The sequence below is a fragment of the Pannonibacter indicus genome (assembly GCF_001418225.1).
In the GTDB taxonomy this organism is placed as follows: Bacteria; Pseudomonadota; Alphaproteobacteria; order Rhizobiales; family Stappiaceae; genus Pannonibacter; species Pannonibacter indicus.
In genome coordinates this window covers 111,725-168,173 of record NZ_LIPT01000002.1, presented here as the reverse complement: position 1 = coordinate 168,173, position 56,449 = coordinate 111,725, and the positions used below count along the sequence as shown (strand labels likewise).

The 56,449-nt window shown below is 64.4% G+C and carries 52 protein-coding genes (2 of these 52 cut by a window edge); 11 read left to right on the top strand and 41 right to left on the bottom strand.

The features are described 5' to 3' along the window. Positions 1-736, top strand: partial view of a dihydrolipoyl dehydrogenase gene (gene lpdA / locus ASC48_RS03715; RefSeq protein WP_055454465.1) — the 3' portion only. Its footprint begins 668 nt before the window's first position; only the last 736 of its 1,404 coding nucleotides appear in the window; its start codon lies off the left edge, out of view; it ends in the stop codon at positions 734-736. A 240-nt stretch (positions 737-976) separates the two neighbouring features. Here lpdA and ASC48_RS03710 read toward each other — a convergent pair whose 3' ends face one another. The 29 genes from ASC48_RS03710 to ASC48_RS03570 all read right to left on the bottom strand — a co-directional run bounded on the left by ASC48_RS03710 (position 977) and on the right by ASC48_RS03570 (position 33,812). Continuing rightward, the gene (locus ASC48_RS03710; protein ID WP_055454464.1) at positions 977-1,684 is read right to left on the bottom strand and encodes a phosphoribosyltransferase; all 708 of its coding nucleotides are present in this window, start codon (positions 1,682-1,684) and stop codon (positions 977-979) included. Continuing rightward, positions 1,677-2,855, bottom strand: coding sequence for a M20 aminoacylase family protein (locus ASC48_RS03705; protein WP_055454463.1), 1,179 nt, complete (start codon positions 2,853-2,855; stop codon positions 1,677-1,679). The genes ASC48_RS03710 and ASC48_RS03705 overlap by 8 nt, the downstream gene beginning before the upstream one ends. A 15-nt stretch (positions 2,856-2,870) precedes the next feature. Beyond that, entirely contained in the window at positions 2,871-4,673 is a 1,803-nt protein-coding gene (locus tag ASC48_RS03700) for an adenine deaminase (protein ID WP_055454462.1), read from the bottom strand. After that, complete coding sequence (locus tag ASC48_RS03695) at positions 4,670-5,596, bottom strand: nucleoside hydrolase (protein ID WP_055454461.1); 927 nt, start codon at positions 5,594-5,596, stop codon at positions 4,670-4,672. The genes ASC48_RS03700 and ASC48_RS03695 overlap by 4 nt, the downstream gene beginning before the upstream one ends. Positions 5,597-5,599: 3 nt before the next feature. Beyond that, positions 5,600-6,625, bottom strand: a complete 1,026-nt coding sequence (locus ASC48_RS03690; RefSeq protein WP_055454460.1) for an ABC transporter ATP-binding protein — start codon at positions 6,623-6,625, stop codon at positions 5,600-5,602. Next, complete coding sequence (locus ASC48_RS03685; RefSeq protein WP_055454459.1) at positions 6,618-7,397, bottom strand: ABC transporter permease; 780 nt, start codon at positions 7,395-7,397, stop codon at positions 6,618-6,620. Before ASC48_RS03685 ends, ASC48_RS03690 begins: the two co-directional genes overlap by 8 nt. Beyond that, entirely contained in the window at positions 7,394-8,221 is an 828-nt protein-coding gene (locus ASC48_RS03680) for an ABC transporter permease (RefSeq protein ID WP_055454458.1), read from the bottom strand. Before ASC48_RS03680 ends, ASC48_RS03685 begins: the two co-directional genes overlap by 4 nt. 138 nt (positions 8,222-8,359) lie before the next feature. Beyond that, positions 8,360-9,385, bottom strand: coding sequence for an ABC transporter substrate-binding protein (locus ASC48_RS03675; protein ID WP_055454457.1), 1,026 nt, complete (start codon positions 9,383-9,385; stop codon positions 8,360-8,362). Further along, a complete protein-coding gene (locus ASC48_RS03670) occupies positions 9,382-10,449 on the bottom strand; it encodes a LacI family DNA-binding transcriptional regulator (protein ID WP_055454456.1) in 1,068 nt (355 codons plus the stop codon). Before ASC48_RS03670 ends, ASC48_RS03675 begins: the two co-directional genes overlap by 4 nt. 153 nt (positions 10,450-10,602) lie before the next feature. Then, a complete protein-coding gene (locus tag ASC48_RS03665) occupies positions 10,603-11,022 on the bottom strand; it encodes a MerR family transcriptional regulator (protein ID WP_050473367.1) in 420 nt (139 codons plus the stop codon). A 73-nt stretch (positions 11,023-11,095) separates the two neighbouring features. Next, complete coding sequence (locus ASC48_RS03660; protein ID WP_055454455.1) at positions 11,096-11,527, bottom strand: hypothetical protein; 432 nt, start codon at positions 11,525-11,527, stop codon at positions 11,096-11,098. A gap of 193 nt (positions 11,528-11,720) precedes the next feature. Beyond that, positions 11,721-11,966, bottom strand: coding sequence for a 30S ribosomal protein S21 (gene rpsU / locus ASC48_RS03655; protein ID WP_019963693.1), 246 nt, complete (start codon positions 11,964-11,966; stop codon positions 11,721-11,723). Positions 11,967-12,390: 424 nt separating this feature from the next. Continuing rightward, complete coding sequence (locus ASC48_RS03650) at positions 12,391-12,597, bottom strand: cold-shock protein (RefSeq protein ID WP_019963692.1); 207 nt, start codon at positions 12,595-12,597, stop codon at positions 12,391-12,393. A 185-nt stretch (positions 12,598-12,782) separates the two neighbouring features. Beyond that, positions 12,783-13,730, bottom strand: a complete 948-nt coding sequence (locus tag ASC48_RS03645; protein ID WP_055454454.1) for a tyrosine recombinase XerC — start codon at positions 13,728-13,730, stop codon at positions 12,783-12,785. A gap of 96 nt (positions 13,731-13,826) precedes the next feature. Next, positions 13,827-14,432: a nucleotide exchange factor GrpE gene (gene grpE / locus ASC48_RS03640; RefSeq protein ID WP_055454453.1), complete on the bottom strand. Its 606-nt coding sequence runs from the start codon at positions 14,430-14,432 to the stop codon at positions 13,827-13,829. A 198-nt stretch (positions 14,433-14,630) separates the two neighbouring features. Further along, positions 14,631-14,951: a thioredoxin gene (gene trxA, locus ASC48_RS03635; RefSeq protein WP_050473364.1), complete on the bottom strand. Its 321-nt coding sequence runs from the start codon at positions 14,949-14,951 to the stop codon at positions 14,631-14,633. 129 nt (positions 14,952-15,080) lie between these two features. Then, entirely contained in the window at positions 15,081-18,599 is a 3,519-nt protein-coding gene (addA, locus tag ASC48_RS03630; RefSeq protein WP_055454452.1) for a double-strand break repair helicase AddA, read from the bottom strand. After that, positions 18,596-21,739, bottom strand: a complete 3,144-nt coding sequence (gene addB, locus ASC48_RS03625; RefSeq protein ID WP_055454451.1) for a double-strand break repair protein AddB — start codon at positions 21,737-21,739, stop codon at positions 18,596-18,598. Before addB ends, addA begins: the two co-directional genes overlap by 4 nt. A 28-nt stretch (positions 21,740-21,767) precedes the next feature. Then, positions 21,768-22,502: a nucleotidyltransferase family protein gene (locus ASC48_RS03620; protein ID WP_055454450.1), complete on the bottom strand. Its 735-nt coding sequence runs from the start codon at positions 22,500-22,502 to the stop codon at positions 21,768-21,770. Between the two features lie 200 nt (positions 22,503-22,702). Then, positions 22,703-24,262 carry a tRNA (adenosine(37)-N6)-threonylcarbamoyltransferase complex ATPase subunit type 1 TsaE gene (tsaE, locus tag ASC48_RS03615; RefSeq protein ID WP_055454449.1) on the bottom strand — a complete coding sequence of 520 codons (1,560 nt, stop codon included), beginning with the start codon at positions 24,260-24,262 and terminating at the stop codon, positions 22,703-22,705. 7 nt (positions 24,263-24,269) lie between these two features. Next, the gene (locus tag ASC48_RS03610; protein WP_208975527.1) at positions 24,270-26,792 is read right to left on the bottom strand and encodes a PAS domain-containing sensor histidine kinase; all 2,523 of its coding nucleotides are present in this window, start codon (positions 26,790-26,792) and stop codon (positions 24,270-24,272) included. A gap of 226 nt (positions 26,793-27,018) precedes the next feature. Continuing rightward, positions 27,019-28,407, bottom strand: a complete 1,389-nt coding sequence (ahcY, locus tag ASC48_RS03605; protein ID WP_055454448.1) for an adenosylhomocysteinase — start codon at positions 28,405-28,407, stop codon at positions 27,019-27,021. A gap of 216 nt (positions 28,408-28,623) precedes the next feature. Continuing rightward, positions 28,624-28,959: a PIN-like domain-containing protein gene (locus ASC48_RS03600; protein WP_244269996.1), complete on the bottom strand. Its 336-nt coding sequence runs from the start codon at positions 28,957-28,959 to the stop codon at positions 28,624-28,626. 57 nt (positions 28,960-29,016) lie between these two features. Then, the gene (locus ASC48_RS03595) at positions 29,017-29,484 is read right to left on the bottom strand and encodes a hypothetical protein (RefSeq protein ID WP_244269995.1); all 468 of its coding nucleotides are present in this window, start codon (positions 29,482-29,484) and stop codon (positions 29,017-29,019) included. Positions 29,485-29,839: 355 nt separating this feature from the next. After that, entirely contained in the window at positions 29,840-30,133 is a 294-nt protein-coding gene (locus ASC48_RS03590; RefSeq protein ID WP_019963682.1) for an HPr family phosphocarrier protein, read from the bottom strand. Positions 30,134-30,165: 32 nt separating this feature from the next. Next, positions 30,166-30,570 (bottom strand): PTS sugar transporter subunit IIA, encoded by a 405-nt coding sequence (locus ASC48_RS03585; protein ID WP_019963681.1) that lies wholly within the window; start codon positions 30,568-30,570, stop codon positions 30,166-30,168. Between the two features lie 134 nt (positions 30,571-30,704). After that, positions 30,705-31,190, bottom strand: coding sequence for an HPr kinase/phosphorylase (locus tag ASC48_RS03580; protein WP_055454447.1), 486 nt, complete (start codon positions 31,188-31,190; stop codon positions 30,705-30,707). Continuing rightward, entirely contained in the window at positions 31,187-33,097 is a 1,911-nt protein-coding gene (locus ASC48_RS03575) for a sensor histidine kinase (RefSeq protein WP_141658862.1), read from the bottom strand. Before ASC48_RS03575 ends, ASC48_RS03580 begins: the two co-directional genes overlap by 4 nt. Before the next feature lie 16 nt (positions 33,098-33,113). After that, positions 33,114-33,812 carry a response regulator transcription factor gene (locus ASC48_RS03570; protein ID WP_026355512.1) on the bottom strand — a complete coding sequence of 233 codons (699 nt, stop codon included), beginning with the start codon at positions 33,810-33,812 and terminating at the stop codon, positions 33,114-33,116. Between the two features lie 421 nt (positions 33,813-34,233). On the opposite strand from ASC48_RS03570, the gene ASC48_RS03565 reads away from it, so the two are divergent. The 5 genes from ASC48_RS03565 to ASC48_RS03545 all read left to right on the top strand — a co-directional run bounded on the left by ASC48_RS03565 (position 34,234) and on the right by ASC48_RS03545 (position 39,177). Beyond that, positions 34,234-35,844 carry a phosphoenolpyruvate carboxykinase gene (locus tag ASC48_RS03565; RefSeq protein ID WP_055454446.1) on the top strand — a complete coding sequence of 537 codons (1,611 nt, stop codon included), beginning with the start codon at positions 34,234-34,236 and terminating at the stop codon, positions 35,842-35,844. 253 nt (positions 35,845-36,097) lie between these two features. Next, positions 36,098-36,418, top strand: coding sequence for an XdhC family protein (locus ASC48_RS03560; RefSeq protein ID WP_244269994.1), 321 nt, complete (start codon positions 36,098-36,100; stop codon positions 36,416-36,418). Further along, entirely contained in the window at positions 36,408-37,103 is a 696-nt protein-coding gene (locus ASC48_RS03555; RefSeq protein ID WP_055454444.1) for an XdhC family protein, read from the top strand. The genes ASC48_RS03560 and ASC48_RS03555 overlap by 11 nt, the downstream gene beginning before the upstream one ends. Next, the gene (locus ASC48_RS03550; RefSeq protein WP_055454443.1) at positions 37,103-38,728 is read left to right on the top strand and encodes an NTP transferase domain-containing protein; all 1,626 of its coding nucleotides are present in this window, start codon (positions 37,103-37,105) and stop codon (positions 38,726-38,728) included. The genes ASC48_RS03555 and ASC48_RS03550 overlap by 1 nt, the downstream gene beginning before the upstream one ends. Positions 38,729-38,970: 242 nt before the next feature. Next, a complete protein-coding gene (locus ASC48_RS03545; protein WP_050473644.1) occupies positions 38,971-39,177 on the top strand; it encodes a hypothetical protein in 207 nt (68 codons plus the stop codon). 197 nt (positions 39,178-39,374) lie between these two features. Here ASC48_RS03545 and ASC48_RS03540 read toward each other — a convergent pair whose 3' ends face one another. From ASC48_RS03540 to ASC48_RS03515, 6 genes are all read right to left on the bottom strand, one after another. Beyond that, complete coding sequence (locus ASC48_RS03540) at positions 39,375-39,782, bottom strand: F0F1 ATP synthase subunit epsilon (RefSeq protein ID WP_050473351.1); 408 nt, start codon at positions 39,780-39,782, stop codon at positions 39,375-39,377. Positions 39,783-39,968: 186 nt separating this feature from the next. Continuing rightward, entirely contained in the window at positions 39,969-41,393 is a 1,425-nt protein-coding gene (gene atpD / locus ASC48_RS03535) for a F0F1 ATP synthase subunit beta (protein ID WP_055454442.1), read from the bottom strand. Between the two features lie 19 nt (positions 41,394-41,412). After that, positions 41,413-42,294 carry a F0F1 ATP synthase subunit gamma gene (locus ASC48_RS03530; protein ID WP_055454441.1) on the bottom strand — a complete coding sequence of 294 codons (882 nt, stop codon included), beginning with the start codon at positions 42,292-42,294 and terminating at the stop codon, positions 41,413-41,415. Between the two features lie 37 nt (positions 42,295-42,331). Then, positions 42,332-43,861 (bottom strand): F0F1 ATP synthase subunit alpha, encoded by a 1,530-nt coding sequence (atpA, locus tag ASC48_RS03525; RefSeq protein ID WP_055454440.1) that lies wholly within the window; start codon positions 43,859-43,861, stop codon positions 42,332-42,334. Beyond that, a complete protein-coding gene (locus ASC48_RS03520; RefSeq protein ID WP_055454816.1) occupies positions 43,861-44,421 on the bottom strand; it encodes a F0F1 ATP synthase subunit delta in 561 nt (186 codons plus the stop codon). Before ASC48_RS03520 ends, atpA begins: the two co-directional genes overlap by 1 nt. Positions 44,422-44,642: 221 nt before the next feature. Further along, positions 44,643-46,838, bottom strand: coding sequence for a primosomal protein N' (locus ASC48_RS03515; RefSeq protein ID WP_055454439.1), 2,196 nt, complete (start codon positions 46,836-46,838; stop codon positions 44,643-44,645). Positions 46,839-47,068: 230 nt separating this feature from the next. Between ASC48_RS03515 and fsa the strand changes: the two genes are divergently transcribed. Continuing rightward, positions 47,069-47,722, top strand: a complete 654-nt coding sequence (gene fsa, locus ASC48_RS03510; protein ID WP_055454438.1) for a fructose-6-phosphate aldolase — start codon at positions 47,069-47,071, stop codon at positions 47,720-47,722. Positions 47,723-47,788: 66 nt separating this feature from the next. On the opposite strand, the gene maiA is transcribed toward fsa, so the two are convergent. From maiA to ASC48_RS03495, 3 genes are all read right to left on the bottom strand, one after another. Further along, entirely contained in the window at positions 47,789-48,439 is a 651-nt protein-coding gene (maiA, locus tag ASC48_RS03505; protein ID WP_055454437.1) for a maleylacetoacetate isomerase, read from the bottom strand. Positions 48,440-48,808: 369 nt separating this feature from the next. Beyond that, positions 48,809-50,038, bottom strand: a complete 1,230-nt coding sequence (locus tag ASC48_RS03500) for an alpha/beta hydrolase family protein (protein WP_055454436.1) — start codon at positions 50,036-50,038, stop codon at positions 48,809-48,811. A gap of 98 nt (positions 50,039-50,136) precedes the next feature. Continuing rightward, complete coding sequence (locus ASC48_RS03495) at positions 50,137-50,697, bottom strand: helix-turn-helix domain-containing protein (protein ID WP_055454435.1); 561 nt, start codon at positions 50,695-50,697, stop codon at positions 50,137-50,139. A gap of 127 nt (positions 50,698-50,824) precedes the next feature. Here ASC48_RS03495 and ASC48_RS03490 point away from each other — a divergent pair, with 127 nt between their 5' ends. Beyond that, complete coding sequence (locus ASC48_RS03490) at positions 50,825-51,517, top strand: AzlC family ABC transporter permease (RefSeq protein WP_072242515.1); 693 nt, start codon at positions 50,825-50,827, stop codon at positions 51,515-51,517. Next, positions 51,510-51,833 (top strand): AzlD domain-containing protein, encoded by a 324-nt coding sequence (locus ASC48_RS03485; protein ID WP_082439967.1) that lies wholly within the window; start codon positions 51,510-51,512, stop codon positions 51,831-51,833. Before ASC48_RS03490 ends, ASC48_RS03485 begins: the two co-directional genes overlap by 8 nt. 113 nt (positions 51,834-51,946) lie before the next feature. On the opposite strand, the gene ASC48_RS03480 is transcribed toward ASC48_RS03485, so the two are convergent. Beyond that, positions 51,947-52,753 (bottom strand): undecaprenyl-diphosphate phosphatase, encoded by an 807-nt coding sequence (locus ASC48_RS03480; RefSeq protein WP_055454434.1) that lies wholly within the window; start codon positions 52,751-52,753, stop codon positions 51,947-51,949. 181 nt (positions 52,754-52,934) lie between these two features. Here ASC48_RS03480 and ASC48_RS03475 point away from each other — a divergent pair, with 181 nt between their 5' ends. Beyond that, entirely contained in the window at positions 52,935-53,627 is a 693-nt protein-coding gene (locus ASC48_RS03475; protein WP_055454433.1) for a glutathione S-transferase family protein, read from the top strand. A 23-nt stretch (positions 53,628-53,650) separates the two neighbouring features. Continuing rightward, on the top strand, positions 53,651-54,826 hold the full coding sequence (gene queG / locus ASC48_RS03470; protein WP_244269993.1) for a tRNA epoxyqueuosine(34) reductase QueG: 1,176 nt from the start codon (positions 53,651-53,653) through the stop codon (positions 54,824-54,826). Positions 54,827-54,877: 51 nt separating this feature from the next. Here the strand turns inward: queG and ASC48_RS03465 are convergent, their stop codons facing one another. Further along, positions 54,878-55,429 (bottom strand): RNA pyrophosphohydrolase, encoded by a 552-nt coding sequence (locus ASC48_RS03465; protein ID WP_055454431.1) that lies wholly within the window; start codon positions 55,427-55,429, stop codon positions 54,878-54,880. Between the two features lie 86 nt (positions 55,430-55,515). After that, positions 55,516-56,449, bottom strand: the 3' portion of a protein-coding gene (locus ASC48_RS03460; protein WP_082439966.1) for a divergent polysaccharide deacetylase family protein. 206 nt of this gene lie beyond the right edge of the window; 934 of the gene's 1,140 nt are visible here — the last part of the coding sequence; its start codon lies off the right edge, out of view; its stop codon occupies positions 55,516-55,518.

The following is a 56,449-nucleotide window of genomic DNA, read 5'->3' as shown; positions in this document are numbered from 1 at the left end:
CATCCTTGCCAAACAGGGCATGGAATTCAAGCTGTCGTCCAAGGTGACGGGCGTTGAGAAGAAGGGCGGAAGCCTTGCCGTCAGTATTGAACCGGCCGCCGGTGGCGCTGCCGAAGTGCTGGAAGCCGACGTTGTGCTGGTCGCTATTGGCCGCCGTCCCTACACGGCCGGTCTTGGCCTTGAGGAAGCGGGCGTCAAGCTGGACAACCGTGGCCGCGTCGAGATTGACGGCCATTACCAGACCAGCGTCCCGGGCATCTATGCCATTGGCGACGTGGTCGTTGGCCCGATGCTCGCCCACAAGGCCGAAGACGAGGGCGTGGCTCTCGCCGAAATCCTCGCCGGTCAGGCTGGCCATGTGAACTATGACGTCATCCCGGGTGTGGTCTATACCTCGCCGGAAGTCGCCTCCGTTGGCAAGACCGAGGAAGAGCTGAAGGCTGCTGGCGTCAACTACAAGACCGGCAAGTTCAACTTCACCGCCAATGGCCGCGCCCGCGCCATGAACCACACCGAAGGCTTCGTCAAGGTTCTGGCCGATGCTGCGACGGACCGCGTGCTGGGCGTGCACATCCTTGGCCACGGCGCCGGCGAGATGATCCACGAAGCTGCCGTTCTGATGGAATTCGGTGGCTCCTCGGAAGACCTCGGCCGCACCTGCCACGCGCATCCGACCATGTCGGAAGCCGTCAAGGAAGCCGCCATGGCCACCTTCGCCAAGCCGATCCACGCCTGACCGGCGCTGGACCTGCAGACATGAGAAAAGGCCGGAGCGGCAACGCTCCGGCCTTTTTGCTTTACGGGCGGCCTGCCAATTCCCTCCTTCATGCCATGGCCCGGCCATGGCATCCATGCCGTTTCACCTCCGCACGCTCGCGAGCTTATGGGTGGACCTTTCTGAAACCGGCATGATTGGAAAGGTCAGGGAATGCATGCCATGATCAAGTCATGGCACGACGAAAAACAGATATGCCCCTCACCTCTGCGGCACATACCACAGCCCGTCCGGCCCCTTTTCCAGCATCGGTGTCTCGAAGCAGCCCACGGTGCGGGTGGTCCAGTGGTCCGGGCCTTCTGCGCCCTCGCACCAGCGGCGTGATTGCAGCATGGCGGCGCCGATCACCACGGGGACATGGCCAAGACTGGCCAGAAGAGCGAGGGCGGCGCGGATGGAAGCGCCGCTGGAAATCACGTCATCAACCAGCGCGATCCGGCGGCCCTGAAGCAGGGGCAGCATACGCGGGTCTACATAAAGCCGCTTGATCTGGTCCGGCGTCGTGATGGAGGTGAGCGGCACCGAAAGGCTGTCGTCGTACCAGAACTTGCGCGAGGTGCCGAGCGGCACATAGCGGCTGTGGCCAAGCCTGCGGGCCGTCTCTGAGGCGAGTGTCAGGCCCAGCGTCGGCAGGCCCACCACCACATCGGGACCGAAAGGTGCGAGCCTCTCCGCAAGCCCTTGCGCCAGTGCATCCAGAACGGCAAAGCCCGCCTGATTGACGATGAGCGAGGCAAGCGCATGCTGCCCATTGGCCAGCGGGCGGACCGGCAGGCACAGCTGTTCGCCGCCGGGAAGCGTTGCCGGGAAGAAGGTGCGATGGCCAATGTTGACCGGGAAGCTGCCGGGCGCATGCAACTCCTGCCAGAACGCATGAGGTTCAAGCGCGGGCGGGTGAGTTTCAGTCATGGGCTGCCTCACCGGAAAGCTCCCGCTCCACCAGCCGCACCCAGAAGCGCACGCCGGGGCCAATGGCCGCGTCGTTGAAGTCATAGGCCGTGTTGTGATGCAGCGCGCCATCCACCGCCGGGCCATTGCCGAGCCAGACATAGCAGCCCGGTGCTTCACCGGCAAAGTAAGCGAAATCATCGCCCGCCGTGGAGGGCGGGAAGGCGGTGCGCAGCTTCTCGCCAAACACATCCCGCGCCGCGCCTAGAGCCCGCTGCGTTGCGTCTGGATGGTTGATCACTGGCGGAATGCGGCGGATGTAGGTATAATCTGCGGCAATGGCGAACATCTGCGCTGTGCCTTGGGCCAGACGGCCGAGTTCCGCCTCCAGCTGATCGCGCACGTCAGGTGAATAGGCGCGGGCCGTGCCGCCGATCTCCACCAGATCCGGAATGACATTGAGCGCCTTTGGGTCTCCGGCCTGAACGGAGCAGGCGCTGACGACGGCAGGCTGCAGCGGATCGACAACGCGGCCCGGAATGGTTTGCAAGGCGGAGAGGAAAGCTCCAGCGGCAGTAATCGGATCGCGGCCCAGATGCGGCTTGGCGCCATGGGTGCCGGTGCCCCGGAAGGTGACCCGCCAGCTGTCGGACGAGGCAAGCTGCGGGCCTTCCACAACGGCCATCTCGTCCGGGTCCAGCCCCGGCATGTTGTGCAGGCCATAGACCGCATCGCAGGGGAACAGGCGGAAGAGGCCATCCTCCACCATGCGCTTTGCCCCGCCCAGGCCTTCTTCGGCGGGCTGGAAGATGAAATGCACCGTGCCGGAAAAATTGCGCGTCTTGGCCAGCGCCCGTGCCGCACCCAGCAGCAAGGTGGTGTGGCCATCATGGCCGCAGGCGTGCATCTTGCCCGGGACGGTGGACTTCCATGGCCGGTCTGCGGTTTCCGGCATGGCGAGCGCATCCATGTCGGCGCGCAGGCCAATGCTGCGCGGGCCGTTGCCGCAGCGCAGGGTGCCGACAACGCCGGTGCCGCCAAGGCCTCTGTGCACCTCCAGCCCCGCTTCTTCCAGCAGATTCGCAACGATGGCGCTGGTGCGCTCCTCCTCGAAGCCCAGCTCCGGGTGGGCGTGCAGGCCGCGGCGCAGGTCCGTCAGAAACGGCAGGTCAGCGTCGATCAGGTCGCTCATGGCGGGCTTTCCCTGTCAGCTCAGGATTTCGAGAACGGGGGACTCCAGCACGCGTCCGGTCTCCACATCGGCAATGCCCCGGTCTGTCTGGTGCGGTCCCGCATTGCAGGCCAGCGTGGCGCCGAAACAGGCCTTGAAGACGAGATAGGGCGGCTGCCAGATGACAACCTCATTCATGGCGGCGCGGATGCGGGCAAAGCCTTCGGCCACTTCGCCCAGCGGGGCATCCGACACAAGGCCGGAGAGCGGCAGGGGCAGCACGGCCAGCACCTTGCCTTGCGAGGCGACTGCCATGCCGCCACCTGCCCCGATCACCGCATTGGCCGCCGTGGCAAGGTCTTCGGCGCTGCCGCCAAAGACCGTCAGGTTATGGCTGTCATGGGAAACAGTGGTGGCAAAGGCGCCGTTCCAGCGGCCCCACTCGCGCAGGAAGCCGACACGCGGGCGGCTGTCCGCCCGGCCATGCCGGTGGGCAACGGCAATCAGCGTTGTTCCGTCCGGCGGCACTACAAAACCATCGCGCACGTCTGCCTCCACCGTGCCCCAGCGGGTGAAACGGGGCCGGTCGATGGTGGCGAGTTTGACGCGGGAGCCTGCGGCGGTAATCCGGAAATGATCCTGATTTAGCTGGCTAATTTTCATCGATCCGCGCAGGCCAGAGAAGGAGTTGGAGAGAGTTTCATAGCGCGGCGCTGCCAGCATCTTCCCGTCCCGAGCCACCACTTTACCGCTGACGATCACCTGCCGTGCGGCGAAGCTTTCAAGATCCGCGAAAACGACGAGGTCGGCCCGGCGCCCGGCGGCGATGAGGCCCAGATCCTCGCGGCCGAGCCGCCTTGCGCCGTTGAGCGTTGCCGCCTGCAGCGCCCATTCGGGCTTCAGGCCATAGCGCACCAGCCGCCGCACCACGTCATCAAGGCCGCCGGCCTTCGCAAGGTCGTCCGGGAACACGTCATCGGTGCAGAGCGTCACGGTCTGCGGCAGGTGGCCCAGCGTGTTCAGGGCTTCCACGAATTCCGGCAGCAGATGATCGTGGGAGCCGCGCAGCTCGATGGAGAGCCCGGCGCGCAGCTTCTCCATCAGGTCAGCGGCGGAGGTCAGCTCGTGATCGGAGGTGACACCGGCGGCCATGAAGGCGGCAAGGTCCGGGCCGGTGAGGCCGCGTGCATGGCCGCAGACCGGCTTTCCGGCGGCAAGCCCGGCCTGCACGATACTGCTCATGCGCGGCTCGCCCGCGATGACGCCGCGCATGTTCATCACTTCCGCAATCCCGGCAATGCCGGGGCGGCCGAGCAGGGCGGCGATTTCTTCCGGCCCGAAGTCGGCCCCGGCCAGCTCCAGCCCCGGCGCGGAAGGCACGCAGGAAGGGGCGAGCACGGCAAGGCGTAACGGCAAACCGGCACTGGCGGCAAGCGCAGCATCGACACCCGCAAGCCCTTGCACATTGCCGAATTCATGCGGGTCCCAGACGGCGGTGGTGACGCCCCGGGGCACAACGGCGGCGGCATAGGCGGCGGGCGTCACCATGGAACTTTCGACATGCATATGCGTGTCGATGAGGCCGGGGGAGAGATAGCCGCCCTGCGCGTCGATGATGCCGCCTGCATCGCTGCGGCTGCCGGGGGCGTGGACGGACGCAATCAGCGGCCCCGTCAGCCCCACATCGGCGGCGCGGCGCTCGCCGGTCACCATGTCGATGAGGATGGCGTTGACGATCAGCCGGTCAAACGGGGCATCGCCTCTGGCGGCAGCAACGGCTCGCAGGCGAAGGGCGGGATCTGCAAGATCGAACGGCTCGTGTGTCTGGTGTGCGGTCATGGCCGGGCTGCCTCCCGCGTCAGGGCGGCGAGGATCATGCCGCGCACGGCGTCCACATCGCAGGCCGAGGCATAGGCGGCGTTGAAGCGGGCGTGGCTGGCGCGGGTTTCCACCACGGTGCGCCCGCGCGTGTGCTGACCGGCCGTTTCCATGGCGATATGCGCCGGGGTGAAGGTGGCGAGTTCCGGCCGGGCGAAGATGGCAGCAGCTGCCGGATCATAGAGCGCCATGGCGGGCCGTCCCCGGCTGGTGGCGATGGCGATGAAGCCTTCCAGCATGTCCGCCAGAAGCGCTGCATTGCGCCCGCCTGCGGCCCGCACGGGAGCGGCGTCCTCGGGGCTTGCGAGGATCTGGCGGCAGAAGTCGAGGTCCACCATCTTCAGCGGCAGGCCATGGGCCAGCACGATGGCCACGGCCTCCGGATCGGCATGGGCGTTGAATTCGGCAGAGGCGGTGTGGTTGCCCTTCGTCAGGCCGCCGCCCATCCACACCAGCTCGTCAATGCGGGCGGCAAGGGCGGGGCGGGCGAGCGCCAGCGCGGCAAGGTTGGTCAGCGGCCCCAGTGCGAGAATGCGGTGGGGGGCAGGGGCGCTCTCCAGCCAGTCACAGAGTGCGGCAAAGGCATCGCCTTCGGGCAGCGGCTGATCCTGCGGCACGGTGAGGCCAATCGTCGGAATGCCTGTGGCGCCGAGAATGGCTTCCGCCGTCTCCATCTGGCCCATGACGGGGCGGGCAAGGCCGCTGTGCAAGGGCACGCGCCAGCCGAAGGCCGAAGCCGCGCCCGCAGCGTTGCGGCGTACCTGATCAAGCGGCGTGTTGCCGAAGACCAGCGAAATGCCGTCCACCTCAAGCCCTGCATCCATCACGGTCACAATGGCCGCGATGTCGTCAAAGCCCATATCCGTGTCGATCCACACACCCATGGTCTATCCGAACCTGTTGAGTTCCGCCGCACCGGAAACCGGCAGGTCGAAGGCAAGACTTGCCCCCAGCGCATGGGCGGGAAGGGCAGCATCGGTTTCGGCTTTTACCAGCCCCAGCGGCGTTTCCAGCACATATTCGCGGCTGCTGCCTGCAAAGGATACGCCGCGCACGATGCCCTTGTGCGGTCCCGTTTCAAGCTGGATGGCGCGGGGGCGCCAGGCAAGGCCAGCGGCTTTCGGCAGCGGGCCGGATACTTCCAGCGCGCCTGCGTCCGTCACCAGCTTGTTGCCATCGATCCGGGCGATGTTTTCGAAGCCGACAAAGTCGGCGACGAAGCTTGAGGCGGGGTGATTGTAGATCTCCTCCGGCGTGCCAATCTGTTCGATGGCGCCATTGCGCATGACGACGATGCGGTCAGCCAGAGCCAGGGCTTCCACCTGATCATGGGTGACGAAGATCATCGTCACGCCGCTTTCCTTCTGCACGCGCTGCAGCTCCGTGCGCATTTCAAGGCGCAGGCGGGCGTCAAGGTTGGACAGCGGCTCGTCCAGCATCAGGAGCTTGGGCTGCATCACCAGCGAGCGGGCCAGCGCCACACGCTGCTGCTGGCCGCCGGAAAGCTCCGGCGTCTTGCGGGCGGCAAAGGCGGACAGGCCCACGGTCTTGAGCCCGGCCTCCACCGTCTGCTTCAGCGCCTCGCCGCTGATGCCCTTCAGCCGCAGGCCGAAGGCGACATTCTCGAACACGGTCAGATGCGGGAACAGGGCGTAGGACTGGAAGACGAGGCCGATCTCGCGCTTGTTGGCGCCCACGCGGGTGATATCGCGGCCATCCAGCACGATGCGGCCCGACTGCACCGGCATCAGCCCGGCGATGGCGCGCATGGTTGTCGTCTTGCCGCAGCCGGACGGGCCGAGCAGGGCGAGGAGCTCGCCGCGCGCGATGGTGAGGTCGAGATCCTTCACGGCCGTGGTCTTGCCATAGGCCAGCGACAGCTTGTCCAGGGTCAGATAGGTGGCGTCAGACATAGCGTGAGAACCCCAGGAAACGTTCGGCGGCAAAGACGATGCCGATGGACAGGAAGGCGAGCAGCGACGACAGGGCGGCAATGGAGGGATCGAAGACGATCTCCATGTAGCCCAGCATGTCGATGGGCAGGGTGCGCACGCCGGGACCGGAAAGGAACAGCGACACCGGCACCTGATTGAAGCTCGTCACGAAGCCGAGGATGAAGGCGGAGAGAATGCCGCCGCGAATGTTGGGCAGCACCACCTGGAAGAAAGCGCCGGGCCGTGAGGAGCCGAGCAGCACGGCCGCCTCCTCCATGTCGGAACGCAGGTTCGCAAGGCTGGCGGACACCACACGCACCGCATAGGGCAGCACCAGCGCCGTATGGGCGACGAACAGCGCCAGGCTGATTGACAGGCCGATGGGCAGAACAAAATAGCGCAGGAGGGCAAGGCCGACGATGATGCCCGGCACGATGATGGGCATCGACACCATGAAACGCACGGTCTCCGCCCCCGGCAGGCGGTAGCGCGACATGGCATAGGCCGCAGGCACGCCCAGCACCAGCGCCGACAGGGTGCCGCCAATGGCAAGGATCATCGAGGTGACGAAACTCTGCTGGAAGCTCTCCACCGTGAAGACCTTCGCAATCCAGCGGAGGGAAAAGCCCTGCGGCGGGAAAGCCAGCGTTTCGCCGGCAGAGAAGGACGCGGCGACGATGATGAAGAACGGACCGGTGAGGAAGGCCAGCACCAGCGTCAGGATGATCCAGCTGGACAGTCTCTGGGTCATGACTTGCTCCGGGCCGTGGCAATGCGGCGCAACAGGATGTTGGCGGCAAAGCTCATGACGATGAGGATGAGGGCGATGACGCTGGCGGCAACGAAATTGCCTGCTACGGTGACCTGCTGGTAGAGCAGGGTTTCCAGCATCAGCACCTTGGAGCCGCCGAGGATGGCCGGGGTGATGTAGGCGGTGAGCGAGCCGGTGAAGACCAGTGTGCCGCCAACCACCAGCCCCTCGCGGGAGAGCGGCAGGATAACCTTCCAGAACACCTGGAACCAGTTGGCCCCCAGGACCCGCGCGGCAGGCACGGCATCACGCGGCAGGTTCTCCAGCGCGCTGATCAGCGACAGGATCATCAAGGGCAGGAACAGCTGCAACAGGCCGATGAAGACGGCGGTCTCGGTGAAGAGGATGCGCAAGGGGCCATCCGTCAGGCCGATGCCCTGCAGCGCCTGATTGACGATGCCGGTGCGCCCCAGAATGACAATCCAGGCATAGGTGCGGGCCACCGGCGAGATCATCAGCGGCAGCACGATCAGGCCGGTGACGCGGCCCTTGGAGCCCGGCGGCAGGGTGACGATGGCATAGGCTGCGGCATAGCCGATGACGGCGGCCACCACGGTGACCATGGCGCCCAGTTTCAGCGTGCGCAGGAAAACCGTGCGGTTGAGCGGCTCGGAGAAGAAATCCGTATAGGCCGACAGCGTCCAGCCTTCGGCAAAGCGGAAGCCCTCCGACAGCAGCAGCACGACAGGCACGAGAAAGACCACGGCCGCGAAGAGCGCCGCAGGCAGCGCAAGTGCCAGAGCTTCCGCCCGGTTCTGGAACATGATGTCCGCCTTAGCTTCTGGAGGGAGAAAAAGTCGGGGCGCGGCGGCAGAGCGGAGCCCGCCCGCCGCACCCCCAGCCTTGGGAGGCATTCGTCCGGCAGCGCGAAACTGCCAATGCTGGTCCGGAAGCCCCGGGCCTTACTGGCCGACCTTCGCGTTCCACTCCGCCAGCCAGGCGTCGCGGTTGTCCAGGATGGTGGCGGACGGCATCAGTTTCAGGGTCTCAGCTGTTTCTTCGCCGAAGGTGATGTTGTCGGCGATGGCCGGGGAAACGGTCACTTCCTTGTTGGCCGGGCTGTCGACCAGCTTTTCGGCAAGCTTGGTCTGCACTTCGGTGGAGAGCCAATAGTCCATGAACTGCAGCGCCAGATCCTGGTTCTTGGAGCCCTTGGTCAGCACCATCACGTTCATGCCGCCGGTCTGGCCTTCATCCGGCATCGCCCATGCCAGCGGCAGGCCGAGCTTGGTGAAGGGCGCCCAGGAGAAGCGGCCGATGGGGGCAGCCCAGATCTCTTCCTGCTGCATCAGCTGCACCAGCTGGGAGGACTTGACGTAGAAGGTGACGATCTCGTCCTTCTTGGCGCCAACGGCCTCGATCGGGCCCTTCAGATCCGGCGTGTTGTTGCCGAGCGCTTCGCCCAGCATGTAGAGCGCCGGCGGGCCCTGATTGGTGGTCACGTTCGGGAAGGCGACATGGGAGACATATTCGTCCTTGAGCAGGTCGGCCCAGGAGCGGATGGTCATCTTGTCGGTGCGGTAGACGATCGACGTCGCATAGAAGGTATAGCCAACGCTCATGCCGTCGCCATTCGGGTCCTTGGCGATGTCATAAAGCTTGTCGAAGTTGGACAGCTTGGCGGTGTCGATCTTGTCGATCAGGCCCTTGCGGGAAGCTGCCAGCGCATCGGCCATCGAAACGACGGCCATATCCACCACCGGATTGGCCTTGTTGGCTTCCATCTTGGCAAGACGCTCGACGCTGTTGCCGGTCTCCACCACCAGCTTGCAGCCGCATTTCTCTTCAAAGGGCGTGTAGAGCAGTTCCTTGAACTCGTCCTGCGCAAAGGCATAGACGGAAATCGTCAGGGTCTTTTCCTGGGCAGCGGCTGCGCCCATGGTCAGGGCAAGTGCGGTGGCCGCGCCGAGCATCCGTTTGACGGTCATTGGTTGTCTCCTGCTGGTCTCTGTTGTTGTTCTGCGGTTATGCGGGGGGATGGGCCGCAGGTCTGGCGGACCACCAGGCTCATGGGCACGCTGGGGCGGCTGGCGCGGGCAATGCCCGGGTCGCGCGGAGCAGTCCCCGTGTCCTGGCTTTCGATGAGGCGGAGGAGGGCCTGGATCGCCTCTTCCGCAATGGCGGGCATGTCCATCCGCACGCTGGTGATGGCCGGCGTGATGGCGGAGGACCAGATGAGATCGTCAAAGCCGGTAAGGCTGGCGTCCTGCGGCACGCGCAGCCCTGCCTGCTGCAGTTCGGTGAGGGCGCGCAGGGCCTGAAGATCGGAGAGGGCGGCAAAGGCGGTGAAGCCTTCCGCCACACGGGCCGCGAGCCCAAGGCTTGCACCCGGTCCATGCAGGGCTTCATGCGGTTCGGTCCACAGCACCTCCACCCGCCGGTCCGGCCCGAGGGCGGAGCGGATGCCGCCCACCCGGTCGTTCTGCACGTTGGAGGCCGGATTGCTGCCGATGATCACCACGTCCCTGTGGCCGAGGGCTGCAAGATGGGCGCCGGCCAGCGCACCGCCCTGCCAGTGGTCGGCTGAAACCGTGTTGCCGGGGGTGGAGGGGCTGTCGATCACCGCAACCGGGCTGCCGGTGCTGATGATCCGCGTGCCGCGGCGTGGCACGATGATGATGCCGTCCACGCCCCGGTCTTGAAGGCGGGTGATCGCTTGCGTCTGCATGGCCGCATCACCGCGCGAGTCGGCGATGAGCACGCCATAGCCGGCAGCTGCGGCCGCATGTTCGATGGCCTGTGCGATCTGCGGGAACAGGGGATTGGCGATATCCGGCAGTACGAGGCCCAGAACCTTCGACCGGCCGGTGCGCAGTGCCCGTCCCGCCTGGCTGGGCATATAGCCGAGTTCGGCCGCCTTCGTCCGGATCCGCTCTGCCAGTTCAGCCGAAACGCGGCCCTTGCCGGACAGCGCATTCGACACCGTCGCTGCGGAGACATCCAGCAGCGCGGCAATCTGGGTGAGGTTTGGCCGTGACCGGGGGGCGTTCATCCTGTGAGCACCTGATTAATCGATTAATCCGAGTGCTAGATGAAGTTTCTGCCGCTGTCGATGGCTTTTCAGGCCCAGAACGGCTCTTGCCTAAAAGAAATGCAACTTCATGTATCGTGCTGGTTGAGCCTGGCGCCGGGGCGCCGCTTCTGATCAGTGGTCGCCGGCGCAAAGGGCGTGATTGCCAAGCGCACGCAGCACCTGACAGTCGGCTACCACATGATCATGTCCACAGGCGGCGACGATGCGCTTGAGTTCGGATTCAAGCCGCTTCAGACGGGCAATCTTGTCCTGCACGGCCTTGAGCTGGGTCGCGGCGATCTCGTCGGCGCGGTTGCAGGGGGCTTCCGGGTGGGCGCTCAGCTCCAGCAGGTCGCGGATGGCCTCCATCGGCAGGCCGAGATCGCGGGCATGGCGGATGAATTGCAGCCGCTCCAGATCCGGCTGGCCAAAGCGGCGCTGGTTGCCTTCCGTGCGCACCGGCGGCGGCAGCAGGCCTGCCTGCTCATAATAGCGGATGGTCGGTACCTTGACGCCGCTCAGCCGTGCCAGATCGCCAATCGAAAAGTCCATTGCCGCTCTCCCCTCTTGCGCTTGCAAGGAGAAGTCTAGGAAGCCCCCGGAACCTTCGCAAGAGGCTGGCTGCCTATCTGCGGCGTGTCAGAATATGGGTGGTGATCGTCTCCACGAGACGCGGATCATGAGGATCGGCAATCACGGTTGCTTCCATCCGCTGGTCCCCGAACATGCGCATATCGATGATGCGCATGCCATAAAAGCCCTTGAGTTCCACTCTCAGGCTGCCATCCGCCCTGTAGAAGGCCTCGGTCCAGCCCCATTTGCAGTCGCGGGGGATGCAGGAGGTGAAGGCGCGCGCGCGAATGAACACACGGCCGTCCTCGCAGCGGCTGGTGACCTCGATCTGCGTCAGCTCCCTGGGCTTTGCGCCACGGGTGACCCAGGTTCCATGTTCGGGAATCGGGCAATAGCTGCGCTGCTCCTGTGCTGTGGCGGGCACAACGGGCAGGATGAAAAGACCGGTCATGAGCGCCAGGGCGGCAAGGCCAGCGTTGAACATCACGTCCTCCTGTCCTCAGCCTGCAGCCTGCGCATTAACGTTGCGTTAACGGATTGGCAGGAAGGGGCACAGGGTGTGACGGGCAAAAGAAAAACCCCCGCTGGCAACAGGGGTATCCCGTGTCAGTCAGGGGTCTTTTCATCCGGCTGTCCGGAGACGCCCTGCCAGATGCTTCCATCCGGCAGACCGGCAATTAGCGGCGCGGACCTGCGGCGGCCTTGCGCTTCGGACCTGCGATCAGGCCTTCGCGCTGGGCGAGCTTGCGCGCAGCCTTGCGGGCGCGGCGAACAGCTTCGGCCTTTTCACGGACGCGCTTTTCGGACGGCTTTTCGAAGGAGCGGCGCGCCTTCATCTCACGCAGCACGCCCTCGCGCTGCAGCTTCTTCTTCAGGACGCGGAGCGCCTGCTCGATGTTGTTGTCGCGAACGAGTACCTGCAAGGTAAATCCTGACGTTGCCTGCGCCGCAGCACTCATGTGAGGGCAGCAGGGGTTAGACCTAAAGCCATATGGCACGAGAAGTGGCGCAACCTAACAGGTTCCGCGCAAATTGCACCCCCTTGGGCGCAAAAAAATGCTGCGAGCCCGAACTTTCTTTGCGGCGCGCCAGTTCTGACCGGCTTTTCCGGGGCCGATACATGGCGTTCCGCGCTGTCTGCTGAACTGCGGGGAAGGTTTCCTTGGCCCGGACAGTCCCCATTTGGGCAGAGCTGCCGGTCAACAGAAACGCCGCAGATACAGGCTGGCACCACGCTGAATGCAGAAACGGGCACCCCATGGATGCCCGATCCTTGTCACGTGCAGAGGAAGCAGGTCTGCTGCCGTGCCCTTTCAGGCTGGCGCAGGGGGGGGCTTCCGCCTGAAATCAGGCGATCTGCAGGTTGGCAGCGGCGCTGCGGCCCTGACGGTCGGTTTCCAGCTCGAAGCTGACCTTCTGACCTTCATTGAGGTGGCCGATGCCAGAACGCTCGACGGCACTGATGTGAACGAACACATCGCGCTCGCCGTTATCCGGCTGGATGAAGCCGAAGCCCTTCTGGGTGTTGAAGAACTTTACGGTTCCAGTTTTCATGATGATAGTACCTTGCAAAAAGAGTCATACCCATCCCGCAGGACAGGCGTCGATACATCGCCGGATTTTCGAAGAAAGATTTGGCGGGTCGATATCGTTGACACCGCAAACAGCCAAGTCTGGCCCAAAAAGACGATGGCTTACTGTGACGGGAGAATGAGGCTTATGCAAGGCATTCTTTTATTTTATTTTCGCGGGTGAGCCTTGTCATAGGCCTCCAGCAGCCGTGCCGCATCCACTTCCGTATAAATCTGGGTGGTGGAAAGGCTTGCGTGGCCCAGAAGCTCTTGAATTGTACGCAGGTCCCCGCCCCCGGCCAGAAGGTGGGTCGCGAAGGAATGACGCAGGGCATGCGGCGTGGCGCTGTCCGGCAGGCCGAGTGCTCCACGCAGCTTGGCCATGGCAAGCTGGATGAGACGCGGATTGAGCGGCCCGCCGCGTGCGCCAAAGAACAGCGGCCCGTCGGGCTCCGGCGTGTAGGGGCAAAGCTTGAGATAGGCCTCCACCGCCTCGCAGACGACGGGCAGCACCGGCACCACCCGCTCCTTGCCACCCTTGCCCATGATGCGAAGGCTGCGCGTGCCGGTGCGCGGCGCATTGCGCCCGGTGATCGACAGGGCCTCGGAAATACGCAGGCCACAGCCATAAAGCAGCGTCAGCACCGCGGCATTGCGTGCCCCGATCCAGGCCTCGCTTTCCATGGCCAGGTCACCGGAGGCAACTGCTGTTGCGTCAGGTGCGGACAGGGGCTTGGGCAGGGACCGGGGCTGGCGCGGCGCACGAACGGCACCGGCTGCCGCAGCATTCACCTCGCCCTTGCGTTCCAGAAAGCCGAGAAAAGACCGGATGCCGGCCAGGCCCCGCGCCAGCGAGCGGCTGCCCGTCCCGCCGGTGCGGCGCCGGGCCATGAAGGCGCGGAAGTCGGCTGGCTTCAAATCCTGCACGTCCTTGAGATCCGGAACCCCGCCCAGATGACCTGTCAGAAACCGCAGGAACTGGCGCAAGTCGCGCTCATAGGCAACCAGCGTCTTGTCCGCGAGGCGCCGCTCATCGCCCAGATGATCCAGCCATGCTCCAACGCGGGCGTTCAGCTCCGGTGTTGCGGTGACCAGCAGGGAATCAGTGTCGCTCATCGTGTGAGTTTACCGTGGCCAAGGGCAGCGCCAAAGCGAAAGAGGCGGCCCCTGCCGGGTGCCGCCTCCTGATAAGGTTGCGCGTGTGTCTGGGGATCAGGCCGTGGTGTCGACGCCGCCGGTCTGGCCACCAGTCTGGCCTGCCTGCGGGGCTTCCTTGGGGCCGCCCTTGGACACGCCAACGAGGGCCGGACGCAGCACGCGGTCGCCGATGACGTAACCGGCCTGCACCACCTGCACGACGGTGTTGTTCGGCACTTCGGTGTTGGGAACTTCGAACATGGCCTGATGGAAGTTCGGGTCAAACTTCTGGCCTGCCGGGTCCAGTTTCTTGACGCCGTGCTTGTCGAGCTGGTTCAGCAGCTCGCGTTCGGTCATTTCCACGCCTTCGATCAGCGCGGTCAGCCCGGCATCGGCGCTCTCGCGGGCGTCAGCAGGCAGGGCATCCAGCGCGCGGCGCAGGTTGTCGGAGACGGTCAGGATATCGCGGGCAAAACCGGTCACGGCATAGAGGCGGGTGTCCTTGATTTCCTTTTCCGTGCGGCGGCGCAGGTTTTCCATCTCGGCCATGACGCGCAGCGCACGGTCCTTCAGCTCCGCGTTCTCCGCCTGGAGAGCCTCAATGGGATCGACGGTGGTCCCGGCCTCGGGCGCAGCGGCTGCTTCGTTCTCCGCTTCGGGGGTCTTGTTCTCGTCGGTCATCTGGGTTCCATCAATTGGGTCTGCGAATATGAAAACGCAGGCCGTTCAACCGTCGGGCAGGCGGTATTTCCGCAAGGGAAACTTTCACCTGTTGCTTGCCCGTGACTGGAGGCGGCCTGCGGCTGTCTTTATCCATTCCCGCCGCTGCTGCCAACCTCTGCGAGCAGGGGCAGGCGGCGGGAATAAAGAGGTGGGGGATCAGAGCGCGCTCTTGATCCAGTCGGACAGCTTGCTCTTGGGAGCAGCGCCGACCTGAACAGCCATCGGCTCGCCGTCCTTGAACATGACGAGCATCGGAATGGACCGGACGCCATACTTGACGGCCATGGCCTGGTTCTCGTCGATGTTGATCTTGGCGATCTTCACCTGGCCGGCCAGCTCTTCGGAAATTTCCTCCAGAGCCGGGGCAATCATCTTGCACGGGCCGCACCACTCGGCCCAGAAATCAACCACGACCGGCTCGGACGACTTGAGGACGTCGGCATCAAAGCTGGCGTCGGTGACTGCGGTGGTAGCCATTTGCGTTCACTTTCCATGCGGTGCCCCCCTGAAGCACCCGGCTTCATGGACTCACCTTGTTGCGTTGTCCCGAACGTAGGAAGGCGGACCCGTCCCGTCAAGTAATCCCGCCGCTCAAGCAACGGGCCTTCAAGCGATCTTGCCCGTGCTCTTGAGGCTGGCGAGCACTGTGTCCAGCGCATCTTCGGGGGCCATCATCAGCTTCGGCGCGCTGGTCCACAGCAGTGCCGCCCTCACCTTGCGGTCCGGATAGATGTCCGAAACCAGCCGCCGGTAGACGGCAAGCTGGGCCAGATAGTCCGGCGGGATGCCGGCGGGGTCCGCCGGCACGTGCCGGTTTGTCTTGTAGTCGGCAATCAGCACCTCGTCCGGGCTCACCACCAGCCGGTCAATCTGGCCGGAGACGAAAGCTGTCACTCCGTCTGCCGTCACCATATGGCCGGAGATGGGCACCTCCGCCCGCCCGCCAGGGGCAAAGAGGGGGGCAAGATCCGGGTCTTCCAGAATGGCCATTACCTCGTCCAGCAGCTCGTCCTTGCGGGATGCAAAACGGGCGGGCAGGGAGGTTGCGACAAAGCGCCGCCCGGCGGCAGCGCGTTCCGCCTCCGGCAGATCCGGCAGCAATTCCAGCAGCCGGTGCATGAGGCGGCCGCGCTCCAGTGGATAGGCTTCCGCCTGCCGGTGTGCTTCCAGCGCCGAAAGCCCGTCCGGCGCCTCGATGCCCTCCTTCATCTCCATCGCGTCAAACACGCGGGAGGGCTGAAGCCGGGGCATGCGGGCGGGCGGAGTCACCGGGCGGGTCAGCCACTCCGGCACAGGGACGGCAGGTTTCTTTGCTTCCGGCTCAGCGTGGGCGCCGTGTGTCCTCAAGGGAGCTGCCGGATCCGTGCCGGGCTTGCGCCACAACCATGCGGTGACAGTTCCATCGGGGGCGGTGACTTCCTCGGCTTCCGGCTTCAGCGCGCTGGCAGCCAGCTCATACCAGCAGCCTTCTTTGGGGCCTTTGGCAGGCTGCCAGCCGCAGATGATCAGCCGGTCCTCGGCGCGGGTCATGGCGACATAAAGCAGGCGCCTGTATTCCTCGGCGGCACTGGCGCGGAATTTTTCGATGGCCTCAGTTTGCCAGCTCATGCGCTCTGCCTTCACCGGCAGCCACACCAATGCGGGGGCCTGTTCTGCGTCATCCTTTGGTTTGAAAGGCAGGAAGGACGGGTCGTGATGGCTGCTGACGGGGGCGTTGCATGGGTCGACCAGAATGACGATCGGTGCCTCCAGCCCCTTGGAGCCATGCACCGTCATGATGCGCACCAGCCCGGCGGCATTGGTCAGCTCGCGCTTGATCTCGGTGGGGGCCGCGGCGAGCCAGGCAAGGAAGCCTTCAAGGCCGGGAATGCCGGTCTGCTCATAGCCCATGGCCAGCGCCAGAAACTCGTCCAGCACGTCATCCACTTCAGGTCCCATGCGGCCGCGGAAGGCCCGCCGCCCGCCATCGACGGACAGAAGCCTTGCGTAGAATTCGAAGGGCGGCATGAAGTCGGCTCGCGCGCGCCATGCTTCCAGCTGCTGGCGCACATGGTCCCAGCGGTCGCCCTCCTGCGCCTTTTTCAAGAGCCCCTGCCATAGGGTGCCGGGGCGGAGCCGCTCCACCGGATCGCGGGCAATTTCCAGCAGTGCATCGTCATCCAGGCCGAACAGCGGGCTTTTCAGCACGGCGGCCAGCGACAGGTCGTCTTCCGGCAGCAGCATGAAGCGGCCAAGGGCAACCAGATCCATCACCGCGATATGCTCGGTCAGCACCAGCCGGTCACTGCCCGCTGCAGGCACGCCCAGCCGCTTCATTTCCCGGTTCAGCGCTTCCACGAAGGGGCCGCGCTTGCGCACCAGGATCATCACGTCGCCGGGCCCTGCGGTGCCCTCGTCCATCCACCGGCGCAAGGTGGCGGCAATGCGCCTGGCCACCCGCAGCATGGGCGAACCGGTGCCAAGATGATCCACCGGCAAGGTCCAGTCCTCCGGCTCCTCGCTCTCCAGCGGCTCTTCCAGCGGCCAGATTTCAACGAGCCCGGGATCGCGGCGGATCGCTTCATGCACCGGGGGCTTCACTTCCTGCGACAGGCCGGCATGGGCTTCGGCGGGCAGGAACACCCGGTCCACCGCGCCCAGCACATCAGGCGTCGAGCGGAAGGAAAGCTGCAGCTCCACCGGATGGAACGGCTGGTCCGCCTGCGCGGCGCGCTTGTCGAAATAGCGGCGCATCTCGTCGAAATAGGCGGGCACGGCGCCTTGAAAGGAATAGATCGACTGCTTCTCGTCACCCACGGCGAAGATGGTGCGCGGGCCGCGTCTTGCGCCCTCGCCGGAGAAGAACTCTTCCGCCAGCGAGCGGATCACCTGCCACTGCCGGGGGCTCGTGTCCTGTGCCTCGTCCACCAGAATGTGGTCCAGTCCCTGATCCAGCTTGAACTGCACCCACTGGGCCGCATCGCTGTTGGCCAGAAGATTGGCGGCGCGCACCACGAGGTCTTCGAAATCCAGCACCCCGCGCCGGGCCTTGCCCGCCTCGTAATGGCCGATGACGCCATCGGCGAGGCGGAAGATCGCAGCCGTGCCTTCCAGCGTGACGATGGCGCGGCGTTTCTCCAGCAGGGCCACAAGCCGGGCCTGTTCGGCCTGCATGTCCTCTGCCACTTTCGGAAACTGTTTGATGATGCCGGCCGTGCACAGGCGCTTGGCCGGTTCCATGGCCTGCGTGAAGAATGCCCGCAGCCAGTTGTGACGGAAGGTGGCGGGATCGCCGCCGGGCTTCAGTCCTTCGGCGGCAGCAGCCAGAAGGTCCGCCTTCTCACCGTCGGCCTTGGTGCCCAGCCGCAGCGCTTCGGCAACGGCCAGCGGATCGCGGATGAGGCGGCCTTCCAGAAGCTCTTCGTCCAGCGCCTCAAGACTTGCGCCCGGCTCCAGCCCGAAATCCCGCGCAAGGTTTTCGAGTGCCGCGTCCAGATCTCCGGCGCTGACGATCCAGTTGCGCAAGGCATCGCGCCGGTTGATGGCCTCGGCCAGAACCTCCTCGACAGCCGCGTCCGGCATCAGGCCGATCAGCCGTTGCAGTGCTGCGCCCAGCGGGCTTTCCGGCTCGGTCTCTGCGGCATGCAGCACGAAGGCGCGGGCCTCGGCCATCAGCTCCGCCGCCAGCCGGTCGTCCAGCACGGAGAAATGCCCGGCCACATTGGCTTCCAGCGGAAACTGGTGCAGCAGCGCCTCGCAGAAGGCGTGGATGGTCTGGATCTTCAGCCCGCCCGGCGTTTCCAGCGCCTGCGCAAACAGCCGCCGCGCCCCGGCAAGCCGTGCGCGGGACGGGGGCGTTCCGTCGATGGCGGCAATTTCCTTTGCCAGATCATCATCGCTCAAGGCGATCCACTGGCCGAGGATCTTGAACACACGGGTTGCCATCTCGGCAGCGGCCGCCTTGGTGAAGGTGAGGCAAAGAATGCGCGAGGGATCGGTGCCATCCAGCAGCTGGCGCACCACCCGGCGGGAGAGAACAAAAGTCTTGCCCGAGCCCGCATTGGCGCTCACCCAGGCCGAGGCGTGAGGCCGGGAGGCAAGGTCCTGCCGCTGAAGCGTTGCAAGGGGGATCTGCGGCCCGCTCATTCGCTGTCCTCCGAACCGCTGGCCCATTCCTTCACCCGGGCAAGGTGATCATAGGGGCCGTTGAGGTCGCGCTCCTTCTCCACCCTTGCCCGGGAGAGATAGCCGCGCCCCTCGTCCTGATAGGCCGCCACTAGCTGCTCCAGGCGTTTCCAGGCATCTTCGGCCAGTTCCTCGATGGTGCGGTCCTTCGGCTGGCGTGATTCCACCTTCAGCGCCGTGCGCCCGCCCTTCAGTTCGATGTAGAGCATGTCGGACACCGGGTCGCCCGCAGGCACGCTGCCGAAGCCGCCGCGCCGGATCATGGCCACTTCCAGCGGCAGCTGCGGCGACAGCAGCGCTTCCACCTGTTTGATGCTGGGCACGGCGCCGGTCTTGTAGTCGATCACCGCCAGCGTGCCGTCCTGCATCAGATCGATGCGGTCGGCGCGGCCGGTCAGGCGGAATCCGGCTCCCGGCAGGGTCAGTTCTACTCCGCCGGAAATTTCGAGGAAGCGCTGGCGGATCAAGGGTTCCCGCTGGCGTTCAAAGGCGACAAACTCCTCGGCAATGCGCAGGAAACGCGGCCACCACAGGGCGCGGATGGCCGGGAAGGCATCAAGCGGGGCAAACAGTTCCGCGCCGATCTCCACCAGCCGCGCCACGGCCTTGTGATCCAGATCGCCATGCCATTCGGACAGGAACAGCGCCAGCGCGTCATGGATGATCGACCCCTTGTCGGCGAGCGTCGGCGAGCCGCCGATGGGGTCCACCGGCTCAAGGCCCAGGATGCGGCGGGCGAAGATGGCATAAGGATCACGCACCAGCCGTTCGACTTCGGTGACTGACAGGCGCACTGGCCTTGCGCTCAGGGGCGGCTTCGGTGCGGGCCGTTCCGCCGGGGTGACGGGGCCTTCGGCAAGATCGAGCTGGCCAGCGAGCTCCGTCCAGCGCCGCCCGCGTTCCAGCAAGGCAGCTTCCGCCTCAGGCCCGGCCAGCGTCAGCAGCCTTTGCAGCCAGCGGGAGGCAACGGTGGGCGCGCCATCGGCGCGGCTGGCACGGGAGAGGATTACGCGGCGCGCGCCCAGCCCTTGCACGAAGTCATGGGCGCCAGCCCCGATGCGCCGCTCCGGCGGCTCCAGCCCCATGTCGCGCTTCATCGGGCGGTTGAGCCATGGATCGTTGCGGGTGCGCTGCGGCCAGATGCCTTCGTTGAGACCGCCGAGAATGACCAGATCGGGCCGCTGCAGGCGCGCTTCCATGGGGCCGAGGATCTGCACCCGCGGATCGCCCGGCAGGCGGCGGCGCACGGCGGTTCCGGCGATCAGCGCGGCGAAGACGGAGGGCCACTCGCGGGCAGGCACGGCAAGGCCGGCACGGCTGCTGTCCATCAGCCCGGTCAGCATCAGCGCCAGTGCATCGCCCGTCTCGCCCCGGTAAAGCTCCGCATCCGATCCGGTAGGGTCGCCAGCAATCTGTTGCAGCACCCTGGCATGGGCACGGGCGAGTTCGTCGACGGGAACGGGCTCCTTCCGCTCCAGCAGGCATTCCAGAGGCTCCAGCGCGGTGATCAGACGGTTGGCAAGATCGCTGACTGCGGCCCAGTCCTCTTCCACCAGCTTCTTCCAGCGCGGCGTATGGGCATCCTCGGCGGCAAGACGCGCGGCGGCAATCGCATCCGGCAGCCCGCGAGAGCCGAATTTCGGCGCGGGCCCGCGTAAGACGCCGCGCTCCAGCGAGCGGGCGGCGGAGCGGATGTCTTTTGTCTCCAGCCCCAACCGGGCCAGCGGATGTTTCAGCAGGGCCAGCAGATCCAGCGGCGCGCAGCCTTCCAGTGCAAGGCGCGCAGCCAGCATGGCCAGCACGGCGGGCGGCGTCTGGTCGAGCGGGCGTCCGGCGCTGTCATCCACGGTGATGTTCCAGCGGCCCAGCTCTTCCGCCACGCGGCGGGCGAGCAGGCGGTCGGGGGAGACAAGCGCCGCCGTTTCTCCGCGCTCCACCGCCTCGCGCAGGGCGATGGCAAGGCTCAGGGCTTCTTCCGCTTCATTGCGGGCGATCACCAGTTCGACCCCGTCAAGCGCGGCCTTGCGCTGCTCTGCCGGGGTCTGCTGCAGGAAGGAGGTCCATGCGTCGGTGGTGGAGGCCGGGCGCAGGGCTTCGCTCACCAGCGCCTCGCGGGCGGCGAGCTGCGGCGTTTCCGGAGGGCAGAGCGGCGTGACCTCGCGCCGGTCCACGCCCAGCCGGTCGAGCAGCTGCTTCAGGCCGTATTGCGGGTGGCCGTTCGTGCTGGGCTCATCCTGCGGCAGGGCGGCCTTGCCTGCAGCCACCCGAGGCTGCGGGGCGCGGCCAAGGGCGGCCCAGGACGCATCATCCATATGCATGTCCAGCCCCGGCAGCACGATGGCGCCCTGCGGCAGGTTTGCAATGGCTTTCAGCAGCTCGGCTGTGGCGGGCACGGTACCGGTCGATCCGGCGGCAATGACAGGGCCCTTGGGGGGATTGAGGCGCAGGCGTTCCGCCTCGCGCCGGATCAGCGCCGACCGGCGGGCCTTGGGGTCCATGGCGCCGCATTCGGCCAGATAGGCCGGCCAGGCAAGGCGCACGATGTCGAGGAATTCCAGCGTCACCTGCCAGTAGCGGGCATGATCCTCCGGCACGAGGCTGGCGAGCGCCGACCAGTCCGCTTCCTCGGTTTCCAGCTCGTCCATCAGGGTGATGAGGTCACCGGCCAGCCACGCGGCATCAGCGGCGGAAGCAGGAAGGCCCAGCGGCTCGTCCTCGCCAAGGGCCAGAACCTGACGGCGCAGGGCCGCCTTCCAGCCCATCACCAGCCGGGTCATCGCCAGCTTGCGCTCCAGCGGCGGCAGTTCGGGTGGCAGCGCCTCGCCGTCACCGGGGGCAGAGAGAAGCTGCAGGTCCTCATCCGCATCGCCCAAGGGGCGGATGTGCGGCAGCAGAACAGGCCGGCCGCCGAACATTTCCTGCACCAGCGCGGGCAGGGCACGGGCGGCGCGGCGGGTCGGCAGATAGAGGGTCACATCGGAGAGCAGCAGCGGATCATCGAGCGGCCGGAAGCCTTCGATCAGCCGCCCGTCCACCAGCGCTGCGATCAGCTCCCGGGAAAAATCCGCCGAGGGCGGAATGGAGAAAATCCGCGCTGCCATCAGTCCTGCCTGCCGTCCGGATCGGGTTTCAGTCTGCGCTTTCGCGCACGGCGAGTTCCGCCTCGGCGATGGCTTCCGGCGTGCCGATATGCAGCCAGATGCCTTCCATCAGCGTGCCATGCAGGCGCCCGGCCTCAATGGCCCGGTCAAACAGCACGTTGAGCGAGAACTTGCCCTCCGGCGCATCGTGGAAGAGGCGCGGATGCAGGATCGCCGCGCCCGCATAGGCAAAAGGCGCTACCGAACGCTCCGGCCGGCGCTCCAGAATGCCGTTCGGGTCCATCAGGAAATCGCCGCGCCCGTGATAGCCGGCGCTGTGTACCATGTCCGAGAGCAGCAGCAGCGCATCCATGCGCTCCGGATCAAAGGCGTCGATCATGTGTTCCAGATTGGGCTTCACGCCTTCCACCCAATAGGCGGTGTCGGCATTCAGCACGAAGAACGGATCATTACCCAGCAGCGGCAGGGCCTTGGCGATGCCGCCGCCGGTTTCCAGCAGGGCCTCGCGCTCGTCGGAAATCATGACCTCAAGGTCCTTGCGGCGGCGGGCATGCACCTCCACCAGATCGGCAAGGTAATGCACGTTGACGACGCAGCGCTTCACCCCGGCAGCCGCCAGCTTGTCCATGCCATGGTCGATCAGCGCCTTGCCGTTCACCTCGATCAGGGGTTTGGGTGTTGTCGCCGTGATCGGGCGCATGCGCTTGCCAAGCCCGGCAGCCAGGATCATTGCGCTATGGGGACGGAAAACGCCGTTCGTCATGAGAAACCTGCAAACTGCTCCGGTTGAAATCGCCTGCCGGAGATAGGAAGTACCGAAGCCGCCGGCAAGCCGGAGCCCCTCACCTGGTGCCTTTGTTTCGTTTGTCTTTTCGGGAAAACCGGTACCCACTTTTCCCTGACAAACTCTAGCAGTGCCTGCTTCGCGCCCTTAAGGCAAGTGCGGTCAGGCGCTGCACGGACCTAGCCAGTCCGTGCCCGGAACCAGTTCGCCAGTTCCGCCAGCGCCGGATGGGCGAGGGTGCGGTTGAGATAGTCCGTCATGCGCGGCATGTGGGCCATGTACTGCGGCTTGCCATAGGCATATTTCAGCCGCACGAAGGCCCCGAGGATCTTGGCGATGCGCTGCGCGCCCATGACCGCATAGGCAGCCCGGAACAACTCTTCGTCAAAGCCCGCGTCCTGCGCCTTGCGGCGGGCGAGGTAGCCGGTCAGCAATCCGTCTTCCAGCGCGCGCGGGATATCCACCCTGGCATCGAGCAGCAGGGAGGCAAGGTCATATGCAACGGGGCCAAGGACGCAATCCTGGTAGTCGATGAGGCCCAGTTTCGCGTGCCCCTCGCGCCCGTCCAGCCACAGGATGTTGGGGGAGTGATAGTCCCGCATCACCCAGCCGGTCTGCGCATCCTTGATCCGGGCAAAGGCCGTCTGCCACAGGGCGCGGTAATCCGCCCGCTCCTGCGTATCCGGCGCTGCGGGCAGGGTGGCGGGATCCGCTCCGGCACGCCAGGGCACATACCATTCGAGAAAGAGATCAGCCTCCGTCAGCAGGGCATTTTCCGAATAGGCCGGGATGATGTGGCGGGCCAGAAGGGCTCCGCCCATGCCGGTCACGGTCAGCTCCTGCGGCCAGTCCGTGTCCGAGTGCATGTCCGCCAGCAGCTGTGCTGCGGCGGCGTAGCGCTCCGCGATGGGGTGCCTGTCCGGCGTGATGATGCCTTCGCCGCCAAGGTTCTCCTGCAGCAGCAGGCCCGCATCCCGGTCGATGGCGTAAAGCTCCGGCGCGCTGTAACCGCGACGGCGCAGCTCGCCGGTCAGCGCGATGAAGGCATCGACAGTGCGGGCGCGGTGGACGGTTTCGCTGTAGCTGGGTATTTCGCCCGGCTTTGCCAGTTCATAGGCAGCGGGAGAGTTCATCAGCACCGCAGATTTCTGCGGCGTGCGGATCAGCTCATAGGCCCGCGCCGAGGCGTCTCCTGTCAGATAGCGCCGCTCTGCGCCTGCGAAACCTGCCTCCTCTGCCAGTGCCCGGATGCGCTGCGTCCGCGCCAGCCGCTGCGCCCAGCGGCTTTCCGCGGCAGGGCTGGCAAATGAGAAAGTCACCGCACGGGCATCATTCTCGCCGCAATGGGCGATGGACAGGATCAGCCGGCTGGCGGGAAGGAAACGGCCGGCCTTTTCCGGCCATTCGATCAGCGCCGCGCCCGTGGCCGTCAGATCCTCCAGCCCCAGTTCTTCCAGCTCTTCCGGCTCTTCCAGCCGGTAAAGATCGAGATGGGAGATGGTCAGCCGGCCCAGATCATAGGTCTGGACGAGGGTGAAGGTGGGGCTCGGCACTTCCAGCGCGGGGTCACCGGCAAAGGCGCGCAGCAGGGCGCGGCTGAAGGTGGACTTGCCCGCGCCCAGGTCACCGCTGAGCGCAATCACATCGCCGGGGCCAAGGATGGCGGCCATGTCTTCGGCCAGCCGCACCATGGCGGGTTCATCGGCTATGGTGAGGCTGAGTGAGGGCAGCGTGTTCATGCCGGGCTTACTCGGCAGCAACCCGGCCAGTCACTTCGGGCTTGGCGGGAAACGTGCAGGTGACGGTCGTGCCGCTCCCCTCCCGTGACTGGATCTCCACCTGACCGCCGTGCAGTTCCACGAAGCTCTTGACGATGGACAGGCCCAGCCCTGCACCGCGCCGCCTAGAGCCTGAGTCATGACCGACGAAGCGGTTGAATACGGCCTCGATCATCTCTTGCGGGATGCCGCAGCCATGATCCTTGACTGTGAAGACGACATTCGCGCCCTGCCGTTTGCAAGTTACGTCTATGATGCCACCCTCTTCGGAATAGCGGACGGCATTGGAAATCAGGTTGAACAGCACCTGCCGCAGCCGGCGCTCGTCTGCCAGCATGGTGCCAATATCGTCCGGTACGTGGGTGCGCAGCACGATCTGCGATTCGACCAGCCGGTCCTTCAGGCCCTCGACGGCGGCAGACACGGTCTGCGCCACATCCACTTCGCTGAGGTCCAGCTCCATGATGCCCGCATCAATGGTGGCCAGGTCGAGAATGTCGTTGATGATGGCGAGCAGAGCCGAGGACGAGGACAGGATATATTCCGCGTATTCGCCCTGCTTGTCGGAAAGCTCGCCGAATTTCGGATCGGACAGAAGCTGGGCAAAACCGATGATGTTGGTCAGCGGCGAGCGCAACTCGTAGGAAACGTGCTGGATGAAGGCGTTCTTCAGGTCATCCGCCTGTTGCAGCGCCTCGTTCTTTTCAACGAGGGCGCGCTCCACATTCACGCTGTCGGTAACGTTAACGAAGGTCACAAGGGTGCCACCATCCGGCAGGGGTACGGTGGCGTAATCCAGCACGGAGCCATCGCGCCGCTCCATACGGCCGGCCAGATGCGTGCGGCTGTCCATCAGCCCGGTGATGGAGCCGGCCAGCCGGCGCCAGGCTTCCATCTCGCCTGTGTTGGCGGCGCAGGTGTTCACGATGTCATTGACATGCGGCATGACCGAAAGCTGGTCTTCCGGCATGGCCCAGATTTCGCTGAAGGCCGGGTTCCACAGGCGCAGGCGGCCGTCAGAACCGAACACGGCGACAGCTTCGGACAGATTGTCCAGCGTCTCGCCCTGCACGCGGATCAGCGCGTTGTATCGGCTTTCCAGATCCAGCCGCTCGGTCACGTTCTCGTAGATATAGGTGACGCCGCCCTGCGGGTGCGGGTTGGCGATGACGCGCAGCGTGCGGCCGTCCGGCAGGTGCCACCAGCTTTCGCGCGCTTCCAGCGACTGGTAGCTTTCCAGCATCTTGGTGCGCCAGACGCGGTAATCGGCCTGCTCGGGCAGTTTGCGCCCGGCACGTAGCGTGTCGAGCACGATGCCATCTTCCGGCTGGCCGTCGAGAAAAGCGGTGTCCAGATCCCACAGGGCACGGAAGGCAGCGTTGTAGAATTGCAGCTTGCGGTCGGCGCCGTAGATGGCCACCGCCGTTGCCAGCTGGTCCAGCGTGCGCCCGTGAAATTCCTCGGTGCGCTTCAGTTCCTTCTTGGTACGGTCCAGCTCGGAAATATCGATGGCGATGCCGGCGCTGCCAACGTTGGAGCGCACGTCCGTCACTTCAAAGACGCGGCGCTCGCCTGCTGCCACAATCGGCATGCGTGAGCGGAAGCAGCCGTCATCGTTGCGCTCGCGGCTCATGGCCTCGCGGGCCGGGGCATCCAGGAATTCGACAGCGCCGCTGACGGCCGCCTCGGGTGAGGCGCAATCGACGGCGCGGGCATAGGCGCGGTTGGCCCAGTTGACCTTGCCTTCCGCATCCGTCTGCCACGCCGGGGCGGGCATCGCCTCCAGCAGGGCATGGAGCATGTAAAGTTCGCCGGAGAGCCGCGCGTTGCGGGCGGCAAGTTCTGCCTGCGACTGGCGGTCACCGGTCAGGTCACGCAGGCGCAGCACGGAGGCAGCACCCGCCGTGCGGCCCACAGCCTCGATATAGGTACGGTGGCGGGTTTCCAGCGTGATGCAGAAAGCCTCGCCAATGCTGCGCAGGCGCGCCAGATGATCTTCCAGCAGTTCGGCCGATTTCGCATCCAGCCAGCTGCCGAAGCTCAGAAGCTGCGCGGCGCTGCGTGGTGCGCCGCAGCTGTCCGGCAGATTGCCCCAGACATGCGGCGTCAGGCCCTGGCGTTCGCCAAGCCCGGTCCAGGCGATGATCCGCTGCTCTTCGGTGTTGAGCATGGATTCCAGCCGGTCGACGAAAAGCTTGAGATCGCGGTTCTCGCGCGAAAGTGCATCGATGCGGGCAGCGCTGGTGCGGCGGTTGCGCAGGAAGGCGAAGGAGGCCGTGACGGCAAAGGCGCAGGCCCCGCCAAGGGCGGCCAGCCAGACTATCTGGTCGGCGCCGAACTGTCCGTTGGAGGCGCTTGCCGCCTGTGCCAGGCTGCTGCCCATGCTGGCGGCGAGGGCAAAGGCGCTCACGCCCGAGAGGGAGAGCGTTTTCAGAATCCGTCTCCGCCGCCCTGCGCCCTTGCGCAAGCGTGAACCGCCGTCTACCGGCATCTGCCTACCTCTTTTGCCGCCATTCAGTCCGGCCGGAGGCCGGAGTCGTCAGGGATCTGCCTCAATCCCCTGATTCGTCCTGACCATACCTTGTTCGGGAATCGCGCTAAAGAGTCTGTTGATGAAAAGTTAACAGGCCCCGTCCGGGTGGACGGGGCCTGCATTTGTGCTTCTACGCAAGTCAGATTCCATGCGGCACAATATATAGTGTGCCGCGCGCTTGAAATCAGTACTTGTAGTGCTCCGATTTGAACGGGCCGGTCTTGTTAATCCCCAGATATTGGGCCTGGTCGTCCGTCAGTTCGGTTAACGAGACGCCCAGCTTGGCGAGGTGCAGGCGGGCCACCTTCTCGTCCAGATGCTTCGGCAGCACATAGACCTCATTCTTGTACTGATCACCACGGGTGAAGAGTTCGATCTGCGCCAGCACCTGGTTGGTGAAGCTCGCCGACATCACGAAGCTCGGATGGCCGGTGGCATTGCCAAGATTGACGAGGCGGCCCTGCGACAGAAGGATCATGCGCTTGCCGTCCGGGAAGACGACCATGTCGACCTGATCCTTCACCGGGCGCCACTGCAGGTTCTTCAGCGCGGCAACCTGGATCTCGTTGTCGAAGTGACCGATGTTGCAGACGATCGCCATGTCCTTCATCGCCCGCATATGGTCGAGGGTAATGATGTCCTTGTTGCCGGTGGCAGTGACAAAGATGTCAGCCGTGCCGGCCACCTGATCCAGCGTCTTGACTTCGAAACCGTCCATGGCGGCCTGCAGGGCGCAGATCGGGTCGATTTCGGTGACGATGACGCGTGCGCCCGCGCCTGCCAGCGACTGGGCCGAGCCCTTGCCGACATCGCCATAGCCGCAAACCACGGCGACCTTGCCCGACATCATCACGTCGGTGCCGCGGCGGATGCCGTCCACCAGCGATTCACGGCAGCCATAGCGGTTGTCGAACTTGGACTTGGTGACGCTGTCGTTCACGTTGATGGCCGGGAAGGGCAGCTGGCCCTTCTTCTGCATCTCGTAAAGGCGCAGCACGCCCGTGGTGGTCTCTTCGGTGACGCCCTTGATCAGATCGCGCTGCTTGGTGAACCAGCCTGGGTTCTTGGCCATGCGCTTCTTGATCTGGGCAAAGAGGTATTCTTCCTCTTCGGACTTCGGATCTTCGATGAGGCTTGTCTCACCGGCTTCGACGCGGGCGCCGAGCAGGATGTAGAGCGTGGCATCGCCGCCATCGTCGAGGATCATGTTGGCGCCTTCCGGGAAGTCGAAGATCCGGTCGGCATAGTCCCAGTATTCTTCCAGCGTCTCGCCCTTGATGGCGAAGACCGGAATGCCGGCAGCGGCAATGGCGGCAGCGGCCTGATCCTGGGTGGAATAGATGTTGCAGGATGCCCAGCGGACTTCGGCGCCAAGGGCCACCAGCGTCTCGATGAGCACGGCCGTCTGGATGGTCATGTGCAGCGAGCCGGCGATACGGGCGCCCTTCAGCGGCTTGGACGCGGCGAATTCGGCGCGGCTGGCCATCAGGCCCGGCATTTCGGTTTCGGCGATCTCGATTTCCGTCCGGCCCCAATCGGCGAGCTTGATGTCCTTGACGATATAGTCGGTCATGACCTGATCCTGTTCTGATCTGTTTTCAGCAGCCACCCAACGGCGGCACGAAGGTGCACTGCACCCGGCCAGGCCTGCCCGCCTCACGGCAACAGCCCCGGAATCCCGTTCCGCTCCTTATATAGCGGCCTTTCAGCCCTATCAATGCGGATATAAAGATTTCTTTATATGAGGAAGGAAATGTGGGAATGGGGTTAAGGGAGTGTTGGCGGGGCGTCAGCGCAAGGATGATGGCTTCAACGATTTAAGAGGAAGTTCGAACATCGAGCCGGGTGCGACATTTGCAGCGATCGATTCTATGGCAGGCCACAGAGCAATCAGGCGCTCAGCCTGTTTCAGGACGGGCGATTTATACAGACCTGATGACAGGAACATCCCGATAATCTTGGAGGACTGGAAAGCTGACTTTTCAATCTTGTTGCGGGTAATGCGCCGGTCACCCGATATCAGAACCCAGCCCCCTTCGCGGTTAAGTGCAGTGATAAGATCTACGTCTTTGATGCTGGGATCGAATTTTTCTTTCAGAGCATTGATCTCATATCCATCGCCCATCAAGGCATGTAATGCCCCGGGGAATGCGTGGTGACAGATTATGGTCAAACAACACTTTCAAGCGGCTAGCTGTTCCTCATATGCGACGGCGTCACGGACGACTTGAACAGGAACCTCATAAAGTTCTGAAACCAGCTGCTCTGATCCCTCGGCTTTGACCGCTTGTGCCAGGGTAATGGTGGGAATGTTGTAGTGAGCAGTCGTTGGCTGGCCGAAAACAAGGTCCGGGTCGATGATGATGGAAGGCTTTCCCTTGAACGGCCGCCAGCGGGTAACCGAGCCCTCTTCAATATCAAGATCCTTGAACGTCCGCTCAATCACGCTCTTCAGGACATATTGTTTCTGGCGCAGGTCAAGCAGTGTTTCCTGGTCGTCAGGTGAAACACTGTTGAGAAATATGGTCCGTCCATCGGTCAGGAAGCGCTGGGTCGAAAATGGATGTGAGGCCCCGACACACTCCTGAGCATGGATGAGACAGCGCCTGATTGTCTGGACTGCAAGTCCTGCACTGATGAATTCCTTCACGAACCGAAGTTCTATCAGGTCCCTGAAGCCCAACTCGAGAGTGTCATCGTCTGTCTGGAGCTGTGGCTGCCAGAGGGGGGCACTTGAACATGTTCCGCACCATGCTTGTAGCTGTAGCCGCCAAGCCAGCGGCGGATGCTGCGCACAGGTATGCCAAGCAGGCGGGCTGCGTCGCCTGCCGTATAGAAACCCGTTCCAATGGCTGCTGATGGCGCACTCATTAGTGAGCACCCTTATGCGTCAAGCTTCAGATAAAGTATCGGCCAGAACTGAAGCCGGTCAAATGAGAAAGATAAAAACTGCAAATATAAATAGATGTAATATCCCGGTTGAGCGTGTGAGGAAGCAGCGCCCCTCAATCTTCCTCGCCAAACTTGTCCGCCACAAGCGCGGCGATGGCGGTCAGGGCGGCTTCGGCTTCGGGGCCGGTCACTTCCACGTGGATGCAGCAGCCGGGTGCTGCGGCCAGCATCATCAGGCCCATGATCGAGGTGCCGCCGACGGTCTGTCCGTCCTTTGACACGCGCACATCCGCGTTGAACGTATCCACCAGCTTCACCAGCTTGGCGGAGGCGCGGGCGTGGAGACCGCGCTGGTTGACGATCAGCAGGCTGCGTTCGAGGCGTGTCATGTTTGGCGCGGCATCCATCGTGGTCAGTGACTTTCTTCGGGGCGCTGGCGTCAGCCGTTGCCGGACAGAACCTGGCTGGCGACGGAGATGTATTTCTGGCCGGCCTTGCGGGCTTCCTCCACCGCATCGGCAAGGCCCCGGTCGGCGCGCACGCTCGCCAGCTTGATCAGCATCGGCAGGTTCACCCCGGCAATTACCTCGATGGTCTTGCCGTCCATTACGGAGATGGCGAGGTTCGAGGGCGTGCCGCCGAACATGTCGGTCAGGAGCACGACACCTGCGCCGGTGTTCACCTCCTCGACAGCGCCGAGGATATCCTGGCGGCGCTGCTCCATGTTGTCCTCCGGGCCGATCGCAATCGTTGCGACCTGCGTCTGCGGGCCAACCACGTGCTCAAGTGCCGCCTTGAACTCTTCCGCCAAGCGGCCATGGGTCACGAGTACCAGTCCAATCATGCCTTGCCGACCTGTGTCTTTCGTCGTGGGTCCGGTCTGTCCGGTTTCCCGGGGCTTGCGCCGGATCTGAACGCTGTTGCCGCAATGTCGGCAAGCGTGGCGCCCAAAGCAAGCAGTTTTCTCATTAACACGGCCTAAACAGGCGGCCGCTTTCCCGGATAAATCGCGCGCAGGGCCTCCCGGATCAAGGCCACTGCGCCTGCCGCATCGCCGGAGGGCACCGGCTGGCGGGCAATCAGCCGGTCCAGCAGCACCGTGGAAAGGGCATCTGCCTCCGGCATGCGCTCGAGTTCTGCTGCCGGCTCAAGATCGGCCACAAGGCTGATCAGGGCCGCAGGCTCATGGAGAACCGGCACGATGCCGCGCCCGCGCAGCTCCGCCAGCCCGGAGATGGTCTGCGGCGCCCGCGCCCTCAGACCTGCCTCTGTGGCATCCAGCAGGCACTGGTCATCGGCCACATGGGCGGCGAAATGGCCGTTGCGGCCAGCCCGCTCGACCAGTTCTGCCGCCAGCCTCGACTTGCCGGAGCCCGAGGGGCCGCGGATCAGCACACCCGTGGTGCCGAGGATGACCGCGCAGCCATGCACCAGCAGGCCGCCATGAGCTGCATGGCCGCTCATGCGCTGCCGCCTGCGGGCAGGGTGATGATGAAGCGCGCACCCAGAATGGTCTTCTCACCGGTTTCCGGATCGGTCTCAGTGCGGTTTTCCGCCGTGATCGTGCCCCGGTGCGCCTCGATGATCTGGCGCGAGATCGACAGGCCAAGGCCGGAGTTGTTGCCGAAGGCCTCGCCATCGGGCCTGTCGGTATAAAAGCGCTCGAAGATGCGCTCGATCTTCTCGGCCCGGATGCCGGGGCCGTCATCATCAACGGTGATGACAACCGTGTTGCCTGTGCGGCTGGCGCCAATGCGCACGGTGCCGCCGGGGGGCGAGAAGGAGCGGGCATTGTCGATCAGATTGTTGATCACCTGCGCCAGACGGCTGTCATGGCCGAGGATCAGATAGCCTTTCTCCTCCGCCTTTTCGGCGGCCTTGTCGGCATGCCGGTCCTGACGGGTGCTGCTGCCCTTCACATCCGCATTCTTCACGTCCGCGATGGTCAGGATCACGCGCGGTGCATCTTCGGCGGCACGCTGGTTGGCCATGTCGGCAACATTGCGCAACAGGCGGCTGGCATCCAGCGCTTCCGCACTGCCGCGCGCCAGTTCCGCATCCAGCCGCGAGGCATCGGAAATGTCGGTGATCAGGCGGTCGAGGCGGCGCACGTCATGCTGGATCACCTCCAGCAGGCGCGCGCGCGAAGTGTCCGATTTCGCCAGCGGCAGGGTTTCCACGGCGCTGCGCAGCGAGGTCAGCGGGTTTTTCAATTCATGCGCCACATCGGCCGCAAAGCGCTCGATGGCATCCATGCGGTTATAGAGCGCATTGGTCATGTCGCGGAAGGAGCGGGCAAGATGGCCGATTTCGTCCTGCCTGTCGGAAAACTCCGGGATCTCCTGACGTGACTTGCCGCCGCGCCGCACCCGCTCAGCCGCCGCAGCAAGGCGGCGCACGGGGCCGGCAATGGTGCCGGCCGTCAGGATCGACATGACGAGCATGACGCCTGCGGCCACCATGAACACGCGGATGATCGCGATCCGTTCGGCGCTGACGATGGCGTCAATGTCTCCCCCTTGCGTGGAGAGCAGCAGCGCGCCCACCACCTGCCGGAACCGCTGGATCGGCACGGCCACCGAGACGATCAGCTCGCCGCGCGGCGACAGGCGCACGATGCTGGCGGGGGAGCCGGAAACGGCGGCTTCCACCTCAGGATAGATCAGCCCGTCACCGGCACCGGCTTCCTGATAGACCGGCAGGTCGCCGCGCCGCAGCCAGATCTTCACCGACTGCCAGATCCGGTCAAAGAAGCCGTCCTCCTGCACCGTGGGCGGGGACAGGTCGTAGCGCATCACCTGGCTGTAAAGCTGGCGCGAATCAAGGATCAGCATGCCTTGCGTGTCATAGATCCGGGCGCGGGTCTTGGTCGGCGAGATCAGCCGCCGCAGCACCGGCCCGACACGCTCGGGATTGACCGGGAAATCGAGGGATTCCAACGTGGTGGTGCTGGGCATCAGGGTTTCGCCCGCCTGCATCTGCAATAGGCGTTCCGGGTCAACCGTAATGGCGCCCGTGTCCACCGTGGCCGAGGCGGCGATGGCGCCGGCGATGATCTCGCCCTGCGTCAGAAGGCTCTGCACACGGGCGTCGATCAGCCCGGCGCGGAACTGGTTCAGGTAGAGAATGCCGGAGACCAGGGCGATGAGGCCGGCGAGGTTCAGCACCACGATGCGCCGGGTCAGAGAGGAGAAGACATAGGTGCCGAGCAGTGCCCCGGCCCGGTTCAGGAACCTCCGGCGCAGGCGCGGGTTGCCAAGGTGGCGCAGGGCAGCCGGAGACGTGCGTTCGCCCGCGCTGTCCTCTGCGCGGGCGTTGCCATCTTGCTCCTTCGTGTGAAGGCGCATGTCTTCCCCGGTGTCAGTTGCCATCTGGCGTCAGGAACCCTCAGGTCTCCCGGAACCGGTAGCCGACGCCATAAAGGGTCTCGATCATGTCGAAGTCGTCGTCCACCATCTTGAATTTCTTGCGCAGGCGCTTGATGTGGCTGTCGATGGTCCGGTCGTCCACATAGACCTGATCATCATAGGCCGCATCCATCAGTGCATTTCGGCTCTTCACCACGCCCGGGCGCTGGGCCAGCGCCGAGAGGATGAGGAACTCGGTCACGGTCAGCGTCACCGGCTTGCCGTTCCAGGTGCAGGTGTGGCGCTCCTGATCCATCAGAAGCTGGCCGCGTTCCAGCAGCTTGTCGCCATCCTCGCGCGGGGCGGAGGCATCGCGCGGCTGTACCCGGCGCAGCACGGCGCGCACACGCTCCACCAGCAGGCGCTGGGAGAAGGGTTTGCGGATGAAATCGTCCGCGCCCATCTTCAGGCCGAACAGCTCGTCGATCTCGTCATCCTTGGAGGTGAGGAAGATCACCGGCAGATCCGAGGTTTGGCGCAGGCGGCGCAGCAGTTCCATCCCGTCCATCCGCGGCATCTTGATGTCGAAGATCGCGAGATTGGGGGTGTCGCTGAGAAGACCATCCAGGGCGGAAGCGCCATCCGTATAGGTCTGGACCCTGTATCCTTCCGATTCCAGTGCAATGGAAACCGAAGTCAGGATGTTACGGTCATCGTCGACGAGTGCAATAGTCGGCATGATGCGGGTCTTCGTCCTTTGATCCGTCAATGTCGTAACTCACCTTCAGCCTTTGGCCCCGCAATTGCGCATAAAATAAGGCAAAGGCAATTGCATACCAACTCTTTAATCTTCTGCCGGTTCCATTAGCCGCCGTTTTTGTAAGGCGGGAACCTCGGCGCCCGTCTGTCATGTGGGTGTGATCTGCGAAAGACAAAGTGCTCTGCGTCACAGTTTTGCTTAAATTCACGGTCCAAAATAAATCGTTCTGCCAAGTCTTTGTTTTTTAATCGATTAAATGGTCAAATCATCCTTTCTGTTCTCTTGTTGCGCAGTGGCAGATCAACTAGGGTCCGCCTGCGCCGGGACTTGAGGGGCAGCAGATCAGGTGCGATCCCCTGGTCCTCCGGCGCGTGTAGACAGATTAAGGGACTGCGCGATCATGAAAGAGACAGGTGTCCGGAACCCGGCCTGCGGCCTTGAAACAATCGGCCTGACGGGGCTCGGTGCGATTTATTGGAACCAGAACGAGCCGTCTCTTTACGAATACGCGCTGCAGCGCGGTGAGGCGCGGCTGTCGGCCGGCGGGGCTCTGGTGGCTGACACCGGCACCCACACGGGCCGTTCGCCGAAGGACAAGTTCGTTGTCTGTGATGCTTCGACCGAAGATCAGGTCTGGTGGGACAACAACGCGAAGATGACGCCGGAGCAGTTCGACGTTCTGCTGGGCGACTTCCTCGATCATGCCAAGGGTAAGGATCTGTTCGCGCAGGATCTCTACGGTGGCGCCGAGGCAGCCTATCGTCTTCCCGTGCGTGTCTATACCCAGTTTGCCTGGCACTCGCTGTTTATCCGCAACCTGCTGATCCGGCCGAAGGCGGAAGATCTGGCCACCTTCGTGCCGAAGATGACGATCATCGATCTGCCGGACTTCAAGGCCGATCCGGCCCGTCACGGCTGCCGTTCCGAAACGGTCATAGCCTGCGACCTGTCGCGCATGATCGTGCTCATCGGCGGCACGTCCTATGCCGGCGAGATGAAGAAGTCCGTCTTCACCTTCCTCAACTACCTGCTGCCGCCGCAGGGCGTCATGCCGATGCATTGCTCTGCCAACGTCGGCAAGGACGGCGACACGGCTGTCTTCTTCGGCCTGTCGGGCACCGGCAAGACCACGCTCTCCGCTGATCCGGAGCGCACACTTATTGGTGACGACGAGCACGGCTGGGGCAAGACCGGCGTCTTCAACTTCGAAGGCGGCTGCTACGCCAAGACCATCAAGCTGTCGAAGGAAGCCGAGCCGGAGATCTTCTCCACGACGCAGCGCTTCGGCACCGTGCTGGAAAACGTGGTGCTGGATGAAGCCCGCGTGCCGGACTTCGACAATGGCTCGAAAACCGAGAACACCCGTGCGGCCTATCCGATCCACTTCATCTCGAATGCCAGCGCCACCGGCGTCGCTCCGCAGCCGAAGACGATCATCATGCTGACCGCCGATGCCTTCGGCGTGATGCCTCCGATCGCCCGTCTGACCCCGGCGCAGGCCATGTATCACTTCCTTTCCGGCTACACCGCCAAGGTGGCCGGCACGGAAAAGGGCGTCACCGAGCCGCAGGCGACCTTCTCAACCTGCTTCGGCGCACCCTTCATCCCGCGCCACCCGAGCGAATACGGCAACCTGCTGCGTGACCTCATCGCCGAGCAGGGCGTGGACTGCTGGCTGGTGAACACCGGCTGGACGGGCGGCGCCTATGGCACCGGAAGCCGCATGCCGATCAAGGCAACCCGCACGCTGCTGCGCGCCGCGCTGGATGGCTCGCTGAAGAATGCCGCCTTCCGCATGGACCCGAACTTCGGCTTTGCCGTTCCGGAAGCCGTGCCGGGCGTCGACAGCGCCATCCTGAACCCGCGCGAAACCTGGGCCGACAAGGCCGCCTATGACGCGCAGGCCAAGAAGCTGGTGCAGATGTTCATCGACAACTTCGCCAAGTTCGAAGACGCGGTGGACAGCTCCGTTCTGGCTGCAGCTCCGGCTTCGCGCAACGCGGCTGAGTGAGCCACTTTCCCGTACGGGAATGACATGAGAGACAGCCGCAGCCCCGCTGCGGCTGTCTCGCGTTTTACAGCTTCCCAAACGGGCCCCGGCATGCGCACCCATCATGCCTGGTTCCGCTGCAGCGCCCCGGCCCTCCGGGGCGCTGTTCTTTTCTTGTCCGCATTCTTGCAGCTGAACCGGCTGAGCGGGTTTTTCTTTCCAGTGCCTGCATCCTCCCTATATCCTTGCGGGAAAGACCATGAGGGAGAGTGCCATGGCGGATGAGCTGGCAGTGGCAGAAGCTTGGGTGAAGGCGGGCCGCAAGGTGGCGGTGGCAACGGTGGTGGAGACCTGGGGCTCTGCGCCCCGGCCGGTTGGCTCCCATCTCGTCATTGATGCGCAGGGCAATTTCGAGGGCTCCGTCTCCGGCGGCTGTGTCGAGGGCGCGGTTGTCGCTGAGGCGGCGGATGTGATTGCCTCCGGCAAGGCCTCGATGCTGGAATTCGGCGTCGCCGATGAAACCGCCTGGCGGGCCGGCCTGTCCTGCGGCGGGCGCATCCGCGTCTATGTGGAGCCGGTCACCCATGCAGCTTGATCTTCTTGCCGCTCTCAATGAGGAGCGTGCGGCCCGCCGGGCCGTCATTCTGGTGACGGAGCTTGCCAGCGGCGCCCAGCGGCTGGTGAAAAAGGGGGCGGCCGCGGCTGAGGACCCTCTCGCCGCAGAGCTGGAAAAGCGGTTCCTGTCCGGCGCGTCCGGGCTGGTGAGCACGGAGGATGGAACGCAGTCCTTCCTCACCGTGTCCGTGCCATCGCCGCGCCTCGTGATCATCGGCGCGGTGCATATCTCGCAGGCGCTCTTGCCGATGGCGCAGATTGCCGGGTTTGACGTGACGGTGATTGACCCGCGCACCGCCTTTGCCAGTCCCGAGCGGTTCCCGGCGGATGTGCTGATGGCCGACTGGCCGCAGGATGCACTGCGCGAGCGCCCGCTGGATGCCTATACGGCGCTGGCCGCCGTCACCCATGACCCGAAGATCGATGACTTTGCGCTGGAAAGCGCGCTGCGGGCGGGGTGCTTTTATGTGGGCGCGCTGGGCAGCCGCAAGACGCACGCCGCCCGCCTGCAGCGGCTGGCGGCGGCGGGTGTCGCAGAGGCGGATCTTGCCCGCATCCGTGCCCCCATCGGCCTCGATATCGGGGCAGCCTCACCGGCCGAGATCGCCGTCGCGGTGCTGGGTGAGGTGATTGCGGCGCTGCGCAAGCCGGGCCGGGGGCGCTGATGCAATTTGGTTCAGTCCCCCTGGCGCAAGCCGAAGGCGCGCTGCTCGTTCATGCGACGCGCACGGCAGACGGGCTGCTGAAGAAGGGGCACCGCCTCACCGCAGCCGACATCGAGGCGCTGGCCGCAGCGGGGCTGACGGATGTGACGGTGGCGCGGCTTGAACCGGGCGATGTGGATGAGAATACAGCGGCGCAGAGGCTGGCAAAGGCCGCAGCGGGCAGCGGCTTGATCCGCGACGGAGTGCAGACCGGCCGCGTCAATCTTCATGCTGAGGTGAACGGCGTGCTGGTGATCGACCGGCAGAAGGTCGATGCCATGAACCGCATTGATCCGGCACTGACCTTCGCCACCCTGCCGGAATTTGCCGCCGTTAATGCGGGCCGGATGGTGGCAACAGCCAAGATCATCCCCTATGCGGTGGCCGAACACCATCTGGCTGCGGCGGAATTGGCCGGGACAGGGGCCATCCGTGTCGCGCCCTACTGCGCCCGCCGGGTGGGGCTTGTTGCAACCCTGCTGCCCCAGCTGAAGCTGGTCACCATGGACAAGACCCGCAAGGTGCTGGAGCGGCGGCTGGAGGCTTCCGGCAGCGAGGTCATCGCCGAGCACCGGGTGGCCCATGACAGGGACGCGGTGGGAGAGGCGCTTGCGGCCCTGAAGCGCCAGGGGGCGGATTTCTTCGTGCTCTTCGGCGCCTCCGCCATTGCCGACCGGCGCGATATTCTGCCCGCCGCCATCGAACAGGCCGGTGGCCGGGTGATCCACTTCGGCATGCCGGTGGATCCGGGCAATCTGATGCTGCTGGGCGAATTGGACGGCATGCCGGTCATCGGCGCGCCGGGCTGTGCCCGCAGTCCGGCGGAAAACGGCTTCGACTGGGTGCTGAACCGCTTGCTTGCCGGGCTTCCCGTGACGCCAGAGGTGGTGACCGGGCTTGGTGTTGGCGGGCTCTTGATGGAAATCGCCAGCCGCCCGCAGCCCCGGCAGCAGGGGGCGGGCAAGTTTTCAGCCGCCAGTGCCAGCGGGCGCTATGGCGGCATCATTCTGGCGGCGGGCAGTTCCAGCCGCATGGCGGGCGGCAACAAGCTTCTGGCGCAGCTGGATGGAAAAAGCGTCATACGCCATGTCATTGACGCCGCAGAGGCCAGTCAGCTCGAAAAGGTCATCCTGGTCACCGGCCACATGGCGGAACGGGTGATTGGAGAAGCAGATGGCAGCCGTGTGCGGGCGGTCATAAACCCCGGTTTTGCGGAGGGTATGGCCAGTTCCATCCGTCTTGGGCTGCGGGCCTTGCCGGACAATCTTGATGGCGTCGTGATTCTGCTGGGTGACATGCCGCGCATCACCGGCGCCATGATTGATGCGCTGATTGCGGCCCATGACCGCAGCGAGGGGCATCTGATCGTGCTGGCGACGGCAGAGCGCAAGCGCGGCAATCCGGTGCTCATCGACACGCGCTTCCGCGAAGATCTCATGCAGCTTCAAGGTGATACGGGTGCCCGGCATCTCATCGGCGCGCATGATGATGTGTGTACCGAAGTTGAACTGGGCCGTGCCGCGCGGCTTGATCTCGATACGCGTGAGTCTCTGGCCGCGGAGGGCGGAGTATTGACAGAAGGTTAACTGCAGTTGCAGCCATGCTTTGCCTGCAGGTCTTCCATGACGGCTAAGCTCTTGCGCAAAGTCTGCAGGGGCATTATGTAACCTGCGCTTGATTTGCGGTTGCTGACCTGACTTTGTTCCGGTCCGGCGCCGCCATGAGATCCCAGCACGAGAATGCGACGTCTGGCCGCCCGGCAAGTTCCGGAGGAGCGGCCGGTCTTTTGCGTTTTCGTGCAACAGAGACCGGCAAGAAGGAAAAGAAGATGGATAATGCTCTGAGCCTCCCGCGTCCTGGCCGCTGCAAGTGGGCCGAAGGTGACAGCGGCAACTACACGTTCCCGTGCAATGTGCGCGTCGAGTCCGGCACGTCCTACTGCACGGACCACCGCGCGCTGGTCTACATGCCGCCGGAAGAGCGCCGCCGCTCCAGAAGCGCGTCTGCTCCGGCCTTCAAGCGTATCGCGGCCTGAGGCACGGAAACTCAAGACAGGGCAGCTTTCCTTCTCCCGGCTGTCCTTCTCAACCCGGCTCCCCGTTGAGCCGGGTTTTTTCTTGTTCAGGCCAACGTGGAGCAGGGAGGAGGATTGTCCTGCGGCAAACAAAAAACGCGGCTCCGGAGAACCGCGTTTCGAAAAATGTCCGCTCTGACCGTGACCGGCCGTTATCCTCAGGCTGCCTTGAGCGCAGTCTGGATTTCGATCAGCTGGGCCAGTGTTGCTTCGGCCTTGGTGCGCGCTTCGTCGTCGCGGGCGTCGGCAACGTCCTCACGGGCGTCCTGCACCTGCTGGGCGATGACGTCGGCCTTCAGTTCGGTCACCGGAATGGCCTGTTCGGCCAGAACGGTGAGACCGCTGGTGGACACGTCGGCAAAGCCGCCGCGCACGAAGTACTCGACCAGCTTGCCTTCGCCGGTGCGGACCTTCAGCAGGCCCGGACGCATGGTGGCCATGAACGGGCTGTGATCCTTCAGGACACCAAACTCGCCTTCGCTGCCGGGAACGGTGACCTCGAGAACCTTGTCCGAGAGGAGAAGGCGCTCAGGGGAGACAAGCTCAAACTGAAATGGCTGTGCCATCTGGCGTGTCCTTTGTTCGTCGCAATGCGGGCGGCAAAGCCGCCCTGCAAGAAGCGGCGCCGCACGGGCGGCCGCCAATTATACCAAGTCTTACGATGCTAACGCATCACGCCTTGAACAGGCTCAAACGCCGCACGGGCTGGTATTACATGCCGCGGCCGGGGAGCCCGGCTGCGGCAGTTTGCATCAGGCAGCTTCAGCAGCCAGGCGCTGGGCCTTTTCGATCGCTTCCTGAATGTTGCCAACCATGTAGAAGGCAGCTTCTGGCAGGTGATCGTATTCGCCTTCGACCAGGCCCTTGAAGCCCTTGATCGTATCCTCGAGGGCGACGAGCTTGCCCGGCGAACCGGTGAAGACTTCGGCCACGAAGAACGGCTGGGACAGGAAACGCTCGATCTTGCGGGCACGGGCCACGGTCAGCTTGTCTTCTTCAGACAGCTCGTCCATGCCCAGGATCGCGATGATGTCCTGCAGGGCCTTGTAACGCTGCAGGGTCTGCTGCACCTGCCGGGCCACATTGTAGTGCTCTTCGCCGATGATGCGGGCATCCAGCATGCGCGAGGTCGAGTCCAGCGGGTCCACGGCCGGGTAGATACCCTTTTCGGCGATCGAGCGGTTGAGAACCGTCGTTGCGTCGAGGTGGGCGAAGGTCGAAGCCGGCGCCGGGTCGGTCAGATCGTCTGCGGGCACGTAAACGGCCTGCACCGAGGTGATCGAGCCCTTGGTGGTGGTGGTGATGCGTTCCTGCATGGTGCCCATGTCGGTCGCCAGCGTCGGCTGGTAACCCACGGCCGACGGGATACGGCCGAGCAGAGCGGACACTTCGGAACCGGCCTGGGTGAAGCGGAAGATGTTGTCCACGAAGAACAGCACGTCCTGGCCCTGGTCACGGAAATGCTCGGCGACGGTGAGACCCGTCAGAGCAACGCGGGCACGTGCCCCGGGGGGCTCGTTCATCTGGCCATAAACAAGTGCAGCCTTGGAGCCTTCGCCACCACCCTTCTTGTTCACGCCCGATTCGATCATTTCCCAGTAAAGGTCGTTGCCTTCACGGGTACGCTCACCCACGCCGGCGAACACGGAGTAACCGCCGTGTGCCTTTGCGACGTTATTGATGAGTTCCATGATCAGAACGGTCTTGCCGACGCCGGCGCCGCCGAACAGGCCGATCTTGCCGCCCTTGGCGTAAGGAGCCAACAGGTCCACCACCTTGATGCCGGTGACCAGGATCTGGGCTTCCGTCGACTGCTCGACGAAGCTCGGAGCTTCCTGGTGGATAGCACGCTTGGCGTCATGGGGGATCGGGCCGGCTTCGTCAACCGGCTCGCCGATCACGTTCATGATGCGGCCGAGGGTGCCATCGCCAACCGGCACGGCAATCGGTGCGCCGGTGTCGGTGACCTTCTGGCCGCGCACGAGGCCTTCGGTGGAGTCCATCGCAATGGTGCGAACGGTGTTTTCGCCGAGATGCTGGGCAACTTCGAGCACCAGACGGGTGCCCTGGTTGTCCACTTCCAGGCTGTTCAGAATCTGCGGCAGGTGGCCGTCGAACTTGACGTCGACCACGGCGCCGATGACCTGGGTGATCTGTCCGACTTTATTGTCAGCCATCCCTCAATCCTCGATCCGGTCAGAGCGCTTCGGCGCCCGAGATGATTTCAATCAGTTCCTTGGTGATCTGAGCCTGACGCTGGCGGTTGTAGCGCAGTGTCAGTTTCTTGATCATGTCGCCTGCGTTGCGGGTCGCATTGTCCATGGCGGACATGCGGGCGCCCTGCTCGGAGGCGGCGTTCTCAAGGAGCGCACGGAAGATCTGCACCGACACGTTGCGGGGCAGAAGGTCAGTGAGAATAGCGGCCTCGTCGGGCTCGTATTCGTACACCAGCGACGCGCCACCGGCTGCCTTGGCCGTCTCCGGCAGCTTGGCCGGAATGAGCTGCTGCGCCGTCGGCACCTGGCTGATCACCGACTTGAATTCGGCAAAGAACAGGGTGCAGACGTCGAACTCGCCGGCCTCGAACATCTTGAAGATGATGTCCGAGATGTCAGTTGCGTTGGCATAGCCAACGGACTTGACGCCGCGCAGCTCGATGGTGCGGATGACGTACTTGCCAAGCTCGCGTTTGATGGCATCGAAGCCCTTCTTGCCGACGCAGAGGATTTTCACCTCCTTGCCCTGTGCAATCAGGCTCCGGGCCCGCTCGCGCGCCAGCTTGGCGATCGAGGAGTTGAAGCCGCCGCACAGGCCGCGTTCGGCAGTGGCAACGACCAGGAGGTGTACCTGATCGCGCCCCGTGCCGGTCATCAGCTTCGGCGCATCATCGCGGCCTTCAAAGGCAGCGGCAATGTTGGCCAGCACCTGCTCCATGCGTTCCGCATAGGGCCGGGCCGCCTCCGCCGCGTCCTGGGCGCGACGCAGCTTCGCCGCGGCCACCATTTTCATGGCCTTGGTGATCTTCTGCGTCGCCTTGACCGAGGCGATACGGTTTCTTAGGTCCTTCAGGCTCGGCATGGCCGCCCCTGCTCCTTATCCCGACAGCGTTTCTGGTTTACGAGAAGCTCTTGGCGAAGGCTTCGATCGCGGCACGAAGGCGCGCGGTCAGCTCATCGTCGAGGGCCTTCTTCTGCCAGATGGCGTCGAGGAGGTCCGCATGCTCACCACGCAGGGAGAGCAGCAGGCCCGCCTCGAACTCGCGAACGCGCTCCACCGGGATCTTGTCCAGGTAGCCGTTCACGCCGGCGTAGATAACCGCAACCTGCTCCTGCGTCTTCAGCGGCGAGAACTGCGGCTGCTTCAGCAGTTCAACCAGACGGGCACCACGGTTCAGCAGGCGCTGGGTGGTGGCGTCGAGGTCAGAGCCGAACTGGGCAAAGGCCGCCATTTCGCGGTACTGAGCCAGCTCGCCCTTGATCGGACCTGCCACCTGCTTCATCGCCTTGATCTGGGCCGAGGAGCCGACGCGCGACACCGACAGGCCCACATTCACGGCCGGGCGGACGCCCTGGTAGAACAGGTCGGTTTCAAGGAAGATCTGACCGTCGGTGATCGAGATCACGTTGGTCGGAATGTAGGCCGACACGTCGTTTGCCTGGGTCTCGATGACCGGCAGCGCGGTGAGCGAACCGAGGCCATTGTCCTCGTTCAGCTTGGCCGCACGCTCCAGCAGACGGGAGTGCAGGTAGAACACGTCGCCCGGGAAAGCTTCGCGCCCGGGCGGGCGGCGGAGCAGCAGGGACATCTGACGGTAAGCCACGGCCTGCTTGGACAGGTCGTCATAACCGATCACGGCATGCATGCCGTTGTCACGGAAGTACTCGCCCATGGCGCAGCCGGCGAACGGAGCCAGGAACTGCAGCGGGGCTGCATCCGAAGCGGTCGCGGCGACGACGATGGAGTAGGCGAGAGCACCGCTGTCTTCCAGGGTCTTCACGAACTGGGCAACGGTGGAGCGCTTCTGGCCGACTGCGACGTAGATGCAGTACAGCTTGTTGCTCTCGTCCGAGCCTTCATGAAGCGGCTTCTGGTTGAGGAAGGTGTCGAGAATGATCGCGGTCTTGCCGGTCTGGCGGTCACCGATGACGAGCTCGCGCTGGCCGCGGCCGATCGGGATCAGGGCGTCAATCGCCTTGAGACCGGTGGACATGGGCTCGTGCACGGACTTGCGCGGCAGAATGCCGGGAGCCTTGACGTCGACGCGGCGCATTTCGGCCGCTTCGATCGGGCCCTTGCCGTCCAGCGGGTTGCCCAGCGGATCGACAACGCGGCCGAGCAGACCCTTGCCGACCGGGACTTCCACGATGGCGCCGGTACGCTTGACAATGTCGCCTTCCTTGATGTCGCGGTCGGAACCAAAAATCACGACACCGACGTTGTCGGTTTCAAGGTTGAGCGCCATGCCCCGGATACCGCCCGGGAACTCGACCATTTCACCGGCCTGGACATTGTCCAGACCGTAAACGCGCGCAATACCGTCACCGACGGAAAGCACTTGACCGACTTCGGACACTTCGGCTTCTTGGCCGAAACCCTTGATCTGGTCCTTGAGGATAGCGGAAATCTCCGCGGCCCGAATATCCATCAGCCGACCTCTTTCATTGCGAACTTGAGAGTATTGAGCTTGGTGCGCAGCGACGTGTCGATCATGCGGCTGCCGACCTTGACGACAAGGCCGCCAATGAGGGCAGGATCAACGCTCGCGGCGATCTTGACGGACTTGCCCGTGGAAGCAGCGAGCGCTTCCTTCAGGGCAGCGACATGCGCATCCGACAGGGGAGCAGCGGAAACGACTTCAGCAGTCGTCTCGCCACGCTTCTCGGCGAGAAGCGCCCGGAAGGCCTTGATCATGTCGGGAAGAACGAAGAGGCGGCGGTTCTTTGCAGCCAGCTTCACGAAATTCGCGGCAAGACCGGTGATACCGGCCTTGGCAAGCAGCGCGTCCAGAGCCGCAAGCTGCTCATCGGCGCTGAATACGGGGCTGCGCACCAGACGGACGAGATCTGCGCTTTCGGCAAGCATGCCTTCAAACGCATTGAGATCACGCTCGACGTCTGCGGTCACGCCGCCGTCCCCGGCAAGGTCCAGCAGGGCAGAAGCATAGCGCTTCGCGACGCCGGATACGAGAGATACGTTGTCAGTCACCAGGTCCGAGCTCTCTGACACATTTCTTGGCACCGGCAAGGGGGTGACCCCGAGTCAATGCCTTGAAAATTATTGGTTTTTCAGGGTCATAAGGTTTGACGGCAGAACCGCACCCCCCAGAAGCCGCGCCTCGAATAACACAGCCCACCGAGGTGTGCAACTTTGCCAGTGGGCAGAAATGCTGCATTTTGGCGGAATCTTGCCGCAGCGCGCAACAGCGGTCACAAAAACTGCTGCGGGTCGATATCGATCTGCAGCCGCAACCCGCCGCGGGCGGGTGGGACGAGGCTCATCCAGTGCCGCAGATAGCCCTGAAGGTCCACCTGCCGGGGTGCCATGGCGAGCAGGCGGAAGCGGTGCCGGCCGCGCACCAGCGCCATCGCCGCCTCGGCCGGGCCCAGCACGGTGATGCCCTGATGAGGCGGGGCAGCGCGCAGCACGGCGCGGGCAAAGCCCTCCGTCTGCGCCTTTTCGGGGCCTGAGATGATCAGCGCCGCCAGCCGCCCGAACGGCGGCAGGCCGGTGACGCGGCGGGCCTCGATCTCGGCCTGGTAAAAGGCCTCGCGGTCGGCGGAAACCAGCGCTTTGAGCACGGGGTGCTCGGGCGAGTAGCTTTGCAGCAACCCGCGCCCGCCGCCGGTCATGCGTCCGGCGCGGCCCGTCACCTGCGCCAGCAGCTGGAAGGTGCGCTCGGCCGCACGCGGGTCACCATGGGCAAGGCCGAGGTCAGCATCGACCACGCCGACAAGCCGCATCAGCGGAAAGTTGTGGCCCTTGGCGACGAGCTGCGTGCCGATGATGATGTCGGCGCCGCCCTCCTCGACGATCTTCATCTCCCGCCGTAAGCGCTCCGGGCCGCCGCTGATATCCGACGACAGGATGAGAGTGCGGGCCTGAGGAAACAGCCCTTCCACTTCTTCGGCAATTCTCTCCACGCCGGGACCGCAGGCGACAAGTGCATCCTGGGTGCCGCAGGCGGGGCAGGCGCGGGGCACGGGCTCCTGATGGCCACAGTGGTGGCATACCAGCTTGCCCTTCATCCGGTGCTCCACCAGCCAGGCGCTGCAATGGCTGCACTGGAACCGGTGGCCGCAGGAGCGGCAGAGGGTGAGGGGGGCATAGCCGCGCCGGTTGAGGAACAGCAGCGACTGATGCTTTTCGGCAAAGGTCTGGCGGATGGCCTCGATCATGGCAGGTGCCAGCCAGCGGCCGCGCTCCGGTCCTTCGGTGCGCATGTCGATGAGCCCCAGCTCCGGCAGGGCGGCGCCCGTGGCGCGCTCCGGCAGCACATGGCGCACATAGCGGCCCGTATCCGCATTCACCCGGCTCTCGACCGATGGCGTGGCGGAGGCCAGCACCACGGGAAAGCGCGCCAGGTGCCCGCGCACCACGGCCATGTCGCGGGCGTTGTAGGACACCCGGTCATCCTGCTTGAAGGCGGTGTCGTGCTCTTCATCCACGACAATCAGCCCCAGATTGGCAAAGGGCAGGAACAGCGCCGAGCGCGCGCCAACCACCACGGGGATCTCCCCCTTCGCCACCCCGCGCCAGACGCGGGCGCGCTTCTTCGGCGTGATTTCCGAGTGCCACTCGGCAGGCGGCACGCCGAAGCGCTGCTCGAAGCGGCGCAGGAACTGTTCCGTCAGGCCGATTTCCGGCACCAGAATCACCGCCTGCCGTCCGCGCCTTATGGCCTCCGCCACGGCCTCGAAATAGACCTCCGTCTTGCCCGAGCCGGTTACGCCATCGATGAGCGACACCACGCTGCCCTTGTCGAAACTCTCCACCAGTGCAGTTGACACGGCACTCTGGGCCGGCGTCAGCTGCGGCGGGGCAAAGGCAGGATCCGGCGGCAGAGGCAGGGGGCTGGCAGTCATGGCCACGGTTTCCAAAACGCCCTGCTGCAAAAGCCCGTCGATGACCGAGGCGCTGACTCCCGCCGTGGCGGCAAGCCCCGGCTTCGTCCAGGCCATGCCGTCTTCCATCAGCGCCAGCACCTTGGCGCGGGCCGGGGTTGTCCGGTCGGGTGTTGCGCCCTCGACGCGGATCACGCCGGAAACGGGCGCCTCCGGCTCCAGCGCATCTTCCGAGCGCAGCACCATGCGCACCACCATGCCCGGCGCGGCCAGCGTCCAGTTGGCGACCCAGTCGATGAAGCGGCGCAGTTCATCACCCAGCGGCGGGGCGTCATAGACATGGGTGATGGATTTCAGCTTGCGCGGATCGATGCCGGCCTCCGGCTCCACATCCCAGACAACACCCACCACCTCACGCGGGCCCAGCGGCACACGCACGATGGCGCCCGGCCGCACGCTCATCTCCGCCGGCACCTTGTAGGTATAGGGCGCAGGCACGGCGACCGGCACCAGCACGCTGACGATGGTTTCATGGTTGCGGGGCAGATCGTCAAACAGCATCGGCCCTCGCTTCGCGGACGCTCATGCGTCCTGCGCCAGAAAACCGGGTCAAATGCTGAGGTGCGTTCCGCAATCGCTTGTCACATTCCGAATCGGGGGTGTTGCTCGGCGCAATCCTACGCTAAAGAGGCAGGGACGGGACAGACGCGCGGCACCTCCATCGCACGCGTCTCAACTCATGCCTGATTGCCCCAGAGGGCAAGCCGGGCGCAAGGGGAGTGGATACTCGCATGAAATTCTTTGTCGATACCGCAGACACCGCCGAGATTGCCGGGCTGGAATCCACCGGCCTGCTCGATGGCGTCACCACCAATCCGTCGCTCGTGATGAAGGCCGGCCGCCCGATGAAGGAGGTCATTGCCGAGATCTGCAAGATCACCAAGGGCCCCGTGTCCGCCGAAGTGGCGGCGACCGACTATGAAGGCATGATGCGCGAAGCCAAGGTGCTGGCCGCCATTGCTGACAATGTCGTCATCAAGCTGCCGCTGACCATGGACGGCCTTAAGGCCTGCAAGGCGCTGACCTCTGCCGGTCACAAGACCAACGTCACCCTGTGCTTCTCGGCCACGCAGGCGCTGCTGGCTGCCAAGGCCGGTGCCACCTATGTCTCGCCCTTCATTGGCCGTCTCGATGACATCAACATCGACGGCATGGAACTGATCCGCGAGATCCGGGTGATCTACGACAACTATGGCTTCCAGACCGAAATCCTGGCCGCGTCGATCCGCACCATCAACCACGTCAAGGATTGCGCCATCGCCGGTGCCGACGTTGCCACCATTCCCCCGGCAACGCTCAAGGCACTGGTCAAGCATCCGCTGACCGACAAGGGCCTCGAAACCTTCCTGGCCGACTGGGCCAAGACCGGCCAGTCGATCGCCTGATTGTCGGATTTTCCGGCTTCTGAAGATGCACGGCGCCCTCAGCGGGCGCCGTTTGCGTTTGGCAGGCTATTCCGCATCAGGCTGATTCTGCGGGGCGGCGGCGGTGAAGGCGGGGAGGTCCATGGCGGCGGCGTGGATGCGGGAGATCACCGGATAGGGGTTCATGTCCACGCCGAAGCGGCCATTGTTGGCCACCTGCGCCACAAGGCAGAGATCGGCCATGGTCACCGCATCGCCGTGGCAGAAGCGGCCGGTTTCCGGGCTCTGCGCCAGCAGCATCTCAAGCGGGCCGAAGGTCTCGGCCACCCATGTGCGGAACCAGTCCGCAACTGCCGCATCATCAGCGCCGAAGCGGCTGCGCAGGGCGTTGAGGATGCGCAGGTTGTTCACCGGGTGGATGTCGCAGGCAATCATCTGCGACAGCATCCGCACCCGTGCCCGGCCTCTGGCATCCTCCGGCAGCAGCCGGGGCTCAGGCACCATCTCGTCCAGAAACTCGATGATGGCCAGCGACTGGCTCAGCACCGTGCCGTCGCTCCACTCCAGCGTGGGCACCAGGCCTTGCGGGTTGACGGCGAGGTATCCGGGCTCCCGGTGCTTGCCGAGGCGCAGGTGGTGGAACACCGGCTCATAGGCAATGCCCTTCATGGCCAGCGCAATGCGCACCCGGAAGGACGTGGAACTGCGGAAATAGGTGTGAAGGACAACGCGGCCCATAAGCCCCTCCCAAGGCGGACTGGAAGCACAATTGATTGCAAATGCAACTATATGCCGTCAAGCGGGAAGGGGAATTCAAGGGGGACACGAACGGCCAGCCGCGCGCTTCCCTCAGACGTGCACCACCCCCCTCCCCACGAGGGCTACCGGATTCACACATCGTGCTTGAAGCCGGAGACGGCTTGGGGAAAGCCCGCAGTCCGGTCATTCCGGCACGGCGTTTCAGCCCCCCTCCCCACCAGGGGGAGGGGGGCGGCGAGGTCCTGCCACAGATCAGATGCATCACTGCGGCCGATGTCTGCAACGGATGTGTGCATGCCGTAGCTCAAGGAAGGAGAGATCGGCAAAAGGAGGGGGTCTTTCGGCCCCTCACAGCCCGTCGAACCAGGCCTTCCACTGCGGGGTGGCGCGGGCGAAGGTGCCGCGGTGGGTGGTGCCGCCGGTAGACACAGCTTCCACGGCCGGGTTTCCGGCGCCGATGGCCTGCTGATAGGTCATGGCCATGCGGCCGATACCCACGGAGATGGCTTCGTCCGATTCGCCGTAATAGTTGCGCACCGGGGTCTTGTAGATCCAGCGGAAGACCTCGTTCTGTGCCGCAAGGCGGCCAAAGGCGGAGGCGGCGAAGAACTGGGTGTCGAAATATTCCGGCTTCAGCAGCTTGTGCAGGTCGCCCGGGATCGTGGACGGATCAATGGGCTCGCGCAGATAGGCCTTCTGCGCCACGTCATAGTATTCCTCCGCGATCATCGAGCGGGCAAGGCCGGGCAGGCCGTAATAGTGCTCGTAGGAGAAGGACGACAGGATGAACAGGCTGTTGACCCAATCCGCATCGAATTTGCGCGGGAAATTCAGGAAGCCGTTGAGCGCTGCGAAAATGTCGATGGGCGCGCTGGCGGTGGCCGCGGCCGTGACGGGCACACCGGCCTGTTCGAGTTTCTGCACCATGGCCATGGTGACATAGCCGCCCTGCGACCAGCCGGCGAGGAACAGCTTGCTGTCCTCCAGCTTCATGGCAGTGAGCACGGACCGGCTGGCGGTGAGCATGTCATAGGTGGCCTGCTGGTGGCTGGCCTTGACCATGTAGCCTTCCGTCTCAGGCGAATCGCCAAGGCCGAAATAGTCCGCACCGATGAGCAGATAGCCCTGACCGGCGAACTGGGCGATCATCAGCTGGGTTTCCGGCGACTGATCCGGATAGGACGGCACCTGCTGCTTCAGGTAGACCGTGCCGTGCTGATAGGACACGAGGGGGAAGCTGCTGCCTTCGATGTCCGGAACGGCGAGCAGGCCAGTGGCAACGGTCGGCTTGTTGCCGCGCTCCGGGATCACGGACGGATAGGTGACGCGGTAGAGCTTCACTGCATTGCGGGCCGGGGTGTAGGTCTCGGTGATCCCGGCAAAGGCAGGCGTATCCTTGGTCAGGATTTCGTTCAGCTTGTCCACGTCCCAACGGTCGAGATATTCGTAGGTCACGCCCTGTTCGACGGAGACAGGGCCGTTATCTGCGGCGTGAGCTGCGGGCGCCACGGCGAGAACGGCGGCGCAGAAGCTGGCGGCGGTCAGCAGATAACGGAAAACCGAAAGCTGCCCTTGCATGGTAGGTCCCCTTCATGGCTGCGGCGCACCCCGCGCCGGATGCCGTGTTCTACCGCAAGGGAAGCGAAAAAAGCGTTAGGACCGGAAAACTCCTGATGTCAGGCGTGCTCCATCACCAGCAGCAGCACCGTTCCGGGCTCAAGGGCTTCGTAGAGATGGGCCGTATCGCCGGGATAGGTGTAGTAATCGCCGGGTGAGAGGTCTTCGGTTTCCGTCTCCGGGCCGACGCGGGCGCGACCGGATGCGACCAGCACATGTTCCGTCGTGCCTGCAATATGGGCCGGAGAGCGCCGCGCGCGTCCGGGCTCAAGATCCATGCGGTAGATGTCCCGCCGTGTGCCGGTGCTGCCGGTGGACAGAAGTGTTGCGCGGACGGCCGCCTCCTCGGACAAGGTGTAAGGGCCTTCGCCCGCCCGCACCAGACGGGTGCTGCGCTCCGGCCGGTCGACAAGGCGGCTGAAGGGGATGTTGAGCGCGACCGCCAGCATCCACAGCGTTTCGATGCCCGGATTGCCGTTGCCCGCTTCCAGCTGGGACAGGGTGGACTTGGAAAGACCCGCCCGGCGTGCCAGTTCGCTGAGGCTCAGACCCGCCTTCTCCCGCTCGGTCTTGAGTGCGATGGAAATCCATTGCCGGAGGGCTTCGGCGGTGTCTGACATGCGGGGCCTTTGCGTCTTGCGGTTCGTTCTTGATGACGAACGTCTGTTCGGCTTGACGAACGATATGGCTTTGTTCATTTTATCGCACATGCGGACGATATTTCAAACACTCACGCGCCGGGACTGGATGGACGTGCTGCTGATCTGCGGCGCCACCACCATTGCCGGTGTCTCTTTTGGGGCCATAGCCACGGGCGGCGGATTGCCGTTCTGGGTGCCGCTGGCCATGTCCACCATCGTCTTTGCAGGCGCCTCGCAATTTGCGGCCGTTGGCGTTGTGCTGGCGGGCGGCGGGCCGGTGGCTGCGGTTCTGGCCGGGCTGGTGCTCAATGCCCGGCATCTGCCCTTTGGCTTCTCGGTGGCTGGCCTTCTGCGCGGCGGGCTCTTGCAGAAACTGCTTGGATCGCACCTGCTCACCGACGAGGCGCTGGCCTTTTCGCTGAAGGACAGCAATCCGGAGCGTGCCCGCGCGCTCTACTGGGCCTGCGCCATTGGCCTCTACATCCTGTGGAACGTGGGGACATTCGCCGGGGCATTGCTCGGTCAGGCGGTGGGCGATGCCTCGGCGCTGGGCCTTGATGCGGCCTTCCCGGCGGTGCTGCTGGCACTGGTGCTGCCAGCGCTGAAGGATGCGCGGCTGCGGCTTGCCGCGGCTCTCGGGGCGGCCATCGCCTTCGTGCTGACACCGGTGCTGCCCGCAGGTGTGCCCGTGCTGGCGGCGCTCTGCGGGCTGGTGGTGTTCATCGTCTGGCCGCCTACGCCCGCACCTGCCCGTGAACTGGCAGCCCGTGAACTGGCAGGGGATTGCGCAAATGACTGAGAACCTGATGCCGCTGGCCGCCATTCTGGCGCTGGCGGCCGGCACCTTCGCCTTCCGCGCCACCGGCCCCCTGCTGCATGGGCGGCTGGTCCTGTCGGGGCGCATGCAGCAGCTGTCTCAGGCTGCAGCTGTCGTGATGCTGGTGTCGCTGATGGCCAGTTCCGCCTTGCTGGACGGGACCGCCTTCGCGGGCTGGGCGAGACCTGCGGGCGTAACCGCTGGTCTCGGCCTCTATCTGCTACGGGCGCCGTTCCCCGTCATCGTCATTGGCGCAGCGGCCGTAACGGCGGCACTCAGGGCCTATGGCATCGCCTGAGGTTTGATCAAAGGCATCAATGCTAATGCATCACGCCTTGAAATTGCTCATGCGCCGCACGGACTTGACCAAAACTCGATGAGGCAAGCTCATCGAGTTTTGGTATGAGCCCCTTATCCGAAGAAATAGAGACCGGCAAAGCCCGCAAGGCCCACGGCAATGCGCCACCAGGCGAAAGGCGCAAAGCCGTGGCGCGAGACGAAGTCCAGCAGCTTGCGCACCACAAAGACAGCTGCCACGAATGACATGACAAAGCCGATGGCGATGATCGTGGCGTCGTCCATCGAAAGAACATCGCGGTTCTTGTAGAGGTCATAGGCAAACGCGCCTGCCATGGTCGGCATGGCCAGGAAGAACGAAAATTCCGCCGCAGAGCGCTTGTCTGTGCCCATCAGCAGGGAGCCGGCGATGGTCGAGCCGGAGCGCGACACGCCCGGAATCATGGCAAGGCACTGGACGAAACCGATGGCAAGGCACAGGTGCAGGGGGAAATCCATGGCGTTGTGATAGCGCGGCTTCAGCGGCAGCCGGTCGATCACCAGCAGTGCAACACCGCCCAGCAGCAGGGTGGTGCAGATCAGGGCCGGTGATTCAAACAGCACCGACTTGATGAAGCCATGCGCCAGCACGCCGATGACGGCCGCCGGCAGGAAGGCAAGCAGGATGCCCGCGACAAAGCGCTGGGCGCGCCGGTCGTTCGGCAGGGCGGTGGCGATGGACCACAGGCGGCCGAAATAGACGCTGAGGATGGCGAGGATCGCGCCGAGCTGGATCAGCACCTCGAAGGTCTTGCCCGTGCTCTCAAAGCCGAGGAAGTGGCCGAGCAGCAGGATGTGGCCGGTGGAAGAGACCGGAATGAACTCGGTCAGACCCTCGACAATGCCTAGAATGAAGGCGCTGATGATCGTATCGCTTGTCATCGGAAATGAACTCCTGAAAAGACCTGTTGAGAGGCTATTGAATCCCGCTGCGGGACATGATCTATGCGGGCGCGCTGGCTCGCGGGAAAAGAGGGCGGCAGCAACAGGATGCTAACCATATCCTACTAGAGTTGTGGCGGGCGCTTGGGGGGCACCCGGCGCTGAAGGTCCAAATCACTGAATGCTCACGCTTTATCATCATCCGTTCTCGCCGTCTTCCCGTTTTGTGCGTCTCATCCTCGGGGAGTACGGCGCAAATTACGAGATGCACACCATCAACCCCTGGGAACGGCGCCGGGAATTCCTGATGCTCAATCCGGCCGGAACCGTGCCGGTTCTGATCGAGAACGGCGGCACGCCGGTCTGCGGTCCCTATGCCATCATGGAATATCTCGATGAAACGCGCGGCTATGCGATGGGCGACCGGCGGCTGATGCCGGACCATCCGGAGCTGCGGGCAGAGACCCGCCGTCTGGTGGAATGGGGCCTGCGCAAGTTCGATGACGAGGTGGCCGGCCATTTCGTGCGCGAGCGCATCTACAAGCAGGACATGCCCCGCTCTGTCGGCGGCGGCGAGCCTGATTCGGCCATTCTGCGCGTGGCGCGCGCCAATATTCACCATCACATGCGCTATTTCGGCTATCTTGCGGCCTCGCGCAAATGGCTGGGCGGCGACCGGCTGAGCTTCGCGGATTTCGCGCTCGCCGCCGAACTGTCCTGCGCCGATTATCTGGGCGAAGTGCCATGGGAAACCGAGGAGAACGTCAAGGCCTGGTATGCACGGGTGAAATCGCGCCCGAGCTTCCGTCCGCTCCTGAGCGAAAAGATGCTCGGCATGCCGCCGTCGATGACCTATGCGGATCTGGACTTCTGACACAGAGCCGCAACAGCCCGGCTGTGCCTTCAAACCCGGTGTTTCCGGCAAAGGCTCTGGACCGCCTTTGCCGCCAGCTCAAGGATAAGGCCGCCCAGCTGGGCTTCGATGATCTCGCCATCACCCGGCCCGATGCCATTCCGCTAGCACCTCAGCGGCTGGCGCAGTTTCTGGCCGACGGGCATCATGGCTCCATGGGCTGGATGGCGGAGACGGCGGACCGGCGCGCCAGCCCCAGCGTTCTGTGGCCGGACGTGCGCTCCGTCATCATGCTGGCGATGAACTATGGCCCCGCCGGTGATGCTCTGGAGAATCTGGCTCATCCGGACAGGGGCAACATTTCCGTTTATGCCCGGCACCGGGACTATCACGATGTCATCAAGGGCAAGCTGAAAGAGCTGGCGAGCTTCCTCGTTTCCCGCGCTGGCGGCGGCGATGTGAAGGTGTTTGTCGATACGGCACCAGTGATGGAAAAGCCGCTGGCACAGGCTGCAGGCCTTGGCTGGCAGGGCAAGCACACCAATCTGGTGTCGCGGCGGCTCGGCTCCTGGTTCTTTCTCGCCAGTATCTTCACCACGCTGGATCTTGCTGCCGGAGAGCCGGAGCGCGACCATTGCGGCTCCTGCCGGGCCTGCCTGTCCGCCTGTCCGACAGACGCCTTCCCGCAGCCCTACCGGCTCGATGCCCGCCGTTGCATTTCCTATCTGACCATCGAGCACGCCGGACCGATTCCGGACGAGTTCCGCGTGGCCTTCGGCAACCGCATCTATGGCTGCGATGATTGCCTTGCCGCCTGCCCCTGGAACAAGTTTGCCGTGGAGGCCCGCGAAGCCAAGCTGCAGGCGCGGGAGGATCTGGAGGCGCCGTCACTGGCCACACTCTTGAGGCTGGATGACCCGGCCTTCCGCCAGCTTTTTTCCGGCTCGCCGGTGAAGCGCATCGGCCGGGACCGCTTCATCCGCAACTGCCTGATCGCGGCAGGAAACAGCGCCGATGCCGGTCATGTGCCACAGGCCGTGGTGCTGCTGAATGATGATGCGGCTGTTGTGCGCGGTGCCGCCGTCTGGGCCCTGTCCCGCCTGCTTGCGCCGGAAGCCTTTGCGGCATTGGCAAAGGACCGGCTCATCCAGGAAACAGACGCAGATGTGCGCCGCGAATGGCAGGCCGCAAAAGCCAGGGCGGCATCAGAGACAGGGTAACGCCGGTACCTGCCGCAGGCCCGGACGTCATGAATGCGCTCTGGAGCAGGATCAAAGCCCCGGCACTAGCCTTGCGAAGGCTTCGACCACCTGCTGATAGACATGCCGCTTGAAGGGGACGATCAACTCCGGAAGCCTCGCAGCCTCCTCCCAGCGCCAGCCGTCGAACTCCTGGGAATGGCCTTTGGGCGGGGTGAGGATGTTGATCTCGCTGTCCTCGCCTTCAAAGCGCAGGGCATACCATTTCTGCGCCTGTCCCCGGTATTTGCCATGCCGGGTGCTGGCGAGCACTTCGGGCGGATAGTCGTAGGTGAACCAGCCGGGGGCTTCGGCAATCAGCGATGCGGAGCGGACGGAAGTTTCCTCATAGAGTTCGCGGAAGGCTGCGGTCAGCGGATCTTCACCGGCATCGATGCCGCCCTGCGGCATCTGCCAGGCGTATTCCTCCTCGATCCTGCGCCCCGTGTGTGCGGCCTTGGGATCGAACCGGTGACCGGCCCAGACACGGCCTTCCCGGTTGACAAGCATGATGCCCACACAGGGGCGGTAGGGCAGCTGGCCGGGTGCACCCGTACCCGGAACATCATGCAAGGCCTTGCTCACGTCTTACTCCACATACCGTCAGCCAGGTCAGACTATCACAAAACCGCAGGCTGCCATCTGCTGAAACACGGGCGTACTCTCCGGTATCAGCCTTGCGGTGCTCTGTCGATGGTGGCGCTGACGGGAACCAGCTGCAGGCCGCGCCGTTCCAGATCCGCAGCCCATTCCTGCAGCGTCTTGATGGTAACGGGCAGCGCCGTGCCCGATGCAACGGCAACTCCGCGGGCCCGCGCCAGAGCCTCCAGCTGCAGAAGCTGACCTTTGATATCTTCGGCCCGCGGGACGGCATCCAGCACCACATCGACCCGGGTGAAGGGGGTGCGGGCCGCAGAGGCGGCCGCCGGTGCAACCGTGCGGGAGGACGTTCCGTCATCCACATACATCAGGCCCCGCTGGGTGATCTGTTCCAGCAGCAGCTGCATGGATGGCTCGGCTGCGGTGAAACGGCCGCCTTGCGTGTTGATTACACCGGCATAGTTGGTGGTCCGCGACAAAAGCCAGCTCAACCGGTCAAGAAACTCGGGGCTGCGCAGGCTCACCAGCAGCGTGTGCGGGCCGGGATCATTGTCCGGATAATCGAACGGCTCCAGCGGCAGCTGCATCAAAAGCTCATGGCCTGCCGCCCGCGCCTGTTTCATCCAGCGGTCGGGTGTGGCGGCATAAGGCGCGATGGCCAGCGTGACTTCCGGCGGCAGGCTCTTCAGCGCATTCTGGCTGCCCGCTTCCGACAGGCCGATCCCGCCGATGACAACGGCAATGCGCGGTGCGGACAGAAGATCACCCGGCAGCGGTCTTGCATAAAGATCCAGCGGCCGGATGCCATCACCGCCAACCTTGGGCAAATAGCCATATTCGATACGCTCTGTGACCCGCTGATCGGGCGTCACCGACAGGCCTTCTCCGATGCGGCTCGGCTGGTTGGCCTCATCGTCAAAGCGCGGCCCCAGGGTGGCGTGCTGCTTGCCAGTCCGGCCATCTTCGCCGGAACTGAGATCCTGCTGCACGCTCAAGGCCGCGATG

Bases quoted from the DNA above. Each gene is read 5' to 3' on its own strand.
- ASC48_RS03475 (WP_055454433.1), top strand. From the start codon at position 52,935: ATGCTCACGCTTTATCATCATCCGTTCTCGCCGTCTTCCCGTTTTGTG.
- maiA (WP_055454437.1), bottom strand. From the start codon at position 48,439: ATGGGCCGCGTTGTCCTTCACACCTATTTCCGCAGTTCCACGTCCTTC.
- ASC48_RS03580 (WP_055454447.1), bottom strand. From the start codon at position 31,190: ATGAGCGGCCATGCAGCTCATGGCGGCCTGCTGGTGCATGGCTGCGCG.
- ASC48_RS03530 (WP_055454441.1), bottom strand. From the start codon at position 42,294: ATGCCGAGCCTGAAGGACCTAAGAAACCGTATCGCCTCGGTCAAGGCG.
- ASC48_RS03705 (WP_055454463.1), bottom strand. From the start codon at position 2,855: ATGAGCGACCTGATCGACGCTGACCTGCCGTTTCTGACGGACCTGCGC.
- ASC48_RS03700 (WP_055454462.1), bottom strand. From the start codon at position 4,673: ATGACCGCACACCAGACACACGAGCCGTTCGATCTTGCAGATCCCGCC.
- ASC48_RS03495 (WP_055454435.1), bottom strand. From the start codon at position 50,697: ATGTCAGACACCGCCGAAGCCCTCCGGCAATGGATTTCCATCGCACTC.
- ASC48_RS03610 (WP_208975527.1), bottom strand. From the start codon at position 26,792: ATGCCGGTAGACGGCGGTTCACGCTTGCGCAAGGGCGCAGGGCGGCGG.
- ASC48_RS03515 (WP_055454439.1), bottom strand. From the start codon at position 46,838: ATGCTGTTTGACGATCTGCCCCGCAACCATGAAACCATCGTCAGCGTG.
- ASC48_RS03575 (WP_141658862.1), bottom strand. From the start codon at position 33,097: ATGGCAACTGACACCGGGGAAGACATGCGCCTTCACACGAAGGAGCAA.
- ASC48_RS03550 (WP_055454443.1), top strand. From the start codon at position 37,103: ATGCAATTTGGTTCAGTCCCCCTGGCGCAAGCCGAAGGCGCGCTGCTC.
- ASC48_RS03685 (WP_055454459.1), bottom strand. From the start codon at position 7,397: ATGACCCAGAGACTGTCCAGCTGGATCATCCTGACGCTGGTGCTGGCC.
- grpE (WP_055454453.1), bottom strand. From the start codon at position 14,432: ATGACCGACGAGAACAAGACCCCCGAAGCGGAGAACGAAGCAGCCGCT.
- ASC48_RS03650 (WP_019963692.1), bottom strand. From the start codon at position 12,597: ATGAAAACTGGAACCGTAAAGTTCTTCAACACCCAGAAGGGCTTCGGC.
- ASC48_RS03555 (WP_055454444.1), top strand. From the start codon at position 36,408: ATGCAGCTTGATCTTCTTGCCGCTCTCAATGAGGAGCGTGCGGCCCGC.
- ASC48_RS03485 (WP_082439967.1), top strand. From the start codon at position 51,510: ATGACTGAGAACCTGATGCCGCTGGCCGCCATTCTGGCGCTGGCGGCC.
- ASC48_RS03545 (WP_050473644.1), top strand. From the start codon at position 38,971: ATGGATAATGCTCTGAGCCTCCCGCGTCCTGGCCGCTGCAAGTGGGCC.
- ASC48_RS03540 (WP_050473351.1), bottom strand. From the start codon at position 39,782: ATGGCACAGCCATTTCAGTTTGAGCTTGTCTCCCCTGAGCGCCTTCTC.
- ASC48_RS03670 (WP_055454456.1), bottom strand. From the start codon at position 10,449: ATGAACGCCCCCCGGTCACGGCCAAACCTCACCCAGATTGCCGCGCTG.
- trxA (WP_050473364.1), bottom strand. From the start codon at position 14,951: ATGGCTACCACCGCAGTCACCGACGCCAGCTTTGATGCCGACGTCCTC.
- addA (WP_055454452.1), bottom strand. From the start codon at position 18,599: ATGAGCGGGCCGCAGATCCCCCTTGCAACGCTTCAGCGGCAGGACCTT.
- fsa (WP_055454438.1), top strand. From the start codon at position 47,069: ATGAAATTCTTTGTCGATACCGCAGACACCGCCGAGATTGCCGGGCTG.
- ahcY (WP_055454448.1), bottom strand. From the start codon at position 28,407: ATGACCGACTATATCGTCAAGGACATCAAGCTCGCCGATTGGGGCCGG.
- ASC48_RS03695 (WP_055454461.1), bottom strand. From the start codon at position 5,596: ATGGGTGTGTGGATCGACACGGATATGGGCTTTGACGACATCGCGGCC.
- ASC48_RS03590 (WP_019963682.1), bottom strand. From the start codon at position 30,133: ATGGATGCCGCGCCAAACATGACACGCCTCGAACGCAGCCTGCTGATC.
- ASC48_RS03665 (WP_050473367.1), bottom strand. From the start codon at position 11,022: ATGGACTTTTCGATTGGCGATCTGGCACGGCTGAGCGGCGTCAAGGTA.
- ASC48_RS03690 (WP_055454460.1), bottom strand. From the start codon at position 6,625: ATGTCTGACGCCACCTATCTGACCCTGGACAAGCTGTCGCTGGCCTAT.
- ASC48_RS03680 (WP_055454458.1), bottom strand. From the start codon at position 8,221: ATGTTCCAGAACCGGGCGGAAGCTCTGGCACTTGCGCTGCCTGCGGCG.
- ASC48_RS03675 (WP_055454457.1), bottom strand. From the start codon at position 9,385: ATGACCGTCAAACGGATGCTCGGCGCGGCCACCGCACTTGCCCTGACC.
- ASC48_RS03710 (WP_055454464.1), bottom strand. From the start codon at position 1,684: ATGACTGAAACTCACCCGCCCGCGCTTGAACCTCATGCGTTCTGGCAG.
- ASC48_RS03645 (WP_055454454.1), bottom strand. From the start codon at position 13,730: ATGAGCGACACTGATTCCCTGCTGGTCACCGCAACACCGGAGCTGAAC.
- ASC48_RS03500 (WP_055454436.1), bottom strand. From the start codon at position 50,038: ATGCAAGGGCAGCTTTCGGTTTTCCGTTATCTGCTGACCGCCGCCAGC.
- ASC48_RS03620 (WP_055454450.1), bottom strand. From the start codon at position 22,502: ATGACGAACGGCGTTTTCCGTCCCCATAGCGCAATGATCCTGGCTGCC.
- ASC48_RS03600 (WP_244269996.1), bottom strand. From the start codon at position 28,959: ATGGGCGATGGATATGAGATCAATGCTCTGAAAGAAAAATTCGATCCC.
- addB (WP_055454451.1), bottom strand. From the start codon at position 21,739: ATGGCAGCGCGGATTTTCTCCATTCCGCCCTCGGCGGATTTTTCCCGG.
- ASC48_RS03490 (WP_072242515.1), top strand. From the start codon at position 50,825: ATGGACGTGCTGCTGATCTGCGGCGCCACCACCATTGCCGGTGTCTCT.
- ASC48_RS03570 (WP_026355512.1), bottom strand. From the start codon at position 33,812: ATGCCGACTATTGCACTCGTCGACGATGACCGTAACATCCTGACTTCG.
- ASC48_RS03660 (WP_055454455.1), bottom strand. From the start codon at position 11,527: ATGTTCAACGCTGGCCTTGCCGCCCTGGCGCTCATGACCGGTCTTTTC.
- tsaE (WP_055454449.1), bottom strand. From the start codon at position 24,262: ATGAACACGCTGCCCTCACTCAGCCTCACCATAGCCGATGAACCCGCC.
- ASC48_RS03480 (WP_055454434.1), bottom strand. From the start codon at position 52,753: ATGACAAGCGATACGATCATCAGCGCCTTCATTCTAGGCATTGTCGAG.
- ASC48_RS03585 (WP_019963681.1), bottom strand. From the start codon at position 30,570: ATGATTGGACTGGTACTCGTGACCCATGGCCGCTTGGCGGAAGAGTTC.
- atpD (WP_055454442.1), bottom strand. From the start codon at position 41,393: ATGGCTGACAATAAAGTCGGACAGATCACCCAGGTCATCGGCGCCGTG.
- ASC48_RS03565 (WP_055454446.1), top strand. From the start codon at position 34,234: ATGAAAGAGACAGGTGTCCGGAACCCGGCCTGCGGCCTTGAAACAATC.
- atpA (WP_055454440.1), bottom strand. From the start codon at position 43,861: ATGGATATTCGGGCCGCGGAGATTTCCGCTATCCTCAAGGACCAGATC.
- ASC48_RS03560 (WP_244269994.1), top strand. From the start codon at position 36,098: ATGGCGGATGAGCTGGCAGTGGCAGAAGCTTGGGTGAAGGCGGGCCGC.